This window comes from Pararhizobium mangrovi (assembly GCF_006516965.1).
Classification (GTDB): Bacteria; Pseudomonadota; Alphaproteobacteria; order Rhizobiales; family Rhizobiaceae; genus Pararhizobium_B; species Pararhizobium_B mangrovi.
The window spans coordinates 1-57,671 of sequence record NZ_VHLH01000029.1 but is presented as its reverse complement, the minus strand read 5'-3'; the positions used below and the strand labels follow the sequence as shown (position 1 = coordinate 57,671).

47 protein-coding genes, 1 tRNA gene and 1 pseudogene (1 of these 49 running past the window's edge) are annotated in these 57,671 nt (G+C 63.8%); 30 read left to right on the top strand and 19 right to left on the bottom strand.

The window, feature by feature from the left end:
- On the top strand, positions 1-1,925 hold the 3' portion of the coding sequence (locus FJU11_RS14585) for a putative bifunctional diguanylate cyclase/phosphodiesterase (protein WP_141167803.1). 4 nt of this gene lie to the left of the window's left edge; 1,925 of the gene's 1,929 nt are visible here — the last part of the coding sequence; its start codon lies off the left edge, out of view; its stop codon occupies positions 1,923-1,925.
- 289 nt (positions 1,926-2,214) lie between these two features.
- On the opposite strand, the gene FJU11_RS14580 is transcribed toward FJU11_RS14585, so the two are convergent.
- The 3 genes from FJU11_RS14580 to FJU11_RS14570 all read right to left on the bottom strand — a co-directional run bounded on the left by FJU11_RS14580 (position 2,215) and on the right by FJU11_RS14570 (position 6,724).
- A complete protein-coding gene (locus tag FJU11_RS14580; protein ID WP_141167802.1) occupies positions 2,215-2,598 on the bottom strand; it encodes a response regulator in 384 nt (127 codons plus the stop codon).
- An 8-nt stretch (positions 2,599-2,606) separates the two neighbouring features.
- Positions 2,607-4,652 (bottom strand): GAF domain-containing protein, encoded by a 2,046-nt coding sequence (locus FJU11_RS14575; protein WP_141167801.1) that lies wholly within the window; start codon positions 4,650-4,652, stop codon positions 2,607-2,609.
- Positions 4,653-5,029: 377 nt separating this feature from the next.
- On the bottom strand, positions 5,030-6,724 hold the full coding sequence (locus FJU11_RS14570) for a putative bifunctional diguanylate cyclase/phosphodiesterase (protein ID WP_141167800.1): 1,695 nt from the start codon (positions 6,722-6,724) through the stop codon (positions 5,030-5,032).
- Between the two features lie 451 nt (positions 6,725-7,175).
- Here FJU11_RS14570 and FJU11_RS14565 point away from each other — a divergent pair, with 451 nt between their 5' ends.
- Positions 7,176-8,420, top strand: coding sequence for a GGDEF domain-containing protein (locus FJU11_RS14565; protein ID WP_141167799.1), 1,245 nt, complete (start codon positions 7,176-7,178; stop codon positions 8,418-8,420).
- Positions 8,421-8,665: 245 nt separating this feature from the next.
- Here the strand turns inward: FJU11_RS14565 and FJU11_RS14560 are convergent, their stop codons facing one another.
- Entirely contained in the window at positions 8,666-9,208 is a 543-nt protein-coding gene (locus FJU11_RS14560; protein ID WP_141167798.1) for a recombinase family protein, read from the bottom strand.
- A 634-nt stretch (positions 9,209-9,842) separates the two neighbouring features.
- On the opposite strand from FJU11_RS14560, the gene FJU11_RS14555 reads away from it, so the two are divergent.
- Entirely contained in the window at positions 9,843-15,005 is a 5,163-nt protein-coding gene (locus FJU11_RS14555) for an NACHT domain-containing protein (RefSeq protein WP_141167797.1), read from the top strand.
- 380 nt (positions 15,006-15,385) lie between these two features.
- On the opposite strand, the gene FJU11_RS14550 is transcribed toward FJU11_RS14555, so the two are convergent.
- The gene (locus FJU11_RS14550) at positions 15,386-16,078 is read right to left on the bottom strand and encodes a hypothetical protein (RefSeq protein WP_141167796.1); all 693 of its coding nucleotides are present in this window, start codon (positions 16,076-16,078) and stop codon (positions 15,386-15,388) included.
- Positions 16,079-16,568: 490 nt separating this feature from the next.
- Positions 16,569-17,330 carry an IclR family transcriptional regulator gene (locus FJU11_RS14545; RefSeq protein ID WP_235891045.1) on the bottom strand — a complete coding sequence of 254 codons (762 nt, stop codon included), beginning with the start codon at positions 17,328-17,330 and terminating at the stop codon, positions 16,569-16,571.
- Positions 17,331-17,550: 220 nt separating this feature from the next.
- Here FJU11_RS14545 and FJU11_RS14540 point away from each other — a divergent pair, with 220 nt between their 5' ends.
- From FJU11_RS14540 to FJU11_RS18640, 8 genes and pseudogenes are all read left to right on the top strand, one after another.
- Positions 17,551-19,122 (top strand): ABC transporter substrate-binding protein, encoded by a 1,572-nt coding sequence (locus FJU11_RS14540; RefSeq protein WP_407946729.1) that lies wholly within the window; start codon positions 17,551-17,553, stop codon positions 19,120-19,122.
- 40 nt (positions 19,123-19,162) lie between these two features.
- Positions 19,163-20,017, top strand: a complete 855-nt coding sequence (locus FJU11_RS14535) for an alpha/beta hydrolase (RefSeq protein ID WP_141167794.1) — start codon at positions 19,163-19,165, stop codon at positions 20,015-20,017.
- On the top strand, positions 20,014-21,624 hold the full coding sequence (gene ggt / locus FJU11_RS14530; protein WP_141167793.1) for a gamma-glutamyltransferase: 1,611 nt from the start codon (positions 20,014-20,016) through the stop codon (positions 21,622-21,624). Before FJU11_RS14535 ends, ggt begins: the two co-directional genes overlap by 4 nt.
- 14 nt (positions 21,625-21,638) lie before the next feature.
- Positions 21,639-22,613: an ABC transporter permease gene (locus FJU11_RS14525; RefSeq protein WP_141167792.1), complete on the top strand. Its 975-nt coding sequence runs from the start codon at positions 21,639-21,641 to the stop codon at positions 22,611-22,613.
- 39 nt (positions 22,614-22,652) lie between these two features.
- Entirely contained in the window at positions 22,653-23,546 is an 894-nt protein-coding gene (locus FJU11_RS14520) for an ABC transporter permease (protein ID WP_141167813.1), read from the top strand.
- A 1-nt stretch (position 23,547) separates the two neighbouring features.
- Positions 23,548-24,525 carry an ABC transporter ATP-binding protein gene (locus FJU11_RS14515; RefSeq protein WP_141167791.1) on the top strand — a complete coding sequence of 326 codons (978 nt, stop codon included), beginning with the start codon at positions 23,548-23,550 and terminating at the stop codon, positions 24,523-24,525.
- Between the two features lie 53 nt (positions 24,526-24,578).
- Positions 24,579-25,532: an ABC transporter ATP-binding protein gene (locus FJU11_RS14510; protein ID WP_141167812.1), complete on the top strand. Its 954-nt coding sequence runs from the start codon at positions 24,579-24,581 to the stop codon at positions 25,530-25,532.
- A gap of 366 nt (positions 25,533-25,898) precedes the next feature.
- Positions 25,899-26,204, top strand: a pseudogene (locus FJU11_RS18640) (NmrA family NAD(P)-binding protein); the annotation flags it as partial.
- A gap of 130 nt (positions 26,205-26,334) precedes the next feature.
- On the opposite strand, the gene FJU11_RS14500 reads toward FJU11_RS18640, so the two are convergent.
- Positions 26,335-26,424: transfer RNA gene (locus FJU11_RS14500), tRNA-Ser, on the bottom strand.
- A gap of 313 nt (positions 26,425-26,737) precedes the next feature.
- Here FJU11_RS14500 and FJU11_RS14495 point away from each other — a divergent pair.
- The 13 genes from FJU11_RS14495 to FJU11_RS14435 all read left to right on the top strand — a co-directional run bounded on the left by FJU11_RS14495 (position 26,738) and on the right by FJU11_RS14435 (position 38,828).
- The gene (locus FJU11_RS14495) at positions 26,738-27,403 is read left to right on the top strand and encodes a 50S ribosomal protein L21 (protein ID WP_141167789.1); all 666 of its coding nucleotides are present in this window, start codon (positions 26,738-26,740) and stop codon (positions 27,401-27,403) included.
- A 46-nt stretch (positions 27,404-27,449) separates the two neighbouring features.
- On the top strand, positions 27,450-27,719 hold the full coding sequence (gene rpmA, locus FJU11_RS14490) for a 50S ribosomal protein L27 (RefSeq protein WP_141167788.1): 270 nt from the start codon (positions 27,450-27,452) through the stop codon (positions 27,717-27,719).
- 126 nt (positions 27,720-27,845) lie between these two features.
- Complete coding sequence (locus tag FJU11_RS14485) at positions 27,846-28,490, top strand: GNAT family N-acetyltransferase (protein ID WP_141167787.1); 645 nt, start codon at positions 27,846-27,848, stop codon at positions 28,488-28,490.
- 148 nt (positions 28,491-28,638) lie between these two features.
- Complete coding sequence (gene obgE, locus FJU11_RS14480) at positions 28,639-29,706, top strand: GTPase ObgE (RefSeq protein ID WP_141167786.1); 1,068 nt, start codon at positions 28,639-28,641, stop codon at positions 29,704-29,706.
- Positions 29,699-30,895 (top strand): glutamate 5-kinase, encoded by a 1,197-nt coding sequence (proB, locus tag FJU11_RS14475; protein WP_141167785.1) that lies wholly within the window; start codon positions 29,699-29,701, stop codon positions 30,893-30,895. The genes obgE and proB overlap by 8 nt, the downstream gene beginning before the upstream one ends.
- Positions 30,888-32,171, top strand: coding sequence for a glutamate-5-semialdehyde dehydrogenase (locus FJU11_RS14470; protein WP_141167784.1), 1,284 nt, complete (start codon positions 30,888-30,890; stop codon positions 32,169-32,171). The genes proB and FJU11_RS14470 overlap by 8 nt, the downstream gene beginning before the upstream one ends.
- Positions 32,168-32,845: a nicotinate-nucleotide adenylyltransferase gene (locus tag FJU11_RS14465; protein ID WP_235891043.1), complete on the top strand. Its 678-nt coding sequence runs from the start codon at positions 32,168-32,170 to the stop codon at positions 32,843-32,845. The genes FJU11_RS14470 and FJU11_RS14465 overlap by 4 nt, the downstream gene beginning before the upstream one ends.
- A 69-nt stretch (positions 32,846-32,914) precedes the next feature.
- Positions 32,915-33,394 (top strand): ribosome silencing factor, encoded by a 480-nt coding sequence (gene rsfS / locus FJU11_RS14460; RefSeq protein ID WP_141167783.1) that lies wholly within the window; start codon positions 32,915-32,917, stop codon positions 33,392-33,394.
- Positions 33,395-33,495: 101 nt separating this feature from the next.
- Positions 33,496-33,981 (top strand): 23S rRNA (pseudouridine(1915)-N(3))-methyltransferase RlmH, encoded by a 486-nt coding sequence (rlmH, locus tag FJU11_RS14455; protein ID WP_141167782.1) that lies wholly within the window; start codon positions 33,496-33,498, stop codon positions 33,979-33,981.
- A gap of 142 nt (positions 33,982-34,123) precedes the next feature.
- Positions 34,124-35,545, top strand: a complete 1,422-nt coding sequence (locus FJU11_RS14450) for a murein hydrolase activator EnvC family protein (RefSeq protein WP_181408194.1) — start codon at positions 34,124-34,126, stop codon at positions 35,543-35,545.
- Positions 35,535-36,881 (top strand): S41 family peptidase, encoded by a 1,347-nt coding sequence (locus tag FJU11_RS14445; protein ID WP_141167780.1) that lies wholly within the window; start codon positions 35,535-35,537, stop codon positions 36,879-36,881. The genes FJU11_RS14450 and FJU11_RS14445 overlap by 11 nt, the downstream gene beginning before the upstream one ends.
- 175 nt (positions 36,882-37,056) lie before the next feature.
- Positions 37,057-38,310 (top strand): divergent polysaccharide deacetylase family protein, encoded by a 1,254-nt coding sequence (locus tag FJU11_RS14440; protein ID WP_141167779.1) that lies wholly within the window; start codon positions 37,057-37,059, stop codon positions 38,308-38,310.
- A complete protein-coding gene (locus FJU11_RS14435) occupies positions 38,307-38,828 on the top strand; it encodes an RNA pyrophosphohydrolase (RefSeq protein ID WP_141167778.1) in 522 nt (173 codons plus the stop codon). The genes FJU11_RS14440 and FJU11_RS14435 overlap by 4 nt, the downstream gene beginning before the upstream one ends.
- Before the next feature lie 72 nt (positions 38,829-38,900).
- Here FJU11_RS14435 and FJU11_RS14430 read toward each other — a convergent pair whose 3' ends face one another.
- From FJU11_RS14430 to FJU11_RS14400, 7 genes are all read right to left on the bottom strand, one after another.
- A complete protein-coding gene (locus FJU11_RS14430; RefSeq protein ID WP_141167777.1) occupies positions 38,901-39,308 on the bottom strand; it encodes a F0F1 ATP synthase subunit epsilon in 408 nt (135 codons plus the stop codon).
- A 77-nt stretch (positions 39,309-39,385) separates the two neighbouring features.
- Entirely contained in the window at positions 39,386-40,900 is a 1,515-nt protein-coding gene (gene atpD, locus FJU11_RS14425; protein ID WP_141167776.1) for a F0F1 ATP synthase subunit beta, read from the bottom strand.
- Positions 40,901-40,928: 28 nt separating this feature from the next.
- The gene (locus tag FJU11_RS14420; protein WP_141167775.1) at positions 40,929-41,843 is read right to left on the bottom strand and encodes a F0F1 ATP synthase subunit gamma; all 915 of its coding nucleotides are present in this window, start codon (positions 41,841-41,843) and stop codon (positions 40,929-40,931) included.
- Positions 41,844-41,885: 42 nt separating this feature from the next.
- Positions 41,886-43,415, bottom strand: a complete 1,530-nt coding sequence (gene atpA, locus FJU11_RS14415) for a F0F1 ATP synthase subunit alpha (protein ID WP_141167774.1) — start codon at positions 43,413-43,415, stop codon at positions 41,886-41,888.
- Entirely contained in the window at positions 43,415-43,975 is a 561-nt protein-coding gene (locus FJU11_RS14410; RefSeq protein ID WP_181408193.1) for a F0F1 ATP synthase subunit delta, read from the bottom strand. Before FJU11_RS14410 ends, atpA begins: the two co-directional genes overlap by 1 nt.
- Before the next feature lie 262 nt (positions 43,976-44,237).
- Complete coding sequence (locus tag FJU11_RS14405; RefSeq protein WP_141167772.1) at positions 44,238-44,624, bottom strand: AGROH133_08824 family phage infection protein; 387 nt, start codon at positions 44,622-44,624, stop codon at positions 44,238-44,240.
- A 62-nt stretch (positions 44,625-44,686) separates the two neighbouring features.
- Complete coding sequence (locus FJU11_RS14400; protein WP_141167771.1) at positions 44,687-46,891, bottom strand: primosomal protein N'; 2,205 nt, start codon at positions 46,889-46,891, stop codon at positions 44,687-44,689.
- Positions 46,892-46,967: 76 nt separating this feature from the next.
- Between FJU11_RS14400 and fsa the strand changes: the two genes are divergently transcribed.
- Positions 46,968-47,618: a fructose-6-phosphate aldolase gene (gene fsa, locus FJU11_RS14395; protein WP_141167770.1), complete on the top strand. Its 651-nt coding sequence runs from the start codon at positions 46,968-46,970 to the stop codon at positions 47,616-47,618.
- A 39-nt stretch (positions 47,619-47,657) separates the two neighbouring features.
- Here the strand turns inward: fsa and FJU11_RS14390 are convergent, their stop codons facing one another.
- Both FJU11_RS14390 and FJU11_RS14385 read right to left on the bottom strand, forming a co-directional pair.
- Positions 47,658-48,803 carry an AI-2E family transporter gene (locus FJU11_RS14390; RefSeq protein ID WP_210242893.1) on the bottom strand — a complete coding sequence of 382 codons (1,146 nt, stop codon included), beginning with the start codon at positions 48,801-48,803 and terminating at the stop codon, positions 47,658-47,660.
- Positions 48,804-48,932: 129 nt separating this feature from the next.
- A complete protein-coding gene (locus FJU11_RS14385) occupies positions 48,933-49,838 on the bottom strand; it encodes a GNAT family N-acetyltransferase (protein ID WP_141167769.1) in 906 nt (301 codons plus the stop codon).
- Positions 49,839-50,032: 194 nt separating this feature from the next.
- Between FJU11_RS14385 and FJU11_RS14380 the strand changes: the two genes are divergently transcribed.
- A complete protein-coding gene (locus FJU11_RS14380; RefSeq protein WP_141167809.1) occupies positions 50,033-50,962 on the top strand; it encodes a tyrosine recombinase XerC in 930 nt (309 codons plus the stop codon).
- Positions 50,963-51,007: 45 nt separating this feature from the next.
- Here the strand turns inward: FJU11_RS14380 and FJU11_RS14375 are convergent, their stop codons facing one another.
- Complete coding sequence (locus FJU11_RS14375) at positions 51,008-52,021, bottom strand: bile acid:sodium symporter family protein (protein WP_235891042.1); 1,014 nt, start codon at positions 52,019-52,021, stop codon at positions 51,008-51,010.
- A 211-nt stretch (positions 52,022-52,232) separates the two neighbouring features.
- Here FJU11_RS14375 and FJU11_RS14370 point away from each other — a divergent pair, with 211 nt between their 5' ends.
- From FJU11_RS14370 to FJU11_RS14355, 4 genes are all read left to right on the top strand, one after another.
- On the top strand, positions 52,233-53,444 hold the full coding sequence (locus tag FJU11_RS14370) for a putative DNA modification/repair radical SAM protein (RefSeq protein ID WP_141167767.1): 1,212 nt from the start codon (positions 52,233-52,235) through the stop codon (positions 53,442-53,444).
- A complete protein-coding gene (locus FJU11_RS14365; protein WP_210242892.1) occupies positions 53,444-54,859 on the top strand; it encodes a UdgX family uracil-DNA binding protein in 1,416 nt (471 codons plus the stop codon). Before FJU11_RS14370 ends, FJU11_RS14365 begins: the two co-directional genes overlap by 1 nt.
- Positions 54,860-54,903: 44 nt before the next feature.
- Positions 54,904-55,119, top strand: a complete 216-nt coding sequence (locus tag FJU11_RS14360) for a hypervirulence associated TUDOR domain-containing protein (RefSeq protein WP_141167766.1) — start codon at positions 54,904-54,906, stop codon at positions 55,117-55,119.
- A 206-nt stretch (positions 55,120-55,325) separates the two neighbouring features.
- The gene (locus tag FJU11_RS14355) at positions 55,326-55,760 is read left to right on the top strand and encodes a VOC family protein (RefSeq protein ID WP_141167765.1); all 435 of its coding nucleotides are present in this window, start codon (positions 55,326-55,328) and stop codon (positions 55,758-55,760) included.
- 84 nt (positions 55,761-55,844) lie between these two features.
- On the opposite strand, the gene FJU11_RS14350 is transcribed toward FJU11_RS14355, so the two are convergent.
- Both FJU11_RS14350 and FJU11_RS14345 read right to left on the bottom strand, forming a co-directional pair.
- Positions 55,845-56,414, bottom strand: a complete 570-nt coding sequence (locus FJU11_RS14350; RefSeq protein WP_141167764.1) for an NADPH-dependent FMN reductase — start codon at positions 56,412-56,414, stop codon at positions 55,845-55,847.
- Positions 56,415-56,443: 29 nt separating this feature from the next.
- Entirely contained in the window at positions 56,444-57,394 is a 951-nt protein-coding gene (locus FJU11_RS14345; protein WP_141167763.1) for an aldo/keto reductase, read from the bottom strand.
- Between the last annotated feature and the right edge of the window lie 277 nt (positions 57,395-57,671).

Here is a 57,671-nt window from a genome sequence, read left to right as displayed (position 1 = left end):
CTCGTATTCGTCGCATGATAGACTGGTTCACGCTCGCATCGGTTCCAGATGAACTTCTCGTCGCGCAGCACGACGAGCTGAAGCCGCAGATCCCGCTTCTTTACGCATTCCTAAGCCTCAATGCGATCGGCATCGCCTATACCCATTACGGATTGGCTCCGTTCTGGATGACGGTCTGGGTGCCGTCGATCCTTGGGGCCGCAACAGTCCTGCGTCTGGTGGCTTGGTTCACCCGTCCTCTCGGCACGATGTCCGTCGTGGCGGTGCAACGCCATTTGCGCATTACGATGGGTCTCGGCGCGCTACTCTCTATGATCTACCTGGCATGGGCTTTTGGTCTCGATGCATACGGGCACACGCTTCAACACGCGCATATCGCGATCTTCATCGCCCTGACGGTCATGGGTTGTTCTTTCTGTCTGACCCGTCTGCCGCAGTCCGCCTTGTGCAACATCGTCATCGTGACCGTTCCCTATGTGCTCCACTACGCATTCTCCGGCAATCCGGTCTATGTCGCGATCAGCCTGAACATTCTCTTCGTCACGCTCGCCATGGTCCGGGTCATGCTCAACAGCGCTTCCAGTTTTGAAGCGCTGGTGCGTACGCAAAGCGAACTGACCCGTCTCAACCACGAAATGACGGGACTGGCCCATACCGATGCATTGACCGGCCTTCCCAATCGCCGCCAGTTCTTCGCCAAACTCGATGAGGAACTCCGTCGCGACGAGGAACGGCAGGGTGAAGTCGTGGTCGGCGTCATCGATCTCGACCGTTTCAAGGTAGCCAACGACACACTGGGACATATTGTCGGGGATCAGCTGTTGGAGGCATGCGGCCAACGCTTTCGGGAAGTCCTCGGGCCAGACGTAATGATAGCGCGTTTAGGCGGAGATGAGTTTGCTTTTCTGACGTACGGAAGCCCCGGCGAAACGTGGGCGTTGGCGGTTCGCGTATGCCAGGAGTTCGCGCAGCCCTTCATCGTCGAGGACAGTTCCGTCTTCCTTGGTGCCTCATGCGGCCTCGCCACGACACGCGACGTCTCGAACGATGCCAACGTCCTCTATGAAGCGGCCGACTACGCGCTTTACCGGGCCAAGGCCGAAGCGCCGGGCTCCGCAGTGTATTACTCCGCCGAACATGAAAGCGAGATCCGGCAGGATCGCGCGACCGAGGCTGCCCTGCGCACGGCGGATCTCGAAGCGGAAATGACCGTCCATCTGCAGCCCATCGTCTGGGTGAAAGATGGAAGCCTGAAATCCGTCGAAGCGCTGGCGCGCTGGACGAACCCGGAGCTCGGTTCGGTCGGACCCGACGTCTTCATCGCGATTGCCGAACGGTCCGGCTTGATCAATCGATTGACCAAAATACTCTTCCGTAAGGCGCTGCATCATCTCGCCGACCTGCCCGAAGACATCTCGCTTTCCTTCAACCTCTCGGCATATGACCTCACCAATCACGAAACCATCCTTTCGATCGTCGCCCTCATTCGCCAATCTGGCGTACGTCCCGATCGCCTCATTCTCGAACTGACCGAAACGGCGGTGATGCAGGATCTCGAGACCGCACGGACGGCGATGGACCTCCTGCACCGTCTTGGCGTGTGTATCGCACTCGATGACTTCGGAACGGGACAATCTAACCTGAGCTACGTGCACAAGCTTCCCATCGACCTCGTCAAGCTTGATCGAAGCTTCATGGCAAATATCGATGATCCTTCCAGCCGAAACCTGGTCTGCGCCGCCGTCAGCCTTTGTCAGTCCCTCGAGCTGACGTGCATTGCCGAAGGTGTGGAAACGGCGGAACAATTCGCACTGCTGCAGAGCGTTGGATGTGACGCCTATCAGGGCTATTACTTTTCGAAGCCGGTTCCAGCCGCCGATCTCGTTGCGGACCTGACGCAGGCGAACGGAAGCGTCGGCTTATAAAACCTGTTGGTCGCGAACGAGGACAAATGCCCACGCGAAGTCTGCTACGTCTTTCGAACTTCGATCAAGCCGCAAGGAACGGCCTCTATCGACCCCATTGCGGTCGTTCGTAACACACAGCTTGCTTCCTGAAAGCTGTCATCTCTTCCGCGCCATGATGCCGAGATTAGCAAGACGAAATCAATCGCACTTAAGCAGGCGACCGCTGCGGCGACCTCTATTCCACGATCGATCTATCGACATAGCGTTTGAAGCTGCGCCGGAGATATCGATACGCTTGGCCTGGAAACTAGCAGGCCAGACATTGGATCTGTTCGATAATCTCGCGCTCGCGATAGGGCTTCGGATAGAAATGGACTTCCGCCGGAATGACGATGTCCTTACTGTCCATGATGCCCGACGTGACGATAAGTTTGATTGGCGGCCAGCGATCGCGGATGAGCGCAGCCAGCTTAAGGCCATCCATCGTTCCAGGCATGTCGACGTCCGTGAAGACGACGCGGATGTCCAGTCGGTTCTCAAGGATCTCGACTGCCTTGGCCGCGTCGTGTGCCTCGATCGCCTCGAAGCCAGCATCCTCGATCATGTCGACCGCCTGCATGCGCAGGATCGGCTCGTCCTCGACGATGAGGATGACGCTGCGCTTCTGCGTTTGGTCGTTGGGCGTCGGCATGGGGCTAATCAGATCTGCTGCATCTGCGAAAGCGGGGCTCTCATCTCGGCCTGCAGGCCTTCTGTTCCATAATTGATGGAGGTACTTCCGGTTCCAAGCAATCCCATCTTGATCAATCGAGACCCGAAGCCACCACGCCCGTCCGGCTCCGTCGCTGCAGGGCCGCCTTGCTCCGTCCAGGTAAGGGCGAACGTATCCTCCTCTGCATGATCGATGCACCATTCAATCGAGACGCTTCCCGCTTCGACGGACAGGGCCCCATACTTGATGGCATTCGTGGCCAATTCATGCAGGACGAGCGTCATCGAAAGGGCTGCCCGCGCCCCGAGCACGACATCCGGGCCATCAAGCGCGAAGCGATCCGACTGGTTCAAGGTCTTGACGACGCCGGAGACAACGTTCCGGATGGGCGCTGCCGACCAGTTTTCTTGAAGCAGAATCTGATGGGCCGTGCTCAGCGCATGGATCCGGCTGTTGAACGCTTCGACCGCATCCTTCTCCGTCACCGACCGCAAGGTCTGTCCGGCGATTGCCTGAACCATGGCGAGCGTGTTTTTCAGGCGATGGCTGAGTTCCTGGTTTAGCACCTTCTGCAGCTTCTCTGCCTGAATGCGCGCGATCGCTGCCTGGGCGCGGTCGCCCACCTGACGGATGAAGGCAAGGTCGTCGTTCGAAAGCTGACGCGCAGTATCATGATGGACGAAGACGACCATGACGAGTTTACCATCTTCCAGAATGGGAAGATTGCACAGCACTCGGATGCCGAGCTCTGCCAAAGCGTTTTCGCTGTCTCTGGTGCGCTCATCGACGGCGATGTCTTCGATCAATACGGGTCGTCCCGCAACGAGATCGTCGATGAACGAGCCGTAGTCGCGAAAGCGGTAAGTCCCTTCGACGGGTTCGGCACCCGGCGCGCACCAGTTGGGGTGCATGAAGACCGTTTCGTTCTGGAGGTCGACCGAACCGAAACCGGCTCTCGTCGCGCCGAGGAGGCCTGCAAGGATTTCAGCGGCTATCGTCGCGATGCCGGCGACCTCGTTACTGTCACGCAGTCGTTCGCCGAGTTCGCTCAACGCTTCCTGGCGCCGGATCTGCCAGACCCGATCGGTAACATCGTAGCCTTCGACGAAGATACCGGTAACCTCGCCGTTCTCCTCCAGTGGCTGATAGACGAAGTCGAGATAGCGTTCATCAACCGGCCCTTCCGGGCTAGCCTGCGAAGCAAAAAGCGCTGCCTCCACCTGGTAGACTTCACCGGTCCGGTAGACCTTGTCGAGAAGGTCGGCGAACCCCTGTTCTGCAGCATCAGGTAGCGCTTCGCGCACCGACCTGCCAAGAACATCACGCCCGCCAACCATCCGTTGGTAGGCGGCATTGGTCATATCGAACACATGTTCCGGACCGCGCAGCAACGCCATGAAGCTTGGCGCTGCCTGGAACATCGACGTTAGGCGCCGACGTTCTTCTGCTGCCCGCCCGTGAGCGCGGCTCAACCCGGCAACCAGATCTTCGCGATCCGCCAGCGCACGCCGTAGCGCAAATTGCGCCATCACCTGATCGGCCAGTTTCGATAGCGCCGACACCTGCTTCTGCGTGAGCCCTGCCGGCCTCGGCTTGTAATCGATGACACAGAGCGAGCCGATAGCGATCCCGTCTTCGGTGACCAGTGGCGCGCCGGCGTAGAAACGGATATGCGGCTCGCCGGTTACGATGGGGTTCGACATAGTCCGTGGATCGGACATCAGATCCGGAATGACCAGCATCTCGCGGCTGCCGAGCGCATGAGCACAGACCGACTGGTCGATCGGCGTTTCGCTGGGTGTAAACCCGACTTTCGCCTTGAACCATTGTCGATCCTTCTCGACAACGCTGACGAGTGCCACGGGAGCGTCGCAGATCTGCGCAGCGAGTTGCGTAAGATCGTCAAATGCCTGTTCGGCCGATGCTTCGACAATGCCGAGCTGCGTGATGGCCTTCAGGCGAGTGTCAGTATCGCAATCTAAGGAAGTAATCGTCTGGCTCTCTGGGGTCAGAACGGCGTTGCTGCGCGACATGTCGCACTTTCGAAGAAGGCGGAAATGCCTTGAAATTTAACTTTATAAAAAAAGAAATGGCGCATCGCAACAATTGCGAATGGCTTCGCGTAACGTTGCAGTAGCTCTGGAAAACTGGCCATCTGAAACCTGTCAGACCGCTTCCAACCCCATTGTCGACATGCCCTGATAGCATCGGAATGTATGAACGAGGGGACTGCATCTGTTGCGAACGGAACCGTCCTCTGCAACGACATGAAGTGGCAAGACCTCATGAAAACCGCCGAGAAACATAGAGCGCTATTCTAGCAGGTCTGAAAACTGTTAGATAAAGTTTGCGCGGACCTAGCCAGAATAGCTGGCATCATTGCCCCCGCCGTTTAACTTCTGATCGGCATCTAGCCCCTAGCACGGGTCTGAAGTTGGCTCGTCCAGGCTTCCTCGAAAGACAGGGCCGTGGTCGGGCGATTGTAGAGATAACCTTGCGCATACTCGCAAAGCCGTCCTCGGATGAGGTCGCGCTGCGCCTCCTCCTCGATGCCTTCGGCGACGACCGAAAGCTTAAAGGTCTCGGCGATGTGCAGGAGCGCATCCACAATCGAAAGGTCCATCTCGCTCTCGGTCACGTTGGCGATGAACGACTTGTCGATCTTGAGCGAGGTGACGGGATAGTCCTTCAGCGCCGAGAGCGAGGCGAAGCCGGTACCGAAATCGTCGAACGCGATACCGACGCCGAGCGCCTTCAGCGCATGAAGCTGCTCGACGATGCCCGGGTCGCTGGTCAGCAGGATGTTTTCCGTGATCTCGAGCTTCAGCGCGCTCGTCGGCAGGCCGTGCTCGGCAAGCGCGCCGGTGACGACCTTGATAAGGTCGCCGGTCCTGAACTGTACCTCAAAGAGGTTCACCGCCACATGGAAGTCGGGATCGTAGGTTTTGCGCCATGCCGCGGCCTGGCGGCAAGCCTCGCGGATGATCCACGAGCCGACCGGCACGGCGAGGTGGCTCCTTTCCAGAACCGGCAGAAAGACAGCGGGCGGCAGGACGCCGCGATAGGGGTAGTTCCAGCGCAGGAGTGCCTCTGCGCCTGCCCAGGCGCCGTCGGCCAGCCGCACGAGCGGCTGATAGTAGAGTTCGAGTGCGCCTTCCTCCCAGGCCTCCTGAAGCTCGAGGATGGCGTTGCCCCGTTCGAGGGCGTTGTGGCGCATCGTCTGTTCGAACATACGATAGCAGCCTCGACCGCCGAGCTTGGCCTGGTACATGGCCAGATCGGCGTTGCCGAGCAGATCGAGTGCATTCGCCTCGTTGGTACGCACGACGAGCCCGATGCTGCCGCCGACATGCACGAGATGGCCGTTGATGACGATCGGCTCGGCGAGCGCGCGCAAGATGCGGTCCGCGAGACCGGCCGCCTCGAACAGGTCTACCGCGCCGTCGAGAAAGAGGACGAATTCATCGCCGCCGAGGCGCGCGACGGTCCGTCCTTCGGCCTTGAACCGGCCGAGACGCTCGACAACCGTTTGCAGCACGAGGTCGCCATAGGCGTGGCCGAGGCTGTCGTTGACGTCCTTGAAGCCATCGAGGTCGATAAGAAGCGCCGCCGAACGGCGCTCGGCCGCGATCGCAGCATCCATCCGCTCGATCAGCGATCGCCGCGTCAGAAGGCCCGTCAAGGCGTCGTAGCGGGCCTCTTCCCGGGCGCGTACGAGGTTCATGTGTTCCATTGCGAGACCGGCAAGGCGCTTCAGGTCGGCGAGCTGGCGGTCGTTGAGCACGCGTGGTTCGGTATCGAGAAGGCAGAGCGCCCCGAGGCGATGCCCCTCCGGAGTAATGAGGGGTGCGCCAGCGTAGAAACGAATTCCCGCGTCGCCTGATACTCGTGGCAAATCCTTGAACCGCGCGTCAGTCCTCGCGTCTTCGGCGATGACGACCGCATCGGATTGGATCGTCGTTTGGCAGAATGTTTCCGGACGCGGCAAGTCGCCGTTCAGCGTTCCGCTTTCAACGTGGCAGATCTGCTGCTCGGCGTAGAGGATGGATAATGAGATGTTCTCGATGTGGAACACCGAACGTGCAAGTTCGATGATGTCATCCAAATGAGGCCCCTCGAGCGCGCCGGCACGCTCATACAGCGCGATTGCCTCGAGACGAGTATTCTCATGATTAATAGCCGACGACTGCACGACCCCTCCCAGAATATGAAGATAAGTATGCCGATCAGTGGTTAAGAAGGCGTGGAAGCTCTCAGGTATGCGGAAAGCGATCGGTTTTAACGGGGCGTTTACCGTGTTGGCAACGAGGAAGCGTTCCGGGCGCGCTTAGCGGTGAGCGCGTGGAACGGAGGGCGACGACCTCGAGTTCAAAATGGTAATCGGTAGCGAGTTATGGGGCAGCCGTATTGGCCAAATCAAAAAACGCTTCACCGTCGATACGCCCGTGTGCCGAATTAGCTCGGGAGGCCGGCGCAGGAGCATTTCCCACCTTGAGATGCGTTAACCCGCCGCCGCTAATGCTTGAGCCTGACGATCGATTGGATTGCCGACCCGGATGAACCTCAATGTTCTACGTTCTAGTTTCGGACAGCTCGTGGGCCGGGTTCCAATTCCAGAAGCTCTGCGCGAGGAATATGCGGACTACGTTTTGAAGCGTCAGGAGCGCATCACCTTGCCGGCGGTCATCGTCGGCACGGCGATCATGGTGGGCCTGTTCGGCCTCGACATTTCCATTCTGCCCGACATTCTAGGCATGGCCGCCGATGTTCGATTCGGCGTCGTCCTGCCGGTCGCCCTCGCTCTAGGAATCTATCTCTATCGAGACACTCGACCGATCTGGGTGCATTACGCGATCGGGGGTGGAACGGCGCTTCTCTACGGAACGCTCGCTTGCATCTTGGTCGTGAGTTCCTACGCGCCGCTCGCGCCGATGTACCTGACGGCGAACAACGTCACCGTCATGTTCGTCGTCCTCATCCTTGAATACCCGCCAGCGCTAGCGGCAACTATGGCAGTCGCGCTCATCGTCATACAGGCCGCGATCCTGTCGATGTCGCACGCCGCTTCTGCAACGCTTTTATTCATGATGACGGGTATCTCGGTCTCAATCGCCGCCGCCGGTCTTTACGGTAATATCCGCATGGATCGCGACCGGCGCCTCCAGTTCCTAAGCAAGCAGCGTGACCGACAACACCTTCGCGCGCTCGCCTCGCAGAACGCGCTTCTCGAACGCCTTTCGGCGCTTGATCCGTTAACAGGCCTTTCCAATCGGCGCGGCCTCGACGCCGTGATGACTTCTGCCATTGCCGACGCTCAGGCAAATCCGCGAACAGCTGTGGTCGCGGTTGCAATGGTCGACATCGATCACTTTAAGCTCTTTAACGACTCGCAAGGGCATGTCGCTGGCGACGAGGCGTTATGCGAAGTCGCCGAGGCATTGGCAGGTGCCGTTGCCGGAAGCGACCTCGTCGCGCGTTACGGGGGTGAGGAGTTCGCAATTGTTATGCCGGAAGCCGAACCGCTCGCTCTCGAAATGGCAGGAGCGCGTTTGCGTGCTGCCGTGAACAAGATGAATCTCGTTCACCCTTCGAGCTCGACGGCGCGTACCGTAACGGTATCGATCGGCATCGCTTATGCCGATCGAACGCTCCTGCCATCCATGACCCCGCAAATCCTAACGGAAGCGGCCGATTCGGCTCTCTATGAGGCCAAGAGTGGCGGGCGGGATCGTGTTGTGGTTCGAGCCTGTAAAATTGAGCCGGAACCGTTTAAAATAAGCTGGAACAAAGACGCAATTTGACATCGGAGCATGCGGGCGGCTCCCGTTTTATGAACGTCTTAGTGAACGGTTGACACAGAGCGGCCAGTTGCCGCTCCACATCTGCTCTCGTGGTCGAGACATCAACACTCATGACATCGAATCGCTCGCTGCGGCCGGCAATTCCGAGGGGAGCGTGTAGCCTTTCACCTTGGTCTGGCAGCGACGGATAGGTCGGAAACAAGTCTCTTCCAGTGCGAAATCGTTCGCGAACTGCCTGCTGCAACTTACTCTTTAACGATCCGGTAAACCTGCATGCGCGAGCATTGAAGCGTTTCCGCGATCTGACTGGCGGACATTCCCTCGCTATGAAGCCGTCGGACCCGGTCGTGATCGATGCGTCGTCGGCCGCCTTGATAGACTCCCCGATCCTTCGCACGTTCGATCCCTTCGCGCTGCCGTTCGCGAATGAAGCGACGTTCCATCTCCGCGACCATGCCGAGAACGGTAAGAACCACATGGCCCATCTCGCCACGCGTGGACACGTGCGGGTCGAGAACGGTCACGAAAGCTTCCCGCTGCTCGCATTCGTGCACAAGGTTCAAGACATCTCGCGTGTCGCGTCCTAGCCGGTCGAGTCGGGTGACCACGAGTTCGTCGCCGGGACGTAGAAAGGCGATGATATTTTCGAGTTCGCTCCGACCTTCGCGGCTTCCACCGGAGACCTTTTCCGAACGAACGACGCTGCAGCCTTCGGCTTTGAGCCGTTCGGCCTGATGGTCGAGATCTTGATCGAGCGTGCTGACGCGGGCGTAACCGATGCGAGCCATGTGTCACCTCAGGGTTTAAGCTCGATCGTAGCGTGTCACAAATAGTCAGCGTCAACCCGGATGTTACATGGGGTGTTGTAACCTCGAAGGTGTCACGCGAGGGTATGCCCTGAAGTGACGTAAGGCCATACGGCAGGTTTGCGGCCATGCCGGTCTTTCCGGGCCGCCCCGGCCGATCCCAAAAGCCGCCATCCGTTCGAACGCACCGAAACGACGGTTTTTTCGAACGCCGCCTTCGGTGCAATAGCCATCGAAGGTGACGGTGCTTGGTCGAAGCGGCCTTTGATAGCTGCGATATGCCGATCGTTGGATCGACCTGCGCTTCAGCCGCTTCGCCGTATCGATTGAGAAATCTCACCGGCAAATGAAGCGCGGTGTCGGCCGCTCCGAATGTCCAACCTCCGAGAGCTTGCCTTGCGGCATCCGCTCCCAGACGTGCAGTTCCACGTCGCTTCCTGCTTCTGCGGCGCGCTTGGCGTTCGTTATTGCATAGTCGGGTAGCGCCCCTTTTGGGTGCCGACGTGAATTGAGACAGCAGGTAGAAGAGTTCACGATCGGTCGCGTCGGTTCAATCACGTCCCCGCGACCGCCTGTTTCGCTTGAATGCGCGGGCGATTGTTCGCACATTGGCGGAATGGCAGAAGCGAGGACCAGAACCGACACCGAGCGTGGCTCGAGCCCGGCATCGCGCGGTGCGGCCGGCGCCTATATCGAGGGCGAGCTCGGCGCGCTCTATCTGCTGGCGCTCCTGACCGGCAATAGGGCGCCGGGGCTGCCCGATGCGCGCGTCACCAGCGTGCGCTTCCAGGGCGTCGAGCAAGGTTTCAAGCTCGATGACCTCATCATCAAGGGCGTCGGCGCCAGAGGGGATGCGCTGCTCGAAATCCAGTCGAAACGCGACATCCAGTTTTCGCCAAAGGACGCGGTCTACAAGGACGTCGCCCATCAGATCGCCAGCAGCACGATCAGCGACGTGCCGGCGGAGCGCCATCTGTTCGGGATCGCCACGCAGCGGACCAGCCGCAAGATTTCGGGCGCCTATCAGGATGTGCTGGGCTGGGCACGCAGCGTGGAAACAGCGTACGAGTTCTTCACCCGGCTGGGCGCCAAGGGCGTGGCGAACGACGACATGCGCGCGTTCGTCGCGACGACGCGCGCGCATCTGGTCGCAGGCGGTGTCGCCGATGAGGATGAGGCGATCTGGCGGCTGCTCCGCCGGATGCTGATCCTCGAATTCGATTTCGAGGCAAGTGCGCCGATCGCGCGGACCTATGGTCTGGCGCTTGCGCGGATGGCGCTGGCCGACGAGCAAGTCGCACGCGCCGAGGCGCTGTGGAGCCGGCTGGTCGATCTCTCGATCCAGACAGGCACGCGGGGTGGCGAAATCGACGCTGCCGCGCTCAAGGCCAATCTCGCCGAGGCCGATTTCAAGCTCGCCGGTGAACGCGATTATGCCCCGGCACGCGCGCGGCTCGCCGAACTCGCGCATAACACCCTCGCGCCGATCGGGACGAGCGTCGCGGGCGTGACGCTGCCGCGGCTGATGGCGGTCGCGGCGCTCGACGAGGCGGCGGAGACGCAGCGCTTCATCGTCGTGCGCGGCGATACCGGTGTTGGCAAGTCCTGGGTGCTGCGCCACTATGCCGAGCGCGTCGCCGCGCGCGCCCCGATCATCGTCCTCGACCGTGAGGCGACACCGCCGAGCGGCTGGCTGTACCTGGCGAACGCGCTCGGCATTCCAGGATCGGCGGACGCCTTCCTGACCGATCTGGCGACGAGCGGCGGGGCGTATCTCTTCATCGACGGCATCGACATGATCGACGATGCGGGGCGCCAGCGCACGATCAGCGAGTTGCTGCGGGCAGCTTCCGCTATTCCCGGCTTCACGGTGATCGCGACCGCACGGGGGGGCGACGCCAGCGACGCCATTCCCTGGCTCGACGCTGGAATCGCGACCGCGCTTGGCGGGCTGCATGCGGTCGAGGTCGGGGCGCTGTCGGACGAGGAAGTCGCGATCCTGGTCGACCAGGCGCCCGAACTCGGCATGCTGCTCGATGCCAGCCATCCCGCGGCCCAGCTTGCGCGCAATCTCTACCGCCTGTCGCGATTACTCCGCGAGCCGAGCGCCGCGTCGGTGCGGACCGAAGCCGAGCTCGCGCAGCTGTGGTGGACCAGTGCCGATGGCGCGCCTGCGGCCGAGGTGCGGGCAGCGCAGCGCATCCTCGAGGCGCTGGCGACCGCCGCGCTCAAGGGCGAGGCCGGGATCGATCTCGCCGAGGATTCGCCGGCCCGCGACCATCTGCTGGCTGCGCAGTCGGTCCGCGAGGCCAGGCGCGACCGGCTCGATTTCTACCATGACGTGCTGCGCGACTGGGCGATCGGGACCTATCTCGTCGAAGACCCGTCCCGCTTGGCCGGTTTCGACCTGAGCGGGCCCGTATCGCCGCGCGTCGCCCGTGGCGTCGAGATCGCCGCGCGGCTCCTGCTCGAGACGGGCAAGGATGCGAGCGCCTGGCTCGACCTGCTCGCGCATCTCTCGCCGCCGAGCGCGCACGGGTCGTGGCGCCGCCAGGCGATCATTGCCCTCGTCCGATCCGAAGTCGCCATAGACGTGCTCGATAAGGTGAGCGTCTCGCTCCTCGCCGAACTGTCCACCACGATCGTCGCGGTCGAGACGCAGGTGGCGGCAGACGTCATCACCCTGCCTGACGGATCGAAGGTCGATCTGCCACGGTCGTACCGGACCGATGTGACGGGATCGTCGGTCCTGGTGCTGCGCTGGGTGCTCGGCCACGCCGCCGAGATCCCCATGTCGGCAATCGGCGCGGTGGTCGAGCTGGTCGTGGTCCAGACCTTCTTCCTCAAGATGCTCCCCTCGCTCGCCGAGCGCACCGCCCGGCTGCTGTTCGGCTGGCTCTGCCAGCTCGATCTGCGCGACACCCCGGTCACGATCCCGGGAATGGACGGTCGCGCACGCTGGGCGAGCGACGCACGGCGGCAGACGATCGACAAGCTCCGGCTAATGACGATGCTGCTCGGGTCGTTCGCGCCGGACGCGCTCAAGGCCTATCTCACCGCGATCACGAGCGACGGCGACCATCACAAGATGAAGGATCTGCGCCAATTCTCTAGCGTGATCGCGCCGGTCGCGCCGGCCGAGCTCGCGGCGATGGTCAAGGCGAGCCTGATCGAGAAGAAGGACAATCGGCGCGCGCGGGACCGGGCGATGGAGCGCGCCTTCAGCTTTGCCGACAGCGACTATCTGCCGCCGTCGCCCGCGCAACCGCCGTTTCTCGACCTGCTGAATGCCGCGCCGGCTGAAGGACTGGCGCTGATCCGGGCACTGGTCGAGGAGGCGATCGCGTTTCGCACCGACGGGCGCGAGCCCGGCGACGATGGTATCGCAGTCGACTTTGGCGAGGGGCCGCGCTTCTTCCCCTGGGCCTGGAGCTATGGCTGGTCGCGGGGCCGCGGCAATGAATATGCGGCCGCCTCCGGGCTTTTGGCGCTGGAGGCGTGGAGCCAGAAGCGGCTCGATGACGGCGATCCGGTCGAGGCGGTGTTGGCCGACATTCTCGGACCCGAGGGGAGCGCCGCCGCCTATCTGCTGATCGCGATCGATGTTCTCCTGTCGCACGGCACGATCGCGCGCGTGCCGCTCGCGCCGTTCCTCGCCAGCCCGCAACTGCTCGCCGACGATCGCACCCGGCAGATCCATGATCAGATGGGGTCGGGGCTCGACACGCTTGGGCTGAACAAAGAGCCGAAGGGTCCGGTGCGCATGGCCGATCTTCGAGCACGCCCGTCGCGCGGCTATTCGCTGGTCGACACCCTGCCGAATTTCCTCGCCGATGAGCCGGTCGGCAACGGGTTGCGGACAGCGCTCGCGGCCGCGGTCGAGACGCTTGAGCCTTATGGCGCGCACGCGACGTTGAGCGACCCGGAGCTGGCCGGACGGAACGCGCTCAACCTCCTCACCCGGGCGAACTGGTTCGAGCGGGACGGCGGCAATCTCGAATATCGCTCGCCGCCGGACGAGGCCGCGCATTTCGCGGCGCTCGAAGCCAAGCGCGACGTGTCAGTCCAGGCAAGCGGCATGGAAGCGCGCATTTCGATGGCCGCCGAGGGCGGCGACTACGCGACTGCCGACACCGCGCGCGACGCGGTTGCCTATGCAGAGGCCGGCGTGCCCGATGGCAGCGATACCGACGTGCTCCAGTCACGCTCGACGCGGCTGATCACGACGGCGCTGCTGGTCGCGCGCGACGGCGACGACGCGCTGCTCGCGGCGAACGAAGCCTGGGTCCGGCAAGTGATCGCCATCGCGCTTGAGGAGCAATCCGATCGCGGCGGCGGCTCGCACGACACGCTGCGCTACAACCGCCCGGCGATCGCGATCTTGGCGCTGATCCATCTCTGGGCGCGGCAGGGCCAGACCGGCGACCGCGATGCGCTGGTCGCGCTGGCGACACGACAGGACCGGGCGCTGGCCCCCGCGGTGGCGGCGGCGGTCCAGCGCATCCTCGAGATCGAGCCACGCCTCTTCAAGGCGATGATGCGCGCGGCTTTTGCCAGCATGACGTGGCGCTGGAAAAGCTACGAGCCGGAAGACGAGGCGCCCCACGCGGCGTTCGAAGCGGAACGTGCCGCCGGGATCGATGCGGCGGTGGCGGCCGAGCTGGCCTGGCTTGACGGCGGTGCGGAGCCGGACTGGCCAGCCTGGCCCGACGAGCGTCCGAACCTGCGCCGGACTAGCCGGATGCGAGTGCCGGGACCGGTCACGCCGGAGGAGTTCGACGCCGACGACGTGCTTGAGACGGCGATCGACGCGTCGCCGGCGATCCTTCATGCCGATCATCGGGCGGCCGCCCAATGGCTCGCGATGATCCAGTCGGTGCCTGCCGGCGCGATCGGCTGGCGGCAGGAGATCGTCTCGGCCTATGCCGAGTGGACGGGGCGAATGAACGGGCTGGGCTATGCGGCAGATGCCGAGGTCAGCCGCGACCCGAACAACTGGAATATGCACTATTACGCCTTCTACGCCGAGCGGCTGCTCGACGGGGACGATGCGGCGTTCGCGGCCGACTTGCCGTTCGTGACCGACCTGCCGGACGCGCCGTTCGGCGAAGTCGCGCAAACGGTCCAGCATGCCGCCGACGCGCTCTATTTCAACGACAGCGGCCGTGCGGCGGCGCGACCGGTGGCGCTGCGCGAAAAGCTGGTCGGCCGTGTGATGACCCTCAACCGGTGGCAGCATGCCCGCGACCCTGCCGAAGCGCGGATCGACATGGAGAGCGGCGGCGTCATCGCGAAGATGCTGTTCAACACCTATGGGATGATCAACGGGACGCACAGCTATTTGCCGCGCGCCCTGTTCGACAGGGTCGATCCATTTCTGCCGGTGCTGCGCCCGATGTTGCCTGACGGGCAGACCGTGTTCGTGGCGTGCTGCACGATGAACCTGTTGCTGGTTGCGCCGCGCGCGCGGCATCTCGACTTCCTGCTCGACGCAGCCGAGGCCTGGTTCGGCCGCACGACATCGCCGGGCCTCTGGATCGCGGCGGGCGTCGGCCGTCAGGTCGTGCAATGGCTCGAGGCGGTGGTGGTCGAGGACCCGGGATTGCTCGCGCTAGCTCATCCGGCGCGAACGCGGATCGATCGGGCGCTTGGCCAATTGGTGGCGGTTGGTGTCGCCGAGGCGCATGATCTGGAGCGGCGCATCACAGCGGAGGCCGAAGCCCCGGTCGTCGCGCCCGTCGCCGGACTGAGGCTTGGGGCGGGGCGCTCCCCGCAGTAGGGATAAGGCAAGACCGTCGGGCTCGCCTCAGCGAGCTTGTCCCTCTCTTCCCAAATCGCCTTGGGCACAAAGCAGCCTGTGGGTTGACTACCGCGTGCTGACACCGACTGCCAGCGTCTTTCTGAGACGTTTGCGGATCTTCGTCAGCGCCTCGTCCGCTTCCTGGTCGTTTTCAACTTTCTTGGGCATAAACGATCTCGCATTTCCGCTGGTGGCGCGCGGAGACGACGGCCGCACTAGGCTGTAGTGAATTTGCGCTTCTGGGTGGCCACACCATCGATGACCTATTTTTTGGTGGCGCCCGAAATACTACGGTCGACACGCGTACCTACCGAAACGAGCGACACGAACGGTCCCGAGTCTCAGAGTACCTTGACCCCCTAGATGAAGGCCGCGATTGCGCTCATACCATCAAGGTACAGCTTGATGCGGGGCGATTGCATCCCGACTGGCGTGGACTTCAGGAATGAACCGACGTGGTTGACTGCATTCGGACCGACTCTTCCCAAGCCGGTGCCATGAAGCTCCCCCTTGGCCAGGGCAGCGTTCATCGCTTTGCCTGATCGCTCTGACCGATGTGCGATGTGATTGCGGATCGCGATCCACGCGTTAACCGACGCCTTCTGAGCTGCCGTACGTCCTGTGATCCGACCCGCTGATGCAGGCACAAGCCATCTGTTCGCAGCTTCGATTAGCTCGCCAAAATGGCTGAATGTGATGTTGTTGCCGCCGGCATCGACGAGCTCAATTATGTCGCCCTTCTTGATATGCACCGGCACCGAGAGGCTGGCATAGTTGGTGTAAATGGTCTTCTGCTTGGTACTCATACCCGCTTCGAGGGCGTCTTTTAGGTGTTGTCGGAAGCGGGTCGTGTCGCGGTTGATGTACGCGATGAGCAGATCGCTGACGTAGCCTTCCCAAAGCACGGCGGCCGCAAGGAACGTGTGTTCAACAAGCAGAGTACGATCCTTGTCCCCTGTCACGGCGGCGAAGGCCGTGTCATAAAACGAGACCACGTCTGCCAACCCGGCAGCAAAGTCGTTGCGAACATCATCCGGATCCGTTTTTCTCATGTCGCTTACCTCCCCGCGTGCGATGAGATACATACCCGCGCCAATACCAAGGACAATCGCCACGAGATCAGCAAGACAGACCGCTACTTCACCGCGTTCCTATTTGCCCTTATTTCATCGGCGCTATAAAGGAACCTCGCTGGCATCGCAAAGACCGAGCTCAACCTAACGAAACTAAGAATCGGCATACGCTCCAAATGTCCGTTTAGGGTCAAATTCGTCGCCAGCGTGACGCCGATAGCTGCAATAGGTCGTCAAGCTGACGAGGCAAAACTTTGCCTGATGAGGCAGATCCAGAACGGCAGCTTACCGCCGAGCGATACCCAGAACCGGACTGTCAGCACCCGGCACCAAAACTGCCGATGCAATCACAAACCAGGACGGCTTTGATTGGTTGGCTTTTTCGCCATGCACGTCCAGACGGCGAAGTGGGGAAATCAGTCCTTGCATGCCTCACGACTCAAGAAGCTCTGAGCCTTCGTTGAGACCGTCAGCCTGTGTAGCCCAGTCCCCTTGATACAGAAGCAGCGGCCTGCGTCACCAACTTGATAAACCGATTGATGTCGGAATCTTGTGTTCGGAACGATGGCGCCGCGATGTTCAGGCAGGCTATGATGCTGCCGTCGATAGCGAAGACAGGCGCAGAGACCGAAACGAGCTGGTCGCTCACTTCGCCTCGGCTGACGCAATAGCCGCCTGCCCGAATACGGCGGACCTCCTCTTCCAACTGGTCACGCCGTGTCAACGTGTTCCTGGTGAACGCGATCAGCTTCTCCGGAAGCTGGCGATCGCGCTCTGCCGGAGGAAGAAACGCCAGGATCGCCTTGCTCGAGCCCGCGTAGAGCGGCCTGCGCCTGCCGATCACCGCGTGCACCCGTAGATCCCGTGACGGTTCGAACTTGGCGATGCAGAGCGCCTCGGCATCATCCCGCAGGCGAAGTTGCACCGTCTCGTTCACCTTGAGCCCCAGATCCTCCATGATCGGGCTCGCCAGCTTGACCAGATCGATCTGCCCGGAGGCGGCAGTGCCGAGAACGAGAATGGCGTCACCGAGCCGGTAGCCGTGCGAAGCGTCGCAAAACACCATGGCGTGTCGTTCCAGTGTACGTAACAGCCGGAAGGTTTTTGCTTTCGTCTCTCCGACGCGGCGCGCGATCTCCGAAACGCCGCATCCCGGCCGTCGAGCAACCTGCATCAGCACGACCAGCGCCGCGTCAACAGATTGAATTACATAGCGATTATCTTCATTCACTGGTGTTCGAGTCGTCTTCTGAACTTGTCATCCCAACGTCGTATTGGCTGCGATAAATCAGGCGTCGTAAGCGTATCACCAGTTAATACGCAACGTTTTTCCGGTTTGACAAGCCGAAAACCCCTTTGCTGTACTCGGGAAAATGATCGGCATTGGCAGTGCCGGTCGAGATACAAAGTTTAGGCGATGAAAAACGGGGAGTGATGCAATGGGTATCTCGATAACGCGACGCGAGTTTGGGCGAGGCTCGTTGATCCTGGCCGCAGCGGCCTCGATGCCAGGCCTCGCCAAGGCCAAGGATACCGCTCTCACCATCGGCGTTGCCGCGCCCTTCACCACCCTCGATCCGCACGAGCAGTCCAATTCGCCGAACAATGCGACGAGCCGACACATCTTCGACAGCCTGATCAACCGTGGCGGCAAGGCCGAGAACAATCCGCAACTCGCGACCAATTGGAACAATACCGACGACACGCACTGGGAATTCGTCCTGCGGAAGAACGTCAAGTTCCACGACGGAAGCGATTTTACCGCCAAAGACGTGGTGGCTTCGCTTCTGCGGGCACGCGACAAGCCGAGCCAGTCCTTCGCCTCCTACACGCGCAACATCAAGCAGGTCACCGCAAAGGATCCGCATACCGTCGTGGTTGAGACGACTGTGCCGGATCCGATGATCCTCAACTCGCTGAGCCGCATTCGCATCATCAGCGCGAAGTACGCCAAAGCCGATGTATCTGAGTTCGACAGCGGTAAAGCGGCGGTCGGCACCGGTCCGTTCAAATACAAGTCCTATATGCCCGGCGATCGCCTGGTGGTTACGCGTAACGAAGACTATTTCGCAGGGCCGGCCCACTGGAGCTTGGTGACGCTGCGCATCCTGCCCGACAATGGTGCGCGTCTGGCGAACCTGCTGTCCGGCGATGCGGATCTCATCGAGAACCTTCCCGCGCAGGGCATCGACCGCGTGAAGGGCAGCAGCAAGTTCGATATCATCCGGGGCCAGTCGACACGGCTCGTGTTTCTCGGAATGGACATCGAGCGTGACAAGACACCGGACATCACTGCCAAGGACGGCTCGCCGCTCGACAAGAACCCGCTCAAGGATGAACGAGTCCGTCGCGCTATGCTGATGTCGATCAACCGCAAGGCCATCGTCGATCGTGTAATGGAAGGCAACGGCACCGTCGCCCACCAGTTCGTCGCGGAGGGATATGCCGGACATTCCGACGACGTCGAACCCGTCAAGTATGATCCGGAGCAAGCCAAGAAACTGCTGGACGAAGCTGGCTGGAAAGATGGGTTTCGGCTGACGCTGCACGGTCCATCTGGCCGTTACGTCGATGACAGCCAGGTGCTTCAGGCGGTTGGCCAGTTCCTTGCCCGCATTGGTATCGAGACAAAGGTCAACGTGATGCCGTGGGCGGTCTATTCGGAGAAATACAACGACAAGTTATACGGCGTGTATCTGGCTTCGTGGGGTATCAACACGGGCGAAGTTTCGAATCCGGCTTTGGCGCTCGTTGCCAAACGCGATTCCAAGGCAGGTACCGGTCGGTATAATGCCGGTGGCGTGGACGATCCGAGACTCAATGCTTTGATCAAGGAGGCGACCCGTACGCTCGACGAGAAGAAGCGCACGCCGCTCCTTGAGGAAGTTTCGGAAATCACTTTCAACAACCTCTATCTTTTGCCGATGCACTACGAGAACGTAGTCATGGGCGCAAAGAAGACGATCAAATACGAGCCGCGCGGCGACAAGTACACGCTCGCATATGAGGTCAAGCCGGCCTGACCGCCGGCTATCCTCCTTCTTCTCCGTTCAAGGGAAATCCATGCAGGAACTTGGCACATCCGCGGCCGCGGCGCGTGCGCGCGCCATCTATGACTACGGTCATACCGCGATCTTCGCGTCATCCTTCGATCCGCGCTTCCACATGCTTCTCTATGTGCCGCCGGCTGCCTCCGACGGGCGGAAGATCGATCTTCTTGTCGCCGTGCATGGGACGGGCCGCACCTCGGCCATCGAATTTCGCGACGGCTTCGCCGAGTTCGGCCGCTATCACGACTGCGCGGTGCTCTGCCCGATCTTCCCGATGAACGTGAGGGGAGACGGCGCGCGATCCGGCTACAAATACATCGAAGAAGCTGACATCCGCTACGACAGCATCCTTCTCTCCATGGTCGAAGAGATGGCCGAGAAATACGGCCAGGACTGGAGCCGCTTCGCGATGTTCGGCTTTTCCGGCGGGGGGCACTTCACCCATCGCTTTGCCATCCTGCATCCCGAGCGGCTGTGGGCGGCCAGTATCGGCGCGCCGGGCTCGGTGACGCTGCTCGATCCAGGCCGCGACTGGTGGGTCGGCATCCGTGACGTCGCGGAACGCTTCGGCAAGCCCTTCGACGCCAAGGCGCTCGCCCGCGTGCCGGTGCAGATGGTCGTCGGCGGGCTGGACCTGGAAACGTGGGAGATCACCCACAAAGAAGGATCAAAATACTGGATGGATGGCGCAAACGACGCCGGAGAAACGCGCGGGCAGCGTCTGCGAACGCTGGCGCGTTCCTTTGAGGCCGCCGGGGTGAATATCACATTCGATGAAGTGCCCGGGGTCGCGCACGACCGCATGAAGGTCCTCGACCGCGTCAAGGACTTTTTGGCAGAGACCCTTGCCCGGAGGCGCGCAGCATGAAGAACGCCACGATCGTAGCGCCGCAGCCCGAGGCGGTGGAGGCCGGCGCCGAAGTTCTCGAACGCGGCGGCAACGCCGTCGACGCAGCGCTCGCCTGCGCCTTCGTTCAGGGTGTCGTCGACCCGCAGATGAGCGGAGTCGGCGGCTTCGGCTCGATGCAGGTCTACATGCCGAAGCGCGGCGTGCATGAGATTCTCGAATTCTATGCGCTCGCTCCTGCTGCCGCCACGCCCGACATGTGGCTCGACAAGCTTCTCGGCCAAAGCCGCGATGGCTTCGGCTTCGTGCTCGAAGACAACATTTCCGAGATCGGCTATCTTGCCTGTTGCACGCCGGGATCGCTGAAGGGATACGAGACGGCGCTGCGCGACTACGGGACGTTTGAGTGGGCGGACCTGATCGCGCCTGCAGCCCGGATCGCCCGCGACGGCTTCATGATCCGTCCGCACATGCACTGGTACTGGACGAAGGAACAGACCGCCGACGGGCAGGTGAACACACGCGACAAGCTTGCCTACTCGCAAACCGGCCGCCGGGTCTATTTCCATGAGGACGGATCGCTGCGGTCCGTCGGCGATCGACTGGTCAATGCCGATCTCGCCGCTACGCTCGAACGGGTCGCCGAGAGCGGCGGCTCCGACATCTTCTATCGTGGCGAAATCGCGGAACAGATCGCGGCCGATTTCAAGGCCAGTGGCGGACTGATCGACCTCGACGATCTTGCCGCATATGAAGTCAGCAAGGCGCGCCCGGTCGAGGCGACATATCGCGACCATCGCATCGCCACCAGCCCGCCGCCGGGCTCGGGCTTTCCGATGCTCGAGCTCCTTAGGATCCTGGAGAATTTCGACATCGCGAAGATGCGCCACGGTGGCGCGGAGCATGTGCGCATCCTCTTCGAAGCGATGAAACGCATGACCCGCGACAAGGATGCCCACATGGGGGACCCCGCCTATGTGGAGGTTCCCGTGGAGCGCTTGCTTTCCGACGAGAACACGCGCGCCCATGCAAAGAGCATCCGCAAGGGCGAGCGCGCTAGCGTCGAGCGTCTCGACCTGTCACAGCGAGACACGACTCATATCTCGGTCATCGACCGCGACGGAAACGCCGTCGCGATGACCCACACGCTCGGCAGTCCCTCCGGTGCGATCACCGAAGGACTGGGTTTTATGTACAATGGCACGATGAGCCGCTTCGATCCTCGGCCGGGTCGCGCCGGATCGATCGCCCCGCGCAAACGGCGAGCGAGTTCGGCGGCACCGACCATCGTGTTTCGAGGCGACGAGCCGTTCATCGTTATCGGCGCACCGGGCGGAAGCTATATCGCGCCTACCGTGGCACAGGGCATCATGAACATGGTCGATTTCGACATGAGCATTCACGAGGCCGTCTCCGCACCCCGCATCGTCGGCGTCTCGAACACGCTCGATATCTGCAACCGCATCACCCGCGCGGTCGAGAAGACCATGCGCGAGGAGGGGTATACGGTGTCACGCTCACCTCAGACTTATGCCTTCGCGGCGTTGCACGCCATTCGTATCGATGACGGTATCTCGCGCGGTGCGGCCGATCCGCAGCGCGACGGCATGGCCATCTCGGTCGGCTGAACGGCGGTTACGGGATGTTCGCTTCCATTGTCCGCCGGCTGATCCAGGCTCTGTTCGTTATCGTCGCGATGACGATCATCGTCTTCATCGGCGTGAACGTCATTGGCAATCCGGTCGACATTCTGATCAATCCGGACGCCAACCAGGCGGAGCGTGCTCGGCTCATTGCCCATCTCGGTTTGGACAAGCCGCTGTGGGACCAATATTTCGTTTTCGTTACCGGCGTTCTGCACGGCAATTTCGGCAACAGTTTTGTCTACAGTAGGCCGGCGCTCGACGTGATTCTGGAACGCTTGCCCGCAACCATCGAACTTGCGGTCTCCGCTCTGGTCATCGCGATCGTCATCGGCATCCCGCTTGGCATGTATGCGGGGCTTCGTCCTCGCTCGCCGATCTCCCGGTTGATCATGACGGGTTCGATCTTCGGGTTTTCGTTGCCGACGTTTTGGGTCGGGTTGATGTTCATCCTGATTTTCGCCGTGCAACTGGGCTGGCTGCCCTCGAACGGGCGCGGGCAAACGGCCGAACTCTTCGGTGTCCAGTGGTCTTTCCTCACCCTCGACGGTCTGCGCCACTTGCTCTTGCCGGCGCTCAACCTGGCGCTTTTCAAAACGTCGCTCGTGCTGCGTTTGACCCGCGCCGGCGTTCAGGAAATCCTACCTCAGGAATATATCAAGTTCGCTCGCGCCAAGGGGCTTCGCGAAGGCCGCATCGTCCGCGTCCATGTCCTGAAGAACCTGCTCATCCCTGTGGTCACGGTCATCGGCGTCGAGTTCGGATCGCTCATCGCCTTTTCGGTCGTCACGGAAAGCATCTTCGCTTGGCCGGGCGTCGGCAAGCTCATCATCGACAGCATCCAGATGCTCGATCGTCCGATCGTCGTCGCTTACCTGATGATGATGGTTGTGCTGTTCGTGTGCCTGAACTTCATCGTCGACGTGCTTTACACGCTGCTGGATCCGCGCGTCCGGATTGGCGCGGAGGGATAGACTGTGAACCCAAATCTTGCAGAGAGCACGGACGGTGCAATCGTCGAGCCTCAGCCGGAAGCGCCGGCGGAAGAGGGGCGGCATCTCTGGCGTTCTTTCTTCGCCTCGCCCGGCGCCGTGGTCGGCCTTGCCCTTCTGGTGATGATCGTTCTCGCCGCCGTCTTTGCGCCGCAGATCGCCCCGCAGAACCCATACGACCTAAACCAGATCAGCATCATGGATGGGCGCCTGCCTCCTGGCGGGGAATCGATGATGGGTACACACTTCCTGCTCGGCACGGACGGGCAGGGGCGCGGCATCTTCTCCGGCATTCTCTTCGGCCTGCGTACTTCGCTTCTCGTCGGCGTTCTCTCCGCTCTAGCGGCGGCAAGCATCGGTACCCTCATCGGGCTTTTTGCGGCCTATGTCGGTGGGCGTACCGAGAATTTCCTGATGCGGCTGGTCGATCTCCAGCTCTCGTTCCCGACGATCCTGATGGCGCTGATGATGCTCGCCGCGCTCGGCAACGGCGTAACCAACGTGATCATCGCGCTTATTATCGCCGAATGGGCAACCTATGCCCGTACGGTCCGCGGCACGGCTCTCGTCGAACGCGAGAAGGAATATATCGAGGCGGCTCGCTGCCTGAAGCTGCCGACGTGGCGAATCCTCTTCTTCCACCTGCTGCCGAACTGCCTTGCGCCGGTAATCGTCATTTCCACGATGCAAGTGGCGCGCGCCATCAGCCTGGAAGCTACGCTGTCCTTCCTCGGCCTCGGCGCATCGGTTACCCAGCCGTCGCTCGGCATGCTGATTTCCAACGGGTATCAGTATCTCCTGTCGGGGCTATACTGGATCAGCTTCTTCCCGGGCATCGCGCTCTTGCTGACGATCGTCTCGATCAACCTGGTCGGCGACCGGCTGCGCGACATCCTCAATCCGCGGAACGTCTAGAATGACGCAATTGCTGGACATACGGAATCTCGTCACCGCGTTTCCCGCCCATGGCAAGCCCGCCGGCTTGCGGGCAGTCAATGAAGTGTCGCTGAAACTCGATCGAGGCCGCATCCTCGGCCTCGTCGGGGAAAGTGGGTCCGGCAAGTCCGTGACCGGTTTCTCCATCATGGGACTCGTTGACCGGCCGGGTCGGATCGTTTCCGGCAGCATCTTGTTCGATGGCACCGACCTTGCGAAGCTTCAGGGCGAAGAGATGCGCCGTCTCCGCGGCCGTCGGATCGCGATGATCTTCCAGGATCCGATGATGACGCTCAATCCCGTGCTGCGGATCGGGACGCAGATGATCGAGGCGATCAAAGCGCATGAACCCGTGCCGGATCGCGAGGCGCGCGAGCGTTCGCGCGATGCGCTGGGCCAGGCGGGTATCTCGAGCCCGGAAGAACGCCTTGCCGCCTATCCGCACGAATTTTCGGGCGGCATGCGTCAGCGCGTGGCGATCGCCATCGCCATGCTTCACCGGCCCGACCTGATCATCGCCGACGAGCCGACGACCGCCCTCGACGTGACGATCCAGGCGCAGATCATCGCGCAGGTCCAGACGCTGGCGGAAGAAAACCGCACGGCGGTCATCTGGATTACCCATGATCTTGCCATCGTCTCGCGCCTCGCAGACGAGATCGCTGTCATGTATGCCGGACGCATCGTCGAGACGGGGAGCGCCCATGATGTGCTTGCCGCGCCCCGCCATCCCTATACGCGTGGCTTGATCGCCTCCGTGCCGAGCCAGAACACGCGCGGAAAGCCGCTGGCGCAGATTCCCGGCATGACGCCGAGCCTTGCACGGCTGCCGCAGGGTTGCAGTTTCCGCACCCGCTGTCTACGCGCCGACGACGCCTGCCTCGTCGTGCCGGGCATCGAATGGCAGGGTGATCATGGCTACCGCTGCTTCCATCCGACCGGAGGATCCGACTCTTGACGTCTCCCGCAAGCGGAAGCGCCACACCCCTCCTGCAAGCGCGCGACATCGCAATGCGGTTCGGCCGCAAGCCGGACATCGCCGCGAAGATGGCGATCGGTCTGAAACTCGCCAAGCCGGGGGGCATCGTCCACGCGCTCGACGGTGTCTCTCTCGACGTTGCGCGCGGCGAGGTCGTCGGCGTCGTCGGCGAGAGCGGCTGCGGGAAATCCACCTTCGGCCGGGTAATGGCAGGGCTTCTGAAGCCATCGGCCGGCGAGGTGCGCTGGAACGGCCGCTCGGTCGGAAAGCGGGCTTCGGCCAATGACGCCGCTGCCGGGCTAGGCACTCAGATGATCTTCCAGAACCCGATGGCAGCGCTCAATCCGCGCATGTCGATCGAGAACATCGTCGGCGAGGCACCGCGTGCGCACGGCCTCATTGAGGGCAAGCGGGCGGACTACGTCGACGCCTATCTGAAGATGGCCGGTTTCGATCCGACGATGAAGAAGCGGCTGCCGCACGAATTCTCCGGCGGTCAGCGGCAGCGCGTGAACATTGCGCGTGCGCTGGCGGTGCAGCCCGAACTTCTGATCTGTGACGAGAGCGTCGCAGCACTCGACGTCTCGATACAGGCGCAGATCCTCAACCTCTTCACGCGCCTGCGCAGCGAACTCGACCTGACCTATGTCTTCATCAGCCATGATCTCGGCGTGGTCGAGCATATTTCCGATCGGGTGTTGATCATGTACCTCGGCAGGATCGTTGAGGAGGCGCCAACTGAGGAGGTGTTCCGCCGGCCGAACCACCCCTACACACAGGCACTTCTGTCTGAAATTCCGCGCATCGACACGACCAAGCGCCGCTTCCAGCCGATCAAGGGGGAACTTCCAAGCCCGCTCTCACCCCCGACCGGATGCCATTTCCACACCCGCTGCCCGTATGTCATGGACCGATGCAGGGTCGATGTGCCGAAGTTGAAGTCTTTGGGTAACGCGCACCTTTCCGCGTGCCACCTCAATGAATGACCGGTTAATTAAAAAGCGCAGGAATTGATTAAAAAGATTTTGGATCTGAATATTGAGCCCCTGATGGTCGGCCGCTTTGTCGATCATGCTATCACAATCCCTCACCTCCGCTTTCCGTCCCAATGAACGACAGATTTTGCGAGAAGATCACGGCTGCCCGAACGATTACAATTAGCTTACGTTGGATCATTAGGGGCAGCTTTTCCGACGCCGCCGCCGAAACCGGACAGCCTGCTCACGGCCCGCAAATGTGTCCCACCAGCCAGTCGAGAGCAGTCTGGTTCGATTATCGGCTTACGCTTGAAAGTACGACGGGTTGGTTGGCCATTCCTCGCTCTTTTTCGTGAACTCGCCTAATCTGACGCGATGATGATCGATCAAGCGGAGGATGCGCAGCCGTGCCGTATTCTCGTCCTCGGTGGCACCGGCACGATCGGGCGCGCGACCGTGCGAACGCTGGTAGCGCGGGGGCATGACGTCGTCTGTCTCGTCCGGACCCAGCCGGATCACGCGGACTGCCTTTCGTGTTCTACAACTGATCTGGGCCTATCGGGAGTGGACGTTCGCCCGTGCGACGTGACGGACGGCGCGTCGCTTGCGCGCGACGGCATTCGGGGCGAGCGGTTCGATGCCATGCTCTCATGCCTCGCATCGCGGACCGGTACAGCGCGCGCACCTCGCAACGCAGCGATACCCGTAATTGGCAAAACGACCACCGCAACCAAAGTGTGGGGTAAATTGGTGCTGCACGTTCGACAAAATACAGAAAAACACGCAATTACAGTAACTTGACAGGGTAGAGTGGCGGAGAGGGTGGGATTCGAACCCACGATACGGTTGCCCGTATGCCGCATTTCGAGTGCGGTGCATTCGACCACTCTGCCACCTCTCCGCGGGGTCCGGTCGGCGCTTGTTCGGCGCGGGCGCCTTCTTAGCGATTGCGGGGGAGCGGGGCAAGGGGAGGGGGTGCGGAATCGGCTTGTCGGCTTGACTTTTCATGCGCGTGTTCGTATTGCCCGCGGGTTCGCATGCGGGACCTCGTCTCGCGTGCGCTCTATTCGTGGTGCGCTCTCGATCGAGGGGCGCCTGTGGTGCGTCGGGTTTCGGCGCATCCTGCGGATGCAATCGACTGACAAGAAGACGGTCGCCGGCCTGGCATCCATAGCCTGCCGGCAGGTCGTTTGAGAACACGGGAAAGGTCCAAAATGTTCGCAGTCATCAAGTCCGGCGGCAAGCAGTACCGCGTCGGTGCGGAAGACGTGCTTACCGTCGAGAAACTCGCCGGCGAGGCGGGCGACACCGTCGAGTTCGCCGAAGTGCTCATGGTCGGCGAGGGCGCGGACGCCACCGTCGGCACGCCCTTCGTCGAAGGTGCCAGGGTCATGGCCGAAGTCGTCGACCAGGGCCGCGCGCGCAAGGTCATCGCCTTCAAGAAGCGCCGCCGCCAGAATTCCAAGCGTACGCGCGGCCATCGCCAGCATCAGACGGTCGTGAAGATCGGCGAGATCCTGACGAACGGCGCCGAACCTTCGAAGAAGGCAAGCGCGACGAAGACGCCGGCCGCTTCGAAGACGGACGGCGCGAAGGCCGATACGAAGGCGGGTCAGCCGGGCGAGCCGACGCTTTCCAACGCCGCCCCGGCGGACAAGGGCGCGCTCTTCACCGCACCGGTCGGCGATGGCGACGACCTGACCAAGATCAAGGGCGTCGGCAAGGTGGCGGCCAAGCAGCTCAACGAGCAAGGCATCACCACGTTCGTGCAGATCGCCGGCCTTTCCGATGCCGACATCGAGCGCGTCGACGAGGCCATGCCGTTCAGCGCCGCGCAGCTTCAGGATTGGCGCGAGCAGGCCAAGGAACTCGCCAAGTAGGGCTTTCGACCCGAACGGTATCAGGAATTCAAGGAGTTAAAGAACCATGGCACATAAGAAAGCCGGCGGTTCCTCGCGCAACGGGCGCGATTCGGAGTCCAAGCGCCTCGGCGTCAAGAAGTTCGGCGGCCAGGCCGTGCTCGCAGGCAACATCATCGTGCGCCAGCGCGGCACGCGCTGGCATCCGGGTGCGAATGTCGGCCTCGGCAGGGATCATACGATCTTTGCGAAGGCGGAAGGCAACGTTTCGTTTCGAAAGAAGGCGAACGGGCGCACCTACGTATCCGTCATGCCAAAGGCAGACGCAGCGGAATAGCCGGCATCCGCGAACATCAGCCGGCGTCTCATCGACCCGGCCGCATCGTTCAGGCCACGAAGTCCGAAAGGGGGAGATGGGGCAGACCATCCCCCCTTTTCTTTCGGACCGAGGAAGGAGCCGACGATGCAAGCCGATCCCCAATGGAGCCGGAGCAGGGACGACAGCAGTCCCGGACCCGGCGAACGTCTCTCGCCCGAATGTCCGATCCTCCTGACCGAGCGGCTGGTGCTCAGGCCGCCGCACGTCGAGGATATCGACGCGATTGCCGATCTCGCCAACGATGCCCGCATCGCGACCATGGTCTCGCGCATGCCGCATCCCTATACGCGCAAGGACGCGGTGGATTTCGTCCGAAACGCGAAAAAGGGCGCGATCGGCAAATGCGTCTATGCGGTAACGCTGGCGGAAACGGGCACGTTCTGCGGCTGTTGCGGTCTCGATCCGCAGCCGGAAGCCGATACGCTGGAACTCGGCTACTGGCTGGGCGCGCCGTTCTGGGGAAAGGGCTACGCGACGGAGGCGGCGCATGCGCTCGTCGACATGGCCTTTCGCACCCGCGACATCGACCGGTTGCATGCGCGCTGCCGCGTGACGAACGCCGCGTCCAGGCGGGTCATCGAAAAATGCGGTCTCCAGTACCAGGGCGAAACGACGGTGGCTTCGCTGGCGCTCGGGCGGCAGGTGCCGGTGCGCTGGTACAGGCTCGACCGGACGACGTGGATCTCGCTGCGCAGCTGGTCGGGAAAGCCCGCCATCGCCTCGACGTAGGCGACCGGGAGGATGTGACGACCGGCGGGCGGCTTTCCGTCCGCCGGGCAAAGGTTTTGACCGTGAAGGGGCGGGCCTGTAACGCTCGTTCCGGTGCGGGATCGGCCCGGCCGAAGGGGCCGCGCCCGGCAAGGATGGCGTTTCGACCATGAAGTTTCTCGATCAGGCACGCGTTTTCATCCGCTCGGGCGACGGCGGCGCCGGCTCCCATTCGTTCCGGAGCGAAAAATATGTCGAGTTCGGCGGCCCGGACGGCGGCGACGGCGGGCGGGGCGGCGATGTCTGGGCGGAGGCCGTCGCCGGCCTGAATACGCTCATCGACTTTCGCTATCAGCAGCACTTCAAGGCGAAGATCGGCATGCACGGCATGGGGCGCAACCGCACCGGCGCGCGCGGCGCGGACGTGACGCTGAAGGTCCCCGTCGGAACGCAGATCTTCGAGGAGGACAACGAAACGCCGATCTGCGACTTCACGGAGGTCGGCCAGCGCTACCGCCTCGCGGCAGGCGGAAACGGCGGTTTCGGCAACACCCATTTCAAGACGTCGACGAACCAGGCCCCGCGGCGCGCCAATCCGGGTCTCGAAGGCGAGGAAAAGACCATCTGGCTGCGGCTGAAGCTGATCGCCGATGCCGGCCTCGTCGGCCTGCCGAACGCCGGCAAGTCGACCTTCCTCGCGACCGTCACGCGCGCCCGGCCGAAGGTCGCGGACTATCCCTTCACGACGCTGCATCCCCATCTCGGCGTCGCCTCGTTCGACGACGGCGAGTTCGTCATCGCCGATATTCCCGGCCTTATCGAAGGCGCGCACGAGGGTGTGGGGATCGGCGATCGTTTCCTCGGTCATGTGGAGCGCACGCGCGTGCTGATCCATCTCGTCTCCGCGCGCGAGGAGGACGTCGCGCTCGCCTACCGCACGGTGCGCCACGAACTCGAAGCCTATGGGCACGACCTTGCGGACAAGCCGGAGATCGTCGGCCTTTCGCAGATCGACGTGGTGGACGAGGAGACGTTGGCGGAGAAGCGAGCGTCGCTCGCAGCCGTCTGCAGCAGCGATCCCTTCGTGCTTTCCGCTGCCGCACATACGGGGCTCAGGCCCGTTCTCGGCGCCGTGCGCGGTGCCATCGACGCTGCGAAGGAGATCGAGGCGCGGTCCGTGCGTCGCTTCGGAGCCGTTCCCGACGAAGGCCCCGTGAAAGCCGACGGCGATGCCTGAAAAGGGTGAGCGGATCGCTGGCTTTCGGCGCGTGGTGGTGAAGATCGGCTCGGCGCTGCTCGTCGATCGCCGCTGCGGGCTGAAGGGCGCTTGGCTCGATTCCCTGTGCAGCGATCTGGCGGCACTGAAAGCTTCGGGTGCGGACGTGCTCGTCGTCTCCTCCGGCGCGATCGCGCTCGGGCGTTCGGTTCTCGGCCTTCCCGCCGGCGCGCTGAAGCTGGAGGAAAGCCAGGCGGCGGCGGCCGTCGGTCAGATCGCACTCGCACGTGCCTGGTCGGAGCGTCTTTCCGATCACGGCCTTGCGGCTGGCCAGATCCTGCTCACGCTCGGCGACACGGAGACGCGACGGCGATACCTGAACGCGCGCGCCACCGTCGGCCAGTTGCTCGGTTTCGGCGCCGTGCCAATCATCAACGAGAACGACACGGTCGCGACCGGCGAGATCCGCTACGGCGACAACGACCGGTTGGCCGCACGCGTGGCGACGATGAGCGGCGCGGATTGCCTCGTCCTTCTTTCCGATGTCGACGGGCTCTATACGGCGCCGCCCGGCAGCGACCCGGATGCGCGCCATCTGCCGCACATATCCGCCATCACGCCGGAGATCGAGGCGATGGCCGGCGATGCCGGTTCGGAGCTTTCGCGCGGCGGCATGCGCACCAAGATCGACGCCGCGCGCATGGCGACGGCCGCCGGATGCGCCATGGTCATTGCCTCGGGCAAGCTCGACCATCCGCTGGCGGCGATCGACGACGGGGCGCGCGCGACGTGGTTCGCACCGGCCGGAACGCCCGTGACCGCACGCAAGACCTGGATCGCCGGTCAGCTGGTGCCGGGTGGCAGCCTCGTCATCGATGCGGGCGCCGAACGGGCGCTTACGGCCGGCAAGAGCCTGCTGCCGGCCGGCGTTCGCGCCGTTTCCGGCCGTTTCCGGCGTGGCGACGGGGTCGCGATCACCGATGCGAACGGGCGCGAGGTCGCGCGCGGGCTTTCGAGCTACGATTCGGAGGAAGCGGCGCTGATCGCCGGTCGCAAGTCCGGTGAAATCGAAGCCGTTCTCGGTTACGCCGGCCGGGCGGCCATGGTCCATCGCGATGACATGGTGTTGACAGGCTCGGGCGAGCCCGCGAAGGAAAACGCTGGACTGGCTTTGCCGCGGGGCGAAGCGGAGGGACATGCCGATGCTTGACGAAACGGCGGCAAACGCCTCGACCGCCGAAATCATGGACGGGATCGGCAAAGCCGCGCGTGCCGCAAGCCGCCCGCTCGCGACCTTGGGTGGCGAACGGCGCCGTGCGGCCCTTCTCGCCATGGCCGAGGCGATCCGGGCGGCGAGCGATACGATCCTTAAAGCCAATGCACGCGATGTGGCGGCAGCGCGCGAGAGCGACATGGGTGCGGCGATGGTCGACCGGCTGGCGCTCGATGCGGACCGCATCGAAGGCATCGCCACGGGAATCGACGCCATCGCCGACCTGCCGGACCCGGTCGGCTCGGTGATCGCGAGCTGGGACCGCCCGAACGGGCTGAAGATCGAGCGGGTGCGCACGCCGCTCGGCGTTATCGGCGTCATCTACGAAAGCCGGCCGAACGTCACCGCCGATGCCGGTGCGCTCTGCGTCAAGGCGGGCAACGCCGTCATCCTGCGTGGCGGTTCGGACTCGGTGCACTCCTCGCGGGCGATCCATGCCTGCCTGGTCGAAGGCCTGAAGACGGCCGGCCTGCCGGGCGAGGCGATCCAGCTCGTGCCGACGACGGATCGCGCGGCCGTCGGCGAGATGCTCGCCGGGCTCGACGGAAATATCGATGTCATCGTGCCGCGGGGCGGCAGGAACCTCGTCGCGCGCGTCAGGAACGATGCGCGCGTGCCGGTGTTCGCTCACCTCGAGGGCCTTTGCCACGTCTATGTGGATGCCTCGGCGGATCTCGACATGGCGAAGGCCGTCGTCGTCAACGCCAAGATGCGCCGGACGTCGGTCTGCGGTGCGGCCGAAACGCTGCTCGTCGATCATCGCGCCGCCGGCACGCATCTCGGCCCGCTGATCGAAGCGCTCGGCGAGGCGGGCTGCGAAGTCCGCGGCTCGGCCGCGGTGGTCGATCTCTTCGCCGACGTCGCGCCCGCCGTCGCAGCGGACTGGTCCACCGAATACGGCGACGCGATCATCTCGGTGGCGCTCGTCGAAGGCGTCGAAGGGGCGATCGCCCATATCGAGCGCTATTCCTCGCATCATACCGAGGCCGTCCTCGCCGAGGATGCGACCGTCGTCGAACGCTTCTTCGACGAGGTGGATTCGGCGATCCTGCTCCACAACGCCTCGACGCAGTTCGCTGATGGTGGCGAGTTCGGCATGGGCGCCGAGATCGGCATCGCCACGGGCAAGATGCATGCGCGCGGGCCGGTCGGCGTGGAACAGCTCACCTCCTTCAAGTACCGCGTGCGCGGCAGCGGTCAGACGCGGCCTTGACGGTCCGTCCCGTAGCGCCGGGCGCGATCCGGCCGGTCGAGCCGGTCGCGCGTCGTCATCTGCGCATTCCGCGCGCCGAGCCGGGGCTTGTCGTCGGTCTCTTCGGCGGCTCGTTCAATCCGCCCCATGCCGGCCATCGGCTGGTGGCCGAGATCGCCGTCCGGCGGCTCGGGCTCGATCAGCTCTGGTGGATGGTCACCCCCGGCAATCCGCTGAAGGACCACGGGGAACTGGCGCCGCTTCCCGAACGCATCGCGCTCAGCGAAGCGTTGACCCACGACCGGCGCATCCGCGTGAGCGCGTTCGAGGCCGCGTGGACGCTGAACTTTTCCGCCGAGACGATCGCGCTCGTTCAGGCGCGAAACCGCGGCGTGCGCTTCGTCTGGGTCATGGGCGCGGACAGCCTTGCGAGCTTCCACCGATGGCAGAACTGGCAGGAGATCGTCCGACGCCTGCCGATCGCCGTGATCGACCGGCCAGGCTCGACGCTGTCCTTCCTTTCGGCCAAGCTCGCGAAGACCTTCGGCAACGCCCGCGTGGACGAGGAGGACGCCGGCGCGCTCGCCCGGATGCGGCCGCCGGCCTGGACCTTCATCCACGGTCCGCGTTCCTCGCTGTCGTCCACCGAATTGCGCCGTACGCGCTCCGGGCGGGCGGGGCATTCGGAAGCGTGATACGGAACGTCTTGAAACCTTCAATTTTGCGAGGCTATGATTACATCGTTGTTTGTGAGCCGGAGTCGGATGCTCGAGCGCATCGCTTCGAGTTTCGATGAGCCGGTTCGGTTCGTTCGTCCACGGGAAGGAAAGACACTGCGAACAGCACACAAGGGAGACGCCAAGAGCGTGTTCTCGACAGCGCCGGAAAGCGGAACGGAAATCGCCGACCGGGCGCTTCGCATCGTCCTCGACAGCCTCGACGAGGCAAAGGCCGAAGACGTCGTTTCCATCGACATATCGGGCAAGTCCGCCCTCGGCGACCATATGATCGTGGCGACCGGGCGGTCCAACCGTCACGTCATGGCGGTCTGCAACCAGTTGCTCGGCGCCCTCAAGGAGCAGGGCTTCGGCTCGGCGCGCGTCGAAGGGCTCGACCATGGCGAATGGGTCCTGATCGATGCCGGCGACGTGATCGTGCACGTGTTTCAGCCCGAGATCCGCGATTTCTACAATCTCGAGAAGATGTGGATGATCCCGGATCTCGCCGACGATACCGTGCACTAGGCTCGAGCCCGTCGGCAGGGACGACGCCGCAAGACGCGTTCGATCGCTGCGGACGGACGGGCCGAGCCGGAATCGTGCCGGGCCGGTGAAGGGAGAGACCGATGCGCGTGCGCATCCTCGCCGTCGGCCGGCTGAAGGCCGGGCCGGAACGCGAACTCGTGGCGCGCTATGCCGACCGGCTGGCGAAGATCGGACGCGGCCTCGGCCTGGAACCCGACACCACGGTGGAGATTCCCGAAAGCCGCGCCGGCGATGCCGCCACGCGCCGGCGCGAGGAGGGGGCAGCATTGTCGCGCGCGCTGCCGGAACGGACGGTCCTGTTCGCGCTCGATGAACGCGGCAAGCCGCTCGATTCGCAGGCGCTCGCCGCGCATATCGGTGATTTCCGCGATGCCGGGCGGGCCTCGCTCAGCCTTCTGATCGGCGGGGCGGACGGCCTCGATCCGGCGTTGAGCGAGCGTGCCGACGTGACGATCGCGCTCGGACGCATGACATGGCCGCACCAGCTCGTCCGGGTCATGCTTTGCGAGCAGCTTTACCGTGCGGCGACGATCCTCGCCGGACATCCCTATCACCGCGCGGGATAGCGCCCGTTCGAGGGGTGTTTACCCGGCAGTCGGTGTCATGGTTAATGCCGCCTTAAGTCTTCGACCCGTAGCCTCGATCGCGATGATTGCTGCCATTCGTCCATCTCGCAGAGACCGCCCGTGGCCCTTTCGCGGCACGACGATGCTCGCGCTTTCGACGATGCTTGCGCTTCTTCTCGTGCCGGCACGTGCCGAGAAGAACCCTTCCGACAATACCGACGTCGCACAGCCGATTTCCACCGCGACAAACGACGCCGCGACCGGCGATGCCACCGATCCGGATGCGCTGGTCAAGAAGGCGCACGATCAGGCCGAGGCGCTCGCCGAGCGCAAGCGTGAGACGCGCGCGGAGATCGACCGCCTTTCGAACCAGCTGTCGCTTTCGAAGGACGAGGTCGCCAAGCTCAAGGCACGCATCGACGGGCTCGCCAAGGATCGGGCGGCACTTCGCGACGAGCTCGTCTCCGCGGCGTCGCAGCAGAAGGATCTCGAGACACGTCTGTCCGACGACGAGGACCGCCTGGCGGCGCTGAAGACGGAGCAGGACGGGATTCACGCGAATTTGAAGGCGCATCGCGGGCGCCTTGCCGAGGTGCTCGGCGCGCTGGAGCGCATGGGCCAGGACCCGCCGCCGGCCCTGCTCGTGGAGCCGCGGGACGCGCTTTCGTCCGTGCGAAGTGCCATCCTGCTCGGCTCGGTCGTGCCGAGGATGCGCGGACGCATGCGCGCGCTTCTCGACGAACTCGACCGGCTTGCCGCCGTGCGGGCGTCGATCGCCAAGCAGCAGGAAGGCGTGAAGGCGACGCTTTCCCAGCTTGCGGAGCAGAAAACGCGGCTTTCCCTGCTGATCGAGAAGAAGAAGGCGCTGCAGTCGCATAATCGCGATCGCCTGCAGACGCAGAGCGAGGAGGCCAAGCGGCTCGCCGACCAGGCGAGCAGCCTTCAGGACTTCATCGGCAAGCTGGACAGCCAGATGGATACGGCCGAGGCGACGATGCGCCAGGCGCGACTTGCGCAGGAGCGCCGGCGCGCCGAGACGGAAGCGGAGCTGCAGGCCGCCCGCCGGCGCGTGGAGAACGGCCTGCCCGACAAAAACCGCATTACGCCCGCATACGCGTTTTCGTCCCTGAAGCATGCGTTGAACCTGCCTGCGGCCGGCCGGATCGTGCACGGCTTCGGTGACGACGACGGCACGGGCCACGCGCTGAACGGCATCATGGTCTCCACCCAGCCGGGCGCGGTCGTCACGGCGCCGGCCGACGGGAAGATCGTCTATGCGGGTCCGTTCCGCAGCTATGGCGAACTCGTCATCCTCGACGTCGGCGACGGCTACCATCTCGTCATGGCCGGCATGGAGGAGATCGACGTGGACGAAGGGCAATTCGTCGTCGCCGGCGAGCCGGTGGCGCAGATGGGGCAAACGAGGCTTGCCGCCGCCTCGGCATTGGCGGTAGTCTCCGGACAACCGACGCTCTACATCGAGTTTCGAAAAGACGGCAAGCCGGTCGATCCGTCGCCCTGGTGGACGCAAACAGTTTCTGGAAGGGTGAAGAATGGTACGTAAAGTCTCACTGGTCGTGGCGGGCGCGCTGGTCGGAGCGGCGGCCATGGGTGCGGTTCAATCGTTCTCTCTGCCGGCCGAAGCGGCCGGATCGCAGACCTACAAGGAACTGTCGATCTTCGGCGACGTCTTCGAGCGCGTGCGCGAGCAGTACGTGCGCAAGCCGGACGAACAGAAGATGACGGAAGCGGCCATCAACGGCATGCTTTCCTCCCTCGACCCCCATTCGAGCTACATGAACGCCGAAGAAGCGCGCGACATGCGCACGCAGACGCGCGGCGAGTTCGGCGGCCTCGGCATCGAGGTCACGATGGAAGACGACGCCATCAAGGTGATCACCCCCATCGACGACACCCCGGCGAAGAAGGCCGGCGTTCTCGCCGGCGACAAGATCACCGAGATCAACGGCAAGTCCGTTTCCGGCATGACCCTTCAGGACGCCGTGGAGGAAATGCGCGGACCCGTCGACACCAAGGTCGACCTGACGATCGACCGCGAAGGCGCCGCCAAGCCGCTCCACGTCACGATCAAGCGCGACACGATCTCCGTCGCGGCGGTCAAGTCGCGCGTCATCGGCGACATCGGCTATGTCCGGGTCATCTCGTTCACCGAGAAGACCTATGATGGGCTGAAGAAGGCGATCCAGAACATCCAGCAGAAGGTCGGCAAGGATAAGATCAAGGGCTACGTCCTGGACCTTAGGCTCAACCCCGGTGGTCTTCTGGACCAGGCGGTCGACGTTTCCGACGCGTTCCTGCAGGGCGGCGAAGTCGTCTCCACCCGCGGACGCAATCCCGAGGAAACCCGGCGCTTCAATGCGACGAAGGGCGACCTGACGGACGGCAAGCCGGTGATCGTCCTCATCAACGGCGGAACGGCCTCGGCTTCGGAGATCGTCTCCGGCGCCCTTCAGGACCATCACCGCGCGACCGTGCTCGGCACCCGATCCTTCGGCAAGGGTTCGGTGCAGACGATCATTCCGCTCGGCGAGAACGGTGCCCTGCGGCTGACGACGGCGCTCTATTACACGCCGTCGGGCAAGTCGATCCAGGGCACCGGCATCAAGCCGGACATCATGATCAAGGAGCCCATTCCGGACGATCTCAAGGACAAGATCCAGGCGCCGGCCGAGACCGAACTGAAGGGCCACATCAAGGGCGCGGACGAAACCAATACGGGTTCGGGTTCGCTCGCCTACGTGCCGCCGGATCCGAAGGACGACGTGCAGCTCAACGCGGCGCTCGACCTGATCCGCGGCAAGACCAAGAACGCGGCCTATCCGCCGAGCGACAAGGATCAGGCCAAGGCGGACACGCCGGATCAAGCTTCGAGCAAGTAAGGTCTGACAGGATCGATCGTGCCGGCCCCTGGTCGGCACGATCTTTTTATGCGGCGTCGCTCTTCGATCGGGGATCGAGACGCCCGATCGAGGCGAGAGGCGGGTGCGGAGCGAACTCGACAGGCCACTCGGGCAGGATGCCCCGGCACCGCGCGAACCTCGCGGCCGACCCGCCTTGCGCGTTTTCGCCGGCGTCTTCGTCGCCGGTCTCGTCATCGGCGGATCGATCTTCACCGCGCTCGACCGTCCCGTCTTCGGAAGCGGCCGTAACGGCTCGCTCGTGATCGCAAGCCGCAAGGGCGAACCGGCAAAGCCGGCTTCCGCGAGCGCACCGACCCCGGCTCCTTCGAAGCACGCCGCCGCTCCGTCGACCGCGACCCCGGCTCCTTCGAAGCACGCCGCCGCTCCGTCGACCGCGAGCCCGGCTCCGGCGAACGCGCACGCGGTTGAGACGAAACGGCCCGTCCCTTCAACGACCCCCGGCACGATGCAGAGCGCTTCGGCCGAAGGGCAGCAGAGCCTCGACGGCATGAAGCTGATGCATGTCGGCGGAAACGATACGGGCCCGGCGGTCGTCGCCCCAGGCGAATACGATACGGGCGGTCTTTCCTATAATCCCGCTGCCAGCCTGACCCACCAATCCGACTTCGGGCCGCTTCCCGTGAAGGGCCCGGACGGAACGCGGCCGATGGACGCCTATGCGCGAACGGCGGCGACCGGATCCGGCGCGCCGGTCGCGATCGTCGTCGGCGGCCTCGGTCTCAGCCAGACGGGAACGCAGCGCGCGATCGACGAACTTCCGTCCGGCGTGACGCTCGGATTCTCGCCGAACGGCAACAGTCTTCATCGCTGGCTGCAGGCGGCGCGCAAGGCGGGCCACGAGGTCATCCTGCAGGTGCCGATGCAGCCCTACGGCTACCCTGCCAACAGCCCGGGTCCGCACACGCTTACCGCAGAGGCTGCCTCGAAGGACGAGCTCGGCGAGCTCCATCGCGCCATGGGCCGCATCACGAACTACGCCGGCGTGATGAACTACATGGGCGGCCGGCTCCTTTCCGACGCCGACGCGTTGAAACCGGTGCTGAACGACATCGATGCGCGAGGCCTCTATTTCCTCGACGACGGCTCCGCCGCCCAGTCGCGCGTGGCGACGATGGCCGCACGGATCGGCATGCCCTACGCGGTCGCCGATCTTACCCTCGACGAGGGGTCGGGACGCTCGGCGGTCGAGGATGCGCTCGACAAGCTCGCCGATCGCGCGCACCGTCAGGGCAGTGCCATCGGCGTCGCGTCGGCGTTTCCGACGACCATCAGCGCCGTCGCCGACTGGGCCGCGGCGGCCCAGGCGAACGGCATCCGCCTCGTCGGCGTGTCGCACCTCGTTCATCGACCGGACACGGACACGCAACTGCAAGGAAACGCCGAATGACGGATGGCGCACCGAAGCGCGAAGACATGCCCTATCGCCCCTGCGTCGGCATCATGGTGCTCAACGGCGAGGGCGAAGTGTGGGTCGGCCATCGCAAGGTCGAGATCGACGACGAGAACGACGGTTCGCAGATGCTCTGGCAGATGCCTCAGGGCGGGATCGACGAGGGCGAGGAGCCGCTTCAGGCCGCCTACCGCGAACTCTACGAGGAAACGGGCATGCGCTCCGTCACGCTCGTTGGCGAGGCGCCCGACTGGTTGACCTACGAGCTGCCCGACACGGTGCTCGGCACCGCGCTCAAGGGGCGCTACCGCGGCCAGAAGCAGCGCTGGTTCGCTTTTCGCTTCGAGGGCGAAGAGAGCGAGATCGCCGTCAATCCGCCGCCCGACGGCCACCCGACGGAATTCGATTCCTGGTCGTGGACACCGATGCGCCGCGTGCCGGAGCTGATCGTTCCGTTCAAGCGACCGGTCTACGAAGAGGTCGTTGCGGTCTTCGCTCCGCTCGCCGGGGCGTAGCCAACGATCGTTGGCCATAAAAAAGCGGGCTCGACGGCCCGCTTTTTTTCGTCTCGTGTAGTCGCGGCCGCGTTAGGCCGGAATGACGGTGTTCTTGATGGTCGAGAGCTGGTGCAGGTAGGTCGCCATGTCGGCCTTCTCCTCCTCCGAATCCATCTTTTCCATCCGCTCGTGCGCTTCGTTGATCCAGCCTTCGACCTGCTCGCTGTTCGCGTCGTCGACATGGATCGCCGATTCGGCAAGCACCGTGCAGCTTGCCGGCAGGATGTCGGCGAAGCCGCCGAAGATGACGTAGCGCTCTTCGGTCCCGCTTCCGTCCGTGACCCGCACGACGCCGGGATTGATCGTCGTCATCACGGGCGCATGGTCCGGCATGACCGTCATTTCGCCGTCGCTGCCGGGAATGACGGCCTGGCGGGCTTCGCTTGAAACGAGAAGCCGCTCGGGAGAGACGAGTTCGAAGGTGAAGGTGTCCGCCATGGTCGCGCGATCGCCTTTGCGAAGAAGGAAAAAGGGCCGCGCCGGGTCGTGCCCGCCGCGGCTCGCTCATGCGTCGGTCAGGCCGCTTCGCTGGCCATCTTCTTGGCCTTCTCGACGGCCTCTTCCATGTTGCCGACGAGGTAGAATGCCGACTCCGGAAGATCGTCGTATTCGCCCGCGCACAGATCCTTGAAGCCCTGGATCGTGTCCTTGAGCTCGACCAGCTTGCCGGGCGCGTTGGTGAAGATCTCGGCGACGAAGAAGGGCTGCGAGAGGAAGCGCTCGATCTTGCGCGCGCGCGCCACCGTCAGCTTGTCCTCCTCGGAAAGCTCGTCCATGCCGAGAATCGCGATGATGTCCTGCAGCGACTTGTAACGCTGAAGGATCTGCTGCACCTCGCGCGCGACACCGTAGTGCTCGTCGCCGACAATCGACGGGTCGAGCATGCGCGACGTCGAGTCGAGCGGATCGACGGCCGGGTAGATGCCCTTTTCGGCGATCGAACGCGAAAGCGTCGTCGTCGCATCGAGGTGGGCGAAGGTCGCAGCCGGTGCCGGGTCGGTCAGATCGTCGGCCGGCACGTAGATGGCCTGCACGGACGTGATCGAGCCCTTGCTCGTCGAGGTGATGCGCTCCTGCATCTGGCCCATGTCGGTCGCAAGCGTCGGCTGGTAGCCGACGGCCGAAGGAATACGGCCGAGAAGCGCGGAAATCTCCGTGCCTGCCTGGGTGAAGCGGAAGATGTTGTCGATGAAGAGCAGCACGTCCTGCCCCTGGTCGCGGAAGTGCTCGGCGACCGTCAGGCCAGTGAGCGCCACGCGGGCACGCGCGCCGGGCGGCTCGTTCATCTGGCCGTAGACGAGGGCGGCCTTGGAGCCTTCGCCGCCGCCTTCCTTGTTCACGCCGGACTCGATCATCTCGTGATAGAGATCGTTGCCCTCGCGCGTGCGCTCGCCGACGCCGGCGAAGACGGAATAACCGCCGTGCGCACGGGCGACGTTGTTGATGAGCTCCATGATGAGCACGGTCTTGCCGACGCCGGCACCGCCGAAAAGGCCGATCTTGCCGCCGCGGGCGTAGGGCGCGAGCAGGTCGATGACCTTGATGCCCGTGACGAGGATCTCGCTGCTCGTCGCCTGGTCGACGTAGAGCGGCGCTTCCTGGTGGATGGCGCGCCGGCTTTCCGTCTTCAGTTCGCCGGCTTCGTCCACCGGCTCGCCGATGACGTTCATGATGCGGCCGAGCGTCTCGTCGCCGACCGGCACGGAGATCGGCGCGCCGGTGTCGGTCACGTCCTGGCCGCGCACGAGGCCTTCGGTGCCGTCCATGGCGATGGTGCGCACCGTGTTCTCGCCGAGGTGCTGCGCGACCTCGAGCACGAGGCGGTTGCCGTGATTGTCGGTCTCGAGCGCGCTCAGGATCTCCGGCAGGTAGTCGTCGAAGCGCACGTCGACGACGGCGCCGATGACCTGGCTGATCGTGCCGGTGCCGCCCTTGCGGTTGCTCGGCGCGTTCGTGCCGGTCGTGGCGCTTTTCTTCGCGGCGGGCTTCTTTTCCGCCGTCACGTCGGTCTCGGTTGCTGCCTTAGCCATCGTGAATGACCCTTTTCCTTGGAATTCCTCAGAGCGCTTCGGCGCCCGAAATGATCTCGGTAAGCTCGGTCGTGATCTGCGCCTGGCGCTGGCGGTTGTACTGGACCGACAGGTCGTCGATCATTTCGCCGGCGTTGCGCGTCGCGTTGTCCATGGCGGTCATCTTGGCGCCCATCTCGCCGGCCGCGTTCTCGAGCAGGGCGTGGAAGATCTGCACCGAGATGTTGCGCGGGATCAGGTCGCCGAGGATCGAGCCGGCGTCCGGCTCGTATTCGTAGATCGCGCCGCGCAGCGGATCCTCGCCGTTTTCCCTTTTCGGCTCATCGCTCGCGTCGCCGCTTTCCGGCTCGACGGCAGCGGGAATGATCCGCTGGCCCGTCGGCGTCTGCGTCATGACGTTCTTGAATTCCGAATAGTAGAGCGTACAGACGTCGAACTCGCCCTCTTCGAAGAGGCCGATGATCTTCTTGCCGATGCCGTCGGCGTCGGAAAAGCCGATCTGCTTGACCTCGCGCAGGTCGACGCGCTCGAGGATCTGCTTGCCGAACTCGCGGCGCAGCATGTCGTGACCCTTCTTGCCGACGCAGATGATCTTGACCGTCTTGCCCTCGGCCATCAACGCCTCGAGATCGCGGCGCGCGCGGCGCACGATCTGTGCGTTGAAGCCGCCGCAAAGGCCGCGTTCGGCCGTGCAGACGACGAGCAGATGCGTGTCGTCCTTGCCGGTGCCGGTCATCAGCTTGGGCGCGTCGTCGTCACCGCCGAGCGAACCGGCGATGTTGGCGAGAACGGCGCCCATGCGTTCGGAATAGGGACGAGCGGCCTCCGCTGCCTCCTGCGCCTTGCGCAGCTTGGCGGCGGCGACCATCTGCATCGCCCTGGTGATCTTCTGCGTCGACTTGACGGAGGAGATCCGGTTTTTCAGGTCCTTAAGTGAAGCCATCCGGTCCTTGGATCCTGCTGATGCGCTGCCGTGCGATCGCGCTTACGCGAAGGTCTTCGCGTAGGCGTCGATGGTGCTCTTCAACTTCTCGCGCAGATCGTCGCTGAGCGCCTGCTCCGTGCGGATCTGCTCGAGAATGTCCTTGCCCTCGGTACGCATGTAGTCGAGCAGGCCTTCCTCGAAGCCGCGGATCTGGTCCACTTCGAGCTTGTCGAGATAGCCGTTCACGCCGGCGAAGATGACGACGACCTGTTCTTCCATCTTGAGCGGCGAGAACTGTGGCTGCTTCAGAAGCTCGGTCAGGCGCGCACCGCGATTGAGCTGGCGCTGCGTCGCGGCGTCGAGGTCCGAGCCGAACTGCGCGAAGGCGGCCATCTCGCGGTACTGCGCGAGCTCGCCCTTGATCGAGCCGGCGACCTGCTTCATCGCCTTCACCTGTGCCGAGGAACCGACGCGCGAGACCGAAAGGCCGACGTTCACCGCCGGACGGATGCCCTGGTAGAAGAGATCCGTCTCGAGGAAGATCTGGCCGTCGGTGATCGAGATCACGTTGGTCGGGATGTAGGCGGAAACGTCGTTCGCCTGCGTCTCGATGATCGGCAGGGCCGTCAGCGAGCCGGCGCCGCGCTCGTCGGAGAGCTTGGCGGCGCGCTCGAGTAGGCGCGAGTGCAGGTAGAAGACGTCGCCCGGATAGGCCTCGCGGCCGGGCGGACGACGAAGCAGCAGCGACATCTGGCGGTAGGCGACGGCCTGCTTGGAAAGGTCGTCGTAGCCGATGAGGGCGTGGCGGCCGTTGTCGCGGAAGAATTCGCCCATGGCGCAGCCGGCGAACGGTGCGATGTACTGCATCGGCGCCGGATCGGAGGCCGTGGCGGCGACGACGATGGAATATTCCATCGCGCCGCGCTCTTCGAGCGTGCGCACGAACTGGGCGACGGTCGAGCGCTTCTGGCCGACGGCGACGTAGACACAGTAGAGCTTCTTGCTCTCGTCGTCGCCTTCGTTCAGCGGCTTCTGGTTGAGGAAAGCGTCGAGGAGGATCGCGGTCTTGCCGGTCTGGCGGTCGCCGATGATCAGCTCGCGCTGGCCGCGGCCGACCGGGATCAGCGCGTCGATGGCCTTGAGGCCGGTCGACATCGGCTCGTGCACGGACTTACGCGGGATGATGCCCGGCGCCTTCACGTCGACGCGCGAACGCTTCTCGGTCTTGATCGGTCCCTTGCCGTCGATCGGGTTGCCGAGACCGTCGACCACGCGGCCGAGAAGGGCGTCGCCGACCGGCACGTCGATGATGTCGCCCGTGCGCTTGACGGTGTCGCCTTCCTTGATCTCGCGGTCGGAACCCATGATCACGACGCCGACATTGTCGTTCTCGAGGTTCAGCGTCATGCCGCGCACGCCGCCCGGGAACTCGACCATCTCGCCCGCCTGGACGTTGTCGAGCCCGTAGATGCGGGCGATGCCGTCACCGACGGAAAGAACCTGGCCGACTTCCGAAATCTCGGCTTCCTGACCGAAGTTCTTGATCTGATCCTTGAGAATTGCGGAGATTTCCGCGGCGCGGATATCCATCAGCCGACCTCTTTCAGTGCAAGCTTGAGGGTAGAGAGTTTGGTGCGAAGCGACGTGTCGATCTGGCGCGAGCCGATCTGGACGATAAGGCCGCCGAGAAGGGAAGGATCGACGGTGACGTCCATCGTGACGTCCTTGCCGGCGATCTCGCCGAGCGTCTTCTTCAGCTCGCCGGCCTGCGCGTCGCTCAGTTCATGCGCGGTGATCACGTCGGCGCGGACTTCGCCGCGGTGCTCCGCGACCATGTCGCGGAACGCGGTGATGATGCCCGGCATGACGAAGAGGCGCCGATTGCTGGCGACCACCCTGGCGAAGTTCGAAAAGAGCGTGCCGAAGCCGGCTTTATCGACGATCGCCGAAATCGCCTTCAGCTGCTCATCGGCGGAAAAGGCCGGGCTCATGACGAGACGGCGCAGATCGTCGCTTTCCTTCAGGAGGCCGTCGAAACCGTCGACGTCGCTCGAAACGGCATCGATCGCGTCTTCCTCGACGGCGAGTTCGAACAGGGACGCGGCGTAGCGTTGCGCGACGCCGGAAATCGGTTCGGATGAGTGAGCCACGGGCCGGCGTTTCTCTCGGTTGACCTCGGCATGCCCGGATCCGGCTCTCCGGCCCCCCAACATCCCGACTTCGCTTCGATTATGATAAAGCTGGACCACGCGCCCATACGCACGATCCGCCTTGGAAATTCGGGCTCGTCTAGCATAGCTTTCGTAAAGTCGCAACACGACCTGCGACAGTTCGTACCATGGTTCGACCGTTCCGTTGGAAACCGCGAAAGCACTTCGCAATCATGGCCTTACACAACGTTCGCACCCCTCGTTACGTCACGCCGAAAACGTAGGCGAGCGGCAACGCCGCAAGGACGACGTCGCAAGCGAGGAGCGCGAGCGCGCGAACCTTGAAACCGCCATCGGCGGCAAGCGAGACGAGGCGGCCGATGGCGCTTGCGCTCCAGCACGTTCCGAGCGCCAGAAAGAGGAAGGGCTGGGCGAAGGCAAGGGCGGCAAAGCCGATGCCGATCGGAAAACCGGCCATGCGGGCTCGCCCCGCCATCAGCGTCGCGGGCATGGCGCAGTCGACCCGCATGCCGGTCGCGCGCAGCACCGGCCCGGGCGCGACAAGCGTCGCGAGCCCGATGACGAGCGTCACGAGGGCGCTTGCCGCGGCGAGCCATTCGCCGGGCGACGTCGGCAGGTAGAAACTCATCGCACCATTTCCGAGGATCTCGTTCGCACGTCTTTCGTGAGCATGATGATGCGTCCCGGTTCCTAGAGAAAGCTTTGCGGATCGACGTCGATCTGGACGCGCACCGTGCGGCGCATCTTCGGGCCGGCGGCGATCGTCGCACGCAGGAAACCCTGCATGTCCGCCGTCCGCGGACCCTGGACGAGCAGGCGGAAGCGATAGCGGCCGCGCACCAGCGCAAGCGGCGCCTCGGCGGGGCCGAGCACCGTCATCGCCGCGTCCGCCGGTGCCGCACGGCGCAACCCGCGTGCATGATCTTCCGCGTCGGCGCGGTCCTCGGCCGAGACGATGATCGAGGCGAGCCGGCCGAAGGGCGGCAGGCCGGCGCGTTCCCGCTCGGCGATCTCGCGCTCGTAGAAGCTTTCCGCGTCGCCGGAGACGATCGCCTGCATGACGGGATGGGTCGGCTGATAGGTCTGCAACAGGCCGCGGCTTGCGCGACCGGTGCGCCCGGCGCGGCCCGTCACCTGGCCGAGAAGCTGATAGGTGCGCTCGGCCGCCCGCGGATCGCCGTTGGAAAGGCCGAGATCGGCATCGACGATGCCGACGAGCGTCATCATCGGGAAATTGTGACCTTTGGCGACGAGCTGCGTGCCAATGACGATATCCACCTCGCCATCGGCGATCGCGGCGAGTTCCCGCTGCAGGCGCTTCGTGCCGCCCATCATATCGGAGGAGAGCACGATGATGCGCGCATCGGGAAAGAGCTTGTCGGTCTCTTCGGCAATGCGTTCGACGCCCGGCCCGCAGGCGACGAGATGGTCGAGCGTGCCGCATTCGGGGCAGGCCTCGGGCGTCGGCTGGCCGTAGCCGCAATGGTGGCATTCGATGCGGCCGCGAAACCGGTGCTCGACGAGCCAGGCCGAACAGTTCGGGCATTCGAAGCGGTGGCCGCACACGCGGCAGAGCGTCAGCGGGGCGTAGCCGCGCCGGTTGAGGAAATAGAGCGCCTGTTCGCCGCGCGCGAGCGTCGCCTTCGTCTCCTCGATCAGCACCGGAGAAAGGAAGCCGCCGCGCGCCGGCGGATGACGGCGCATGTCGATCGTCGAAAGGTCCGGCAGGGCGGCCTCGCCGAAGCGCGCCGGCAGGCGCAAGCGGGTGTAGCGGCCGCGATCGGCGTTGACGCGGCTTTCGATCGAAGGTGTCGCGGAAGCGAGCACGACGGGAAAACCGGTGATGCTCGCCCGCACGATCGCCATGTCGCGGGCATGGTAGAACACGCGGTCTTCCTGCTTGTAGGCGGGGTCGTGCTCCTCGTCGACGATGACGAGGCCCAGTTCGCGGAAGGGGAGGAAAAGCGCCGAGCGCGCGCCGGCGACGACGCGGACCGCGCCGGTGGCCGCCTGCCGCCAGACCTTCTCGCGCGTCTTCGGCGCGGCCTCGGAGTGCCATTGCGCCGGCCGCGTGCCGAAACGGACGTGGAAGCGGTCCATGAACTGCTCGGTCAGCGCGATCTCCGGCAGCAGGATCAGCACCTGGCGGCCTTCGCGCAGCGCTGCAGCGACCGCTTCGAAATAGACTTCCGTCTTGCCCGATCCGGTGACCCCGTCGATCAGCGATACCGAGAAGGCGTCTTCGCGTACCTTTTCGACCAGCGTTTCGGCAGCCTCCGCCTGCGCGGGCGAAAGCGAAGGCTCTGCGTATCCGGGTTCGGGCGGCGGCACGACGGGCCGGGGCGGAACGAGCAGCGGTTCGAGCACGCCGAGCCTGACGAGCCCGTCGACGACCCCGGCCGAAACGCCCGCCGCATGGGCAAGGCCCGAACGCGTCCACGCCATGCCGTCGCCGGCGGTCTCGAGCACGCGTCCGCGCGCATCCGTCAATCGTTCGGGGCGCGTGTCGCCGAGGCGCAGGCCCTCGACCATCGCCTCGGGATCGAAGGCCGCCGGCGCGCGCAGCGCCATGCGCGCGACGAGGCCGGGCGGCGAAAGCGTATAGGCGGCTACCCAGTCGATGAAGCGGCGCATCGCCGCGTCGAGCGGCGGACAGTCGAAGACGTGCTCGACGGCACGCAGCTTCTTCGCGTCGACCGCGTCGCTCTCGCCGTGCCAGACGACGCCGGCGACCTTTCGCGGCCCGAGCGGCACCTGCACGACCGATCCCGGCTCGACCGCCAGTTCGTCCGGCACGACGTACGAATACGCCCGGTCTGCCGGCATCGGCACCAGAACGGGAACCACATCCCGGGTATGCGGCGTTGAGGCGGTGAAAAGCGAATCCCTCGTCATCGCCCGTGACCCTGCACGCAAGTTCGGCTAAGGAAAAGTCGAAACCCTCGGGGAGCGAGGCCGAAAGGAGTTACCCATGAAATTCTTCGTTGATACCGCCGACGTCGACCAGATCCGCGAGCTTAACGAGCTCGGTCTGCTCGACGGCGTGACCACCAACCCGTCGCTGATCATGAAGGCCGGCCGCGACATCACCGAGGTGACCAAGGAAATCTGCGACATCGTCGAAGGTCCGGTCTCCTCCGAGGTGACCGCCACCGAATACGACGAGATGATGCGTCAGGCCGACAAGCTCGCCAAGATCGCCGACAACATCTGCATCAAGGTGCCGTTGACGCTCGACGGACTGCGGGCGTGCCGCGCGCTGACCGACAACGGCCAGCTCGTGAACGTGACGCTGTGCTTCTCGGCCAACCAGGCGCTCCTCGCCGCCAAGGCCGGCGCGACCTTCATCTCGCCCTTCATCGGCCGCATCGACGACATGGCCATTGACGGCATGGAGCTGATCCGCGACATCCGGGTGATCTACGACAACTACGATTTCGACACCGAGATCCTCGCCGCCTCCATCCGCACCGTGAACCACGTGCGCGAGGCCGCGCTGATCGGCGCCGACGTCGCCACCGTGCCGCCCTCGACCCTGAAGTCGCTCGTCAAGCATCCGCTGACTGACAAGGGCCTCGACGCGTTCCTCGAAGACTGGAAGAAGACCGGCCAGAACATCTGACCGGCCTTTCGTCTCATCCGTCGTTTCATGCGGCCGCCGTTACTCCGTTTCGGCGGCCGCATTGTTGTCCGGCGTTTCCGCATGGCGCTCGGAAAGGAAGTCGCCATAGTTGGCGAGCGTTGGAATATGCTCGCACAGCGTACGGAAGGCGACCAGCAGCGGCACGGCGACGATCATGCCGATCGCCGACCATAGCCACGCCCAGAACGACACCGCGATGAAGACGACCACCGTGTTGAGCTGCAGGCTGCGTCCGACGAAGTACGGCGTGATGATCTGACCCTCGATCGCCGTGCAGGCGAAATAGGCAAGCGGTGGGAGAATGATGAAGCCCGGCTCGTGGAAGTGGATGAGCGAAGCGAGCGCCGTCAGTGCGATGCCGGCGACGGCACCCAGATACGGCACGTAGTTGAACAGGAAGGCGATGATGCCGAAGACCGGCGCCGTCGGCAGGCCGATCAGCCATGTAAGCGTGCCGACGACGAGCCCGAGACAGGCGTTGATGATGGTGATCGTCAGCAGGTAGCGCGAGAGCTTGCGCTCGATGTCGTGGGCGATGCGCATCGCCCGGCGCTTGTCCCTGAAGGTCGGCATCACGTGCACGAGCTTCTCGTAGAACATGTCGCCGGAGGCGAGCAGGAAGAGAAGCAGCACGAGCGTGAAGATGAACTGCGTCAGAACGCTCGGCGCGAGCCAGGCGACGGTGGAGAAGAGGCCGCTTCCCTGCATCTCCACCTTCTGCACGTGCGGGCCGCTTGCCGTCAGATACTGGCTGATCGTGCGCTGGGCGTCGAAGAAGCCCTTGAACGTGTTGGAAAGCGGGCCGACCACGGAAATCAGGCGCGCCTGGACCTTGCCGGCATTGCCGACCCATTCGCTGGCGGGAATGGCGAGCGCGCCGAGCATCAGGAAGAAACCGATCATCAGCACGATGACGATGACGATCGACGTGACCGCGGAAGGAATGCCCCTCCGATCGAAATAGCGTCGGATCGGCGCGAAGATCAGCGACAGCAGGAAGGCGAGCACGATCGGCACGAGGAACGACTTGGCGTAGGCCAGCGCCGTGACGCTCAGATAGAGAAAGATGCCGATACCCGCCCAGCGCGGAACGTAGCCGAGCGCGTTGCCGTTCGCGCCCGTCGCCGCGGAGGTCTCCGCGGTCTCGTTATGGTTGTCGCTCAATGGATGCCGCCTTCCGGAACGCCGTCTCGCTATTGGCCGCGAGCGCGTATGGGCACCGCACGAGTGCCCGCCCGGGTCCCGTCGGGTCGAAGCGCCAAGCGTACGAAGCCGCAGCCATCCACCGGACGATCAGGGTTTGCGGTAGGTCGCGTCCAGATCGTCCGCCAGGCTCACGACGGTGTGATGCTCCAACGCCGCAGTGACGTCCATGGTTTCGCCCTCCAGTTCCTCCACGGAGATCGGCTTGCCGATACGGAACTCGAAAGTCTTGTTCTTCTTGTTCAATAGCTCGTGGAAGACGGTCATGTCGCGCAGTTCCGTCGACCATTTCGAAAGCCAGTAGAAAAGCCCGGAGTTGCGCGAGCGCATGTTCACCGGAACGATCGGCAGATTGTACTTTCGCGCCATCGAGATCGCCGACGTCTTCCAGGGCCGTTCCGTCAGCTTGCCCTCGTGCCAGTGCGCGATGCGCCCGGAAGGAAAGAGGATCGTCGCCTTGCCCGCCTTCACGGCGGAATTGGTGAGCTGCAGCGTCTCGCGTGCCTTAAGCTTGGACTTGTGCTCTTCGCGCCATTCCACCGGGATGACGATCTCGGCGAAGCGCGGATTGACCCGGATGGCGTCGCGGTTGGCGAAGAACATCATGTCCGGCCGCCGTTCCTTCAGGAGATCGAAGACGGCGATGCCGTCGGCGATGCCGGTCGGATGGTTGAGCGCCATGACGAAACCGCCGCTTTGCGGAATGCGTTCCTCTCCGTTGACGACGATGTCGAGGTCGAGCAGCCCGGAAAGATGGTCGAGTGCCTGGAAGCCGGAAAGCGTGCTTACCGCGTCGGCGAAGCGGATCGCCTGACGGTAGTGCAGGGTGGAATAGAGGAAGGGGCGCATCGCCGGCCACAGCGGATGGCTCGTCAGCCCCTGGCCGCGCTCGGCGATCAGCTGGTCGACGATATGGCCCGGCTGACCGTGGGAAACGAGGGCGATCGTGTCGGCGACATTGCCGAAGTTCGGCAGGTTGAAGCGCTTAAGCGGCATCGTGAATCCCCGTCGTCGCATCTGGCCGGCCTGTGGCAGGCGATTGTGTACCCACAATGACAGCCGCCTTTGCGGGTAACCGGCCGGTGTTTACCGATCCCTAATCGGTGATTCACCATGGTGCGTGGATATCGACCCCCGCCAAGCTCTTATCAAGGCCGAGGTGTCTTTTGCCAGAAGAATTTATCGTGACGATGGCCCCCGACCTTTCGCGCAAGCGCGAGGCATGGCTTGCGACGCTTGCCCACGAACGGCGCCTTTCGCCAAAGACGGTCGAAGCCTACGAACGCGACGTGCGCCAGTTCTGCACCTTTCTTACGCGCCATCTCGCCGGCCCGCCAGGGGTGGCCGATGTCGCCGAGCTTCGTCCGGCCGACTTCCGCGCCTTCCTCGCGGAAAGACGACGAGGCGGTGCGGGCGCGCGCACGCTCGGTCGCGGGCTCGCCGGCATCCGCTCGCTCCTGAAATATCTGGAGCGCGAGGGGCTTGCGAATGCTGCCGGTGCGCATGCGCTGAGGGCTCCGCGCACGGGAAAGTCGTTGCCGAGACCGCTTTCGGCCCGTCAGGCGGTCGATGTCGTCGGCGCCCGCGCACAGCTCGCCGAAGAACCGTGGATCGCCGCACGCAACGCGGCCGTTCTCACCCTCCTCTACGGATGCGGCCTGCGCATCTCCGAAGCGCTGGCGTTGAAACCCGGCGAGATCGACGCCGCCCGGCAATCGCTGCGCGTGACCGGCAAGGGCGGCAAGACGCGCCTCGTGCCGGTGTTGCCGGCCACGAGGGAAGCGGTCGCCGAATACGAGCGGCTCTGTCCCTTTCATCTCGCATCGAACGAACCGCTTTTTCGCGGGGCGCGCGGCAAGGTGCTGCAGCCGGCGATCATCCAGCGCGAGATGCAGAGGATGCGATCGGCGCTCGGCCTGCCGGAAACCGCGACGCCGCACGCGCTTCGCCATTCGTTCGCGACGCATCTGCTGGCCGGCGGCGGCGACCTCAGGACCATCCAGGAACTGCTCGGGCATGCGAGTCTTTCGACGACACAGGTCTATACCGGCGTCGATACGACGAGGCTTCTCGAAATCTACGACACCGCGCATCCGCGCGCAGGCACGCATCGGTCCTGATCCGTCCGCGTGACGTTACCAAGCGGTATCCGGTTCGCGCCGCGCTTATGCCTGCGAGGCCGCGGTCGCCTTCGCGTCGGCCGTATCCAGCCTGTCGGCCTGCTTGGCTTCGTGCGAGGCGATGAAGCTGACGATCAGAAGCTGGCAGAAGTGGAAGAGCATGATCGGCACGATGATGAGGCCGATGTTCGGATTGCCAGCGAAGATGACGGGGGCAAGCGGTACGCCGGCAGCCAGCGATTTCTTCGAGCCGCAGAACTGCACGGCGATGCGCGCACCGCGATCCATCCGGAAAAGTTTCGCGAGCAGCGTCGTCAGCGCGTAGACAGCGAAGAAGAGCACGATCACGCCGATGAGGATTTCCACGACGACCGCGGGGTCGTTGCGGCTCCATACCCCGTCGGCGACGGAGTTCGAGAACGCGCCGTAGACGATCGCGACGATGATCGCGCGATCGGCAAGCTTGATCCACCTGCCGTAGCGTGCGGCGATGCCGGAGAGCCATATGCGCGCGATCTGGCCGATGACGATCGGCACCAGCACCAGCATGACGACCTTCAGGATCGTCGGCAACAGCGGCACTGGTGCCCCGCTGGAGCTCAGATACCAGGCCATGAAGAGCGGCGTGACGAAGACGCCGATCAGGCTCGAGATCGTCGCGTTGAAGATCGCCACCGGCACGTCGCCGCGCGCGAGCGAAGTCATCGCCACCGAGGACGAGACCGTCGAGGGCAGGGCCGCGATATAGAAGAATCCGGTCGCGACCGCTGGATCGACCGCGCCGTGAAGTGCCGCCTCGGCCGCAAGGACGACGAGCGGAAAGAGCCCGAAGGTGGAAAGCACGACGGCGATATGCGCGCGCCAATGCGTCAGCCCGGCCTTCATGCGCTCGGGCGCAAGCGTCAGGCCGTAAAGGAAGAAGACCGCGGAAACGCCGTAGGTCGTCACGTACTCCCAGTGCAGCGGACCGCCGGTCGTGCCTGGCCCCGGAAAGACAATGGCCGTCACCACCGCGAGCACGAGGAACACGATGAACCAGTTGAGCTTTGGCAGTTTCACGGGCCGACTGAACCTTCTTTGCTTTTCCGGAAAGCCGTCTTCGTAAAACGGCGGGCGTTCGAGCGACCGAGGCGCGCCCGTCCGGCTCTGAAGGGCTCTAGCATGGAAACCCGGGCTGCGCCCATACGCACGGGTATCGGTGAACTTCGCGAGAATGGTCTTGCCACTTCGCATGTGAGGAACATATTAAGAACAGGATAGGAAGATCTCCATGGATGAAAAGCTGCGGAAGAAGCTCGGCGTACTCGCGGATGCGGCGAAATACGATGCCTCGTGCGCATCATCGGCCGCACCCAAGCGTTCGGGCGGCGCGAAGGGGCTGGGTTCCACGACCGGGGCCGGCATCTGCCATGCCTACACGCCGGACGGACGCTGCGTCTCGCTGCTCAAGATCCTTCTGACGAACTACTGCCTGTTCGATTGCGCCTATTGCATCAATCGCCGCTCTTCGAATGTCGAGCGCGCGCGCTTTTCCGTCGACGAGGTCGTCACCCTCACAATCGAGTTCTACAAGCGCAACTACATCGAAGGGCTGTTCCTCTCGTCCGGCATCATCAAGTCTCCGGACTATACGATGGAGCAGATGATGCTGGTGGCGAAGAAGCTGCGCAAGGATCACGGCTTCGCCGGCTACATCCATCTGAAGACCATTCCCGAAGCGAGCCCGTGGCTGATCGAGCAGGCGGGCATGTGGGCCGATCGCCTGTCGATCAACATGGAGCTGCCCTCGCGCGAAAGCCTGAAGCAGCTCGCACCGGAAAAGAACGGTGCGACGATCGAGACGGCGATGGGCCAGATGCACGAGCGCATCACCGAGGCGCGCGAGGAAAAGCGCAGATTTTCGCCGGCCGGCCAGTCGACGCAGATGATCGTCGGAGCAGACGCGACGACCGATACCGCGATCCTGACGACGAGTGCCGATCTCTACGGCCGGCACAAGCTGAAGCGGGTCTACTATTCCGCTTTCAGCCCGATCCCCGAATCGAGCGCGATCCTGCCATTGAAATCCCCGCCCATGCAGCGCGAGAACCGGCTTTACCAGGCCGATTGGCTGCTTCGCTATTACGGCTTTTCGGTCGGCGAGATCGCCGAGGGCGGAACCGACGGCATGCTCGACCTCGAGATCGATCCGAAGTTCGCGTGGGCGCTGAAGAACCGGGCGCGTTTTCCCGTCGACGTCAACACCGGCGAGCGCGAGATGCTTTTGCGCGTGCCGGGGCTCGGCGCCCGCACGGTCGACCGCATCATCGCCGCCCGCCGCCATACGCGGCTTCGCTACGACGACGTCGCGCGCATATCGGCGGGCATGCGGCGGGCGAAGGCCTTTCTCATCACGGCCGACTACCATCCGCGCCATCTGACCGACAGTCTCGGCCTGCGAAAGGCGATCGTTCCGCAGCCGACGCAGATGAGCCTATTTTAATGGAGATGCGGACCGTTACGCTCGCCGATGGTGCCGACCTCGCCGGCTTCCGGCGTGCGGTTCGCCTGCTGATCGGCGGGGACGTTCCACCGGAAGCGGTCGTCTGGTCGCCGGGGGAGGCGCCGGACCTTTTCGCTGGCGAAGGCACGCAGGAGGGCCGCCCGATCGCCCTGCCGCGCGCCGTCGGCGATCTCGTGCGTCTCGTCGTGTGCCACCGCGATCCGGAGCGCTACGCCCTTCTCTACGATCTCGTCTGGCGCGTAACCCATGGCGAGCGCCACCTTCTCGAAGTCATGAGCGACCCCCTCGTCCACCGCCTGCACGGCCTGCGCAAGGCGATCGGCCGCGACCTGCACAAGATGCATGCGTTCGTGCGCTTCCGCCGGCTCGTCGACGACGCCGGCAACGAACGCTTCTTCGCATGGTTCGAGCCCGATCATTTCATCGTCGAGGAGACGGCGGACTTCTTCGTCGATCGCTTCCGCTCGATGGACTGGACGATCGTGACCCCCGTCGGTTCGCTGCACTGGGATCGCGAGAATCTCGCCGTCGGGCCGGCGGGAAGGCGCGAGGATGTCCCGGCGGACGATGCCTTCGAAGCGGGATGGCGGACCTATTACGAGAACATCTTCAATCCCGCGCGCCTCAACACGCGGGCGATGCGCGCGGAGATGCCGAAGAAATACTGGAAGAACATGCCGGAAACCGCGTCGCTTTCGGGAATGATCGAAAACGCGCCTTCGCGCGTCAGGGACATGATCGAGCGCGAGGCGTCGGTACCGGCCAAGCGCAATCCAACAAAGGCAGTCGCGGCCATGGACGAGCAGGAACCGAAGACCCTCGAAGAACTGAACCGAATCATCGCGGCCTCCGAGCCGCTGGTACCGGGCGCCACGCAGGCAGTCCTCGGCGAGGGGCCGACCGGCGCATCGCTTGCCTTCGTCGGCGAACAGCCGGGCGATCAGGAGGACATGCAGGGGCGGCCCTTCGTCGGTCCCGCCGGCCAGCTTTTGAACAGGGCACTCGCCGAAGCCGGCATCGAACGCGGCCAGACCTACATGACGAACGCCGTCAAGCACTTCAAGTACGAGCAGCGCGGCAAGCGGCGCATCCACCAGAAGCCGACGACGAGCGAGATCAAGCACTATCGCTGGTGGCTGATGAAGGAGCTCGATTTCGTTCGACCACAGCTCACCGTCGCGCTCGGCGCCACGGCCGCGCATGCGCTCGCCGGAAAGCAGATGGCCGTTGGCCGCAATCGCGGTTTCATCGATTTCGACGGTCGCTCGGGTTACCTGACGGTCCATCCTTCCTATCTTCTTCGCCTGCCGGACGAAGCGGCGAAGGAAGCCGCCTGGCGCGATTTCGTCGGCGACCTGAAGCGCATCGGCGAACGTGCGGGCGTGGCGGCCTGAAGATTGATGAAGGCCGCGCGGTCGCGGCGAAAGGATCGATTGCAATGGCGAAGAAGCAGGAATTCACCCAGGGCGACAAGGTCAGCTGGGATACCTCGCAAGGAAAGACGCATGGCAAGGTGGTCAAGATGATCACCGAGGACACCGAGATCAAGTCGAACACGATCAAGGCGTCCAAGGACAATCCGAAATACATCGTCGAGAGCGAAAAGACCGGCAACCAGGCCGCTCACAAGCCGGACGAACTCGAGAAGCGGTAGCATCGGCGCATAGAGCCGGTCGGCCGGCGCGACCGGGGTGGTCCGGAACCGCCCGCCATTCGGAGGGCGATATGGATCCGGCAGCCGCACCGGGGGCTGCCGCGTCCCGACGATGCACGTCGTGGGCGGCCGGCTCGCTGCCGTGTCATATGTCGGGCGGCATTCGGCCTTCGATCGCTGCCGTCCGGATTCAAGGGGAGGAATTCATGCAGGGCATCACCGGATTGGGCCATGCCGCGATACGCGTGGCCGATACCGAGCGCACGCTCGCCTTTTACGTCGGAAAGCTCGGCTTCGACGAGATGATGCGGCTCGACGACGACGATGGCGGGCTTATGCTCATCTATCTGCGCATTACCGACGACCAGTATCTGGAGATCTTCCCCGATGCCGAGGGCACCCATGCGCCGGACCCGCAGGCGAACGGCCTGAACCATTTCTGCCTGACGGTGGACGATCTCGACGCGGTCGTCGAGCGGCTCCGGTCGAACGGCATTCTCCCGACGATCGAACCGAAGACGGGCCTCGACGGCAACCGCCAGGCCTGGATCGCCGACCCCGACGGCAACCGCATCGAACTCATGCAGATGAACCCGGAGGGCATGCAGGCGCGTGCCATCGCCGAAATGCGCGGGCACTGATTCCGGGCTGCTTCCACGAGTGCAGCGACGAGACGCGCGCCGACCGGCGCCTCGTCTTTCGGCCGGAGCCGAAGTGCTTCGACCTTACGTGCGCAGGCCCTTCAGTGCTTCGGAAACGCGATGCAGTTCCTTCAACATCGCGTCGGCGCCCTTTTCCATCATCTCGTTCGGGTGAAAGACCTTGTCGTCGTCCAGCATCGTCTGGACCATGGGCACGATGACGCCTTCCACGACCAGCGGAAACATCTTGAGCGTGACGAGGGTCGATTTCGTTTCCTGAACCGCGCGAACACCGCCGGCGATACCGCCATAGCTGACGAAGCCCGCCGGCTTGTAGTTCCATTCGCGCGACAGATAGGTCAGCGCGTTCAGCAGCGACGGGCTCGGGCCGTGATTGTATTCCGGCGTGACGAAGACGAAGGCGTCCGCACGGTCGACGGTCTGCGACCACCTCTTGGTGTGGTCGTTCTCGTACTGGCCGAGACGCGGATGGTTCGGCTCGTCGAAGACGGGGAAGGAGAATTCGGCGAGATCGACGATTTCCGTCTCGAAGCTGCCTTCCTGTTCGGCGAACCGGTCGAACCACTGGGCCATGGAGGGTCCGATGCGCCCCGGGCGGGTGCTGCAGATGACGGTTTGAAGGCGAAGAGCCATGATCGGCGTTCCTTGCTTGATGGGAGACGTTAGCGGCCTGCTGCGTCGAGGGCCGACATGTCGTCGGCGTCGAGCGTGAGCGTCGCCGCCTTGGCCAGGCTTTCGAGCTGGTCGTGGCTCGTGGCGCTTGCGATCGGTGCCGTCACGCCGGGGCTCGCGATCACCCAGGCGAGCGCGACTTCCGCGGGCTTTGCGTCGTGCTTGTTCGAAACGGAATCGAGCGCGTCCAGAATGCTCATACCGCGGGCATCGAGATACTTCTCCACGCGGCTGCCACGCTGGCTCTTCTTCAGGTCCGCCTTCGAGCGGTACTTGCCCGAAAGGAAGCCGGAAGCGAGCGAGAAGTAGGTAATGACGCCGAGCTCTTCCTCGGCTGCGGTCTCGCGAAGCGCGTCGTCGAAATCGTCGCGGTCGTAAAGGTTGAATTCCGGCTGCAGCGTCTCGTAGCGCGGCAGGTCGTTGCGCTTGGCGGTATCGAGCGCGGCGCGGACCTGCTTCGCGGAGAAGTTCGAGCAGCCGATCGCGCGAACCTTGCCGGCCTCTATCAGCTCGCGATAGGCCGAAAGCGTTTCCTCGTCGTCGACCGAACCGTCCGGCCGGTGGGACTGGTAGAGATCGATGACGTCGGTCTGCAGCCGCCGGAGCGACGCGTCCACCGCATCCATGATGTGGCTGCGCGAAAGGCCGGATCCGCCGGGCCCCATGTCCATGCCGACCTTCGTCATCAGCACGATCCTGTCGCGCTTGTCCGGATTGGCCTTCAGCCACTTGCCGATGATCGTCTCGGACTCACCGCCCTCGTTACCCTCGACGAAACGGGAATAGACGTCCGCCGTGTCGATGCCGTTGAACCCGTGGTCGACGAAGGCGTCGAGCAGCGCGAAGGAGGTCTTCTCGTCGGCCGTCCAGCCGAAGACGTTGCCGCCGAAGACGATGGGCGCGACGGTGAGGCCCGAACGGCCGAGTGGACGCATTTCCATGACGAACTCCTGATCGTGATTGGTCCGGCGCGCGCGGAAGGCGGCGCGGTGTCGAAGGGGATTTATGCGCCGAAGGCTTCAGCGCAAGAACCTAAGTCTCTCCCGTGCGAGCGAAAAGCTCTTTCGGCGTTGACGCAGTGTCGCGGTTCGCCGTGTCCCGGCCGGCCTCGTAGACCCGGAAAGGCTCTAGGATCTGTACTCATAAACGGGATTCCGTTTGAGGCTGGATCGTGATTCAAAGATCCTCGAGGAGGAGCTTTGAATGGCCCGTTTCGAC

Bases quoted from the DNA above. Each gene is read 5' to 3' on its own strand.
- FJU11_RS14580 (WP_141167802.1), bottom strand. From the start codon at position 2,598: ATGCCGACGCCCAACGACCAAACGCAGAAGCGCAGCGTCATCCTCATC.
- FJU11_RS14575 (WP_141167801.1), bottom strand. From the start codon at position 4,652: ATGTCGCGCAGCAACGCCGTTCTGACCCCAGAGAGCCAGACGATTACT.
- FJU11_RS14565 (WP_141167799.1), top strand. From the start codon at position 7,176: ATGAACCTCAATGTTCTACGTTCTAGTTTCGGACAGCTCGTGGGCCGG.
- FJU11_RS14560 (WP_141167798.1), bottom strand. From the start codon at position 9,208: ATGGCTCGCATCGGTTACGCCCGCGTCAGCACGCTCGATCAAGATCTC.
- FJU11_RS14555 (WP_141167797.1), top strand. From the start codon at position 9,843: ATGGCAGAAGCGAGGACCAGAACCGACACCGAGCGTGGCTCGAGCCCG.
- FJU11_RS14550 (WP_141167796.1), bottom strand. From the start codon at position 16,078: ATGAGAAAAACGGATCCGGATGATGTTCGCAACGACTTTGCTGCCGGG.
- FJU11_RS14535 (WP_141167794.1), top strand. From the start codon at position 19,163: ATGCAGGAACTTGGCACATCCGCGGCCGCGGCGCGTGCGCGCGCCATC.
- ggt (WP_141167793.1), top strand. From the start codon at position 20,014: ATGAAGAACGCCACGATCGTAGCGCCGCAGCCCGAGGCGGTGGAGGCC.
- FJU11_RS14525 (WP_141167792.1), top strand. From the start codon at position 21,639: ATGTTCGCTTCCATTGTCCGCCGGCTGATCCAGGCTCTGTTCGTTATC.
- FJU11_RS14515 (WP_141167791.1), top strand. From the start codon at position 23,548: ATGACGCAATTGCTGGACATACGGAATCTCGTCACCGCGTTTCCCGCC.
- FJU11_RS14510 (WP_141167812.1), top strand. From the start codon at position 24,579: ATGCGGTTCGGCCGCAAGCCGGACATCGCCGCGAAGATGGCGATCGGT.
- FJU11_RS14495 (WP_141167789.1), top strand. From the start codon at position 26,738: ATGTTCGCAGTCATCAAGTCCGGCGGCAAGCAGTACCGCGTCGGTGCG.
- rpmA (WP_141167788.1), top strand. From the start codon at position 27,450: ATGGCACATAAGAAAGCCGGCGGTTCCTCGCGCAACGGGCGCGATTCG.
- FJU11_RS14485 (WP_141167787.1), top strand. From the start codon at position 27,846: ATGCAAGCCGATCCCCAATGGAGCCGGAGCAGGGACGACAGCAGTCCC.
- obgE (WP_141167786.1), top strand. From the start codon at position 28,639: ATGAAGTTTCTCGATCAGGCACGCGTTTTCATCCGCTCGGGCGACGGC.
- proB (WP_141167785.1), top strand. From the start codon at position 29,699: ATGCCTGAAAAGGGTGAGCGGATCGCTGGCTTTCGGCGCGTGGTGGTG.
- FJU11_RS14470 (WP_141167784.1), top strand. From the start codon at position 30,888: ATGCTTGACGAAACGGCGGCAAACGCCTCGACCGCCGAAATCATGGAC.
- rsfS (WP_141167783.1), top strand. From the start codon at position 32,915: ATGCTCGAGCGCATCGCTTCGAGTTTCGATGAGCCGGTTCGGTTCGTT.
- rlmH (WP_141167782.1), top strand. From the start codon at position 33,496: ATGCGCGTGCGCATCCTCGCCGTCGGCCGGCTGAAGGCCGGGCCGGAA.
- FJU11_RS14450 (WP_181408194.1), top strand. From the start codon at position 34,124: ATGCTCGCGCTTTCGACGATGCTTGCGCTTCTTCTCGTGCCGGCACGT.
- FJU11_RS14445 (WP_141167780.1), top strand. From the start codon at position 35,535: ATGGTACGTAAAGTCTCACTGGTCGTGGCGGGCGCGCTGGTCGGAGCG.
- FJU11_RS14435 (WP_141167778.1), top strand. From the start codon at position 38,307: ATGACGGATGGCGCACCGAAGCGCGAAGACATGCCCTATCGCCCCTGC.
- FJU11_RS14430 (WP_141167777.1), bottom strand. From the start codon at position 39,308: ATGGCGGACACCTTCACCTTCGAACTCGTCTCTCCCGAGCGGCTTCTC.
- atpD (WP_141167776.1), bottom strand. From the start codon at position 40,900: ATGGCTAAGGCAGCAACCGAGACCGACGTGACGGCGGAAAAGAAGCCC.
- FJU11_RS14420 (WP_141167775.1), bottom strand. From the start codon at position 41,843: ATGGCTTCACTTAAGGACCTGAAAAACCGGATCTCCTCCGTCAAGTCG.
- atpA (WP_141167774.1), bottom strand. From the start codon at position 43,415: ATGGATATCCGCGCCGCGGAAATCTCCGCAATTCTCAAGGATCAGATC.
- FJU11_RS14405 (WP_141167772.1), bottom strand. From the start codon at position 44,624: ATGAGTTTCTACCTGCCGACGTCGCCCGGCGAATGGCTCGCCGCGGCA.
- FJU11_RS14400 (WP_141167771.1), bottom strand. From the start codon at position 46,891: ATGACGAGGGATTCGCTTTTCACCGCCTCAACGCCGCATACCCGGGAT.
- fsa (WP_141167770.1), top strand. From the start codon at position 46,968: ATGAAATTCTTCGTTGATACCGCCGACGTCGACCAGATCCGCGAGCTT.
- FJU11_RS14385 (WP_141167769.1), bottom strand. From the start codon at position 49,838: ATGCCGCTTAAGCGCTTCAACCTGCCGAACTTCGGCAATGTCGCCGAC.
- FJU11_RS14380 (WP_141167809.1), top strand. From the start codon at position 50,033: ATGGCCCCCGACCTTTCGCGCAAGCGCGAGGCATGGCTTGCGACGCTT.
- FJU11_RS14370 (WP_141167767.1), top strand. From the start codon at position 52,233: ATGGATGAAAAGCTGCGGAAGAAGCTCGGCGTACTCGCGGATGCGGCG.
- FJU11_RS14365 (WP_210242892.1), top strand. From the start codon at position 53,444: ATGGAGATGCGGACCGTTACGCTCGCCGATGGTGCCGACCTCGCCGGC.
- FJU11_RS14360 (WP_141167766.1), top strand. From the start codon at position 54,904: ATGGCGAAGAAGCAGGAATTCACCCAGGGCGACAAGGTCAGCTGGGAT.
- FJU11_RS14355 (WP_141167765.1), top strand. From the start codon at position 55,326: ATGCAGGGCATCACCGGATTGGGCCATGCCGCGATACGCGTGGCCGAT.
- FJU11_RS14350 (WP_141167764.1), bottom strand. From the start codon at position 56,414: ATGGCTCTTCGCCTTCAAACCGTCATCTGCAGCACCCGCCCGGGGCGC.
- FJU11_RS14345 (WP_141167763.1), bottom strand. From the start codon at position 57,394: ATGGAAATGCGTCCACTCGGCCGTTCGGGCCTCACCGTCGCGCCCATC.